The organism is Bacillus sp. FSL W8-0645, assembly GCF_038007905.1.
GTDB lineage: Bacteria > Bacillota > Bacilli > Bacillales > Bacillaceae > Bacillus > Bacillus pumilus.
Genome location: NZ_JBBOYC010000001.1, coordinates 2,073,771 through 2,129,534, shown reverse-complemented (window position 1 = coordinate 2,129,534; position 55,764 = coordinate 2,073,771). Strand labels below are relative to the sequence as shown.

Annotated in this window: 74 protein-coding genes and 1 pseudogene (2 of these 75 running past the window's edge); 65 read left to right on the top strand and 10 right to left on the bottom strand. The window is 40.5% G+C overall.

The window, feature by feature from the left end:
* The 8 genes from panD to NST39_RS10745 form a co-directional block, all read left to right on the top strand.
* Positions 1-205: the 3' portion of an aspartate 1-decarboxylase gene (gene panD / locus NST39_RS10780; protein ID WP_034620444.1), read on the top strand. It extends 179 nt beyond the left edge of the window; the window shows 205 of its 384 coding nt (coding positions 180-384); its start codon lies beyond the left edge, outside the window; it ends in the stop codon at positions 203-205.
* A gap of 113 nt (positions 206-318) precedes the next feature.
* Positions 319-3,111 (top strand): ATP-dependent DNA helicase DinG, encoded by a 2,793-nt coding sequence (dinG, locus tag NST39_RS10775; protein WP_341028389.1) that lies wholly within the window; start codon positions 319-321, stop codon positions 3,109-3,111.
* A 132-nt stretch (positions 3,112-3,243) separates the two neighbouring features.
* Positions 3,244-3,414 (top strand): YpmA family protein, encoded by a 171-nt coding sequence (locus tag NST39_RS10770; RefSeq protein ID WP_003215469.1) that lies wholly within the window; start codon positions 3,244-3,246, stop codon positions 3,412-3,414.
* 12 nt (positions 3,415-3,426) lie between these two features.
* Positions 3,427-3,912 carry a cell wall elongation/penicillin-binding protein regulator TseB gene (gene tseB / locus NST39_RS10765; protein WP_341028386.1) on the top strand — a complete coding sequence of 162 codons (486 nt, stop codon included), beginning with the start codon at positions 3,427-3,429 and terminating at the stop codon, positions 3,910-3,912.
* A gap of 115 nt (positions 3,913-4,027) precedes the next feature.
* On the top strand, positions 4,028-5,320 hold the full coding sequence (gene asnS / locus NST39_RS10760) for an asparagine--tRNA ligase (protein WP_341028383.1): 1,293 nt from the start codon (positions 4,028-4,030) through the stop codon (positions 5,318-5,320).
* Between the two features lie 98 nt (positions 5,321-5,418).
* Positions 5,419-6,123 (top strand): DnaD domain-containing protein, encoded by a 705-nt coding sequence (locus NST39_RS10755; RefSeq protein ID WP_065098288.1) that lies wholly within the window; start codon positions 5,419-5,421, stop codon positions 6,121-6,123.
* Positions 6,124-6,140: 17 nt separating this feature from the next.
* Positions 6,141-6,803: an endonuclease III gene (gene nth, locus NST39_RS10750; protein ID WP_034661035.1), complete on the top strand. Its 663-nt coding sequence runs from the start codon at positions 6,141-6,143 to the stop codon at positions 6,801-6,803.
* On the top strand, positions 6,800-7,309 hold the full coding sequence (locus tag NST39_RS10745; protein ID WP_341028379.1) for a YpoC family protein: 510 nt from the start codon (positions 6,800-6,802) through the stop codon (positions 7,307-7,309). The genes nth and NST39_RS10745 overlap by 4 nt, the downstream gene beginning before the upstream one ends.
* Positions 7,310-7,432: 123 nt before the next feature.
* Here NST39_RS10745 and NST39_RS10740 read toward each other — a convergent pair whose 3' ends face one another.
* The 3 genes from NST39_RS10740 to recU all read right to left on the bottom strand — a co-directional run bounded on the left by NST39_RS10740 (position 7,433) and on the right by recU (position 12,285).
* Entirely contained in the window at positions 7,433-8,785 is a 1,353-nt protein-coding gene (locus NST39_RS10740) for an IS1182 family transposase (RefSeq protein WP_341028378.1), read from the bottom strand.
* 133 nt (positions 8,786-8,918) lie between these two features.
* Positions 8,919-11,630 (bottom strand): PBP1A family penicillin-binding protein, encoded by a 2,712-nt coding sequence (locus NST39_RS10735; RefSeq protein ID WP_341028376.1) that lies wholly within the window; start codon positions 11,628-11,630, stop codon positions 8,919-8,921.
* A gap of 43 nt (positions 11,631-11,673) precedes the next feature.
* On the bottom strand, positions 11,674-12,285 hold the full coding sequence (gene recU / locus NST39_RS10730) for a Holliday junction resolvase RecU (protein ID WP_341029969.1): 612 nt from the start codon (positions 12,283-12,285) through the stop codon (positions 11,674-11,676).
* Between the two features lie 46 nt (positions 12,286-12,331).
* Between recU and NST39_RS10725 the strand changes: the two genes are divergently transcribed.
* Positions 12,332-13,288, top strand: coding sequence for a DUF2515 domain-containing protein (locus NST39_RS10725; protein ID WP_044141134.1), 957 nt, complete (start codon positions 12,332-12,334; stop codon positions 13,286-13,288).
* 23 nt (positions 13,289-13,311) lie between these two features.
* Here the strand turns inward: NST39_RS10725 and sspM are convergent, their stop codons facing one another.
* Positions 13,312-13,416 carry an acid-soluble spore protein SspM gene (sspM, locus tag NST39_RS10720; RefSeq protein ID WP_012010346.1) on the bottom strand — a complete coding sequence of 35 codons (105 nt, stop codon included), beginning with the start codon at positions 13,414-13,416 and terminating at the stop codon, positions 13,312-13,314.
* Positions 13,417-13,612: 196 nt separating this feature from the next.
* Here sspM and NST39_RS10715 point away from each other — a divergent pair, with 196 nt between their 5' ends.
* The 3 genes from NST39_RS10715 to NST39_RS10705 all read left to right on the top strand — a co-directional run bounded on the left by NST39_RS10715 (position 13,613) and on the right by NST39_RS10705 (position 14,834).
* The gene (locus tag NST39_RS10715) at positions 13,613-13,846 is read left to right on the top strand and encodes a DUF5446 family protein (protein ID WP_223250619.1); all 234 of its coding nucleotides are present in this window, start codon (positions 13,613-13,615) and stop codon (positions 13,844-13,846) included.
* A 57-nt stretch (positions 13,847-13,903) separates the two neighbouring features.
* On the top strand, positions 13,904-14,275 hold the full coding sequence (locus NST39_RS10710) for a YppE family protein (protein WP_044141136.1): 372 nt from the start codon (positions 13,904-13,906) through the stop codon (positions 14,273-14,275).
* A gap of 106 nt (positions 14,276-14,381) precedes the next feature.
* Positions 14,382-14,834: a YppG family protein gene (locus NST39_RS10705; RefSeq protein WP_111912843.1), complete on the top strand. Its 453-nt coding sequence runs from the start codon at positions 14,382-14,384 to the stop codon at positions 14,832-14,834.
* Between the two features lie 20 nt (positions 14,835-14,854).
* On the opposite strand, the gene NST39_RS10700 is transcribed toward NST39_RS10705, so the two are convergent.
* On the bottom strand, positions 14,855-15,274 hold the full coding sequence (locus NST39_RS10700) for an Hsp20/alpha crystallin family protein (protein WP_003215994.1): 420 nt from the start codon (positions 15,272-15,274) through the stop codon (positions 14,855-14,857).
* 167 nt (positions 15,275-15,441) lie between these two features.
* On the opposite strand from NST39_RS10700, the gene NST39_RS10695 reads away from it, so the two are divergent.
* On the top strand, positions 15,442-15,948 hold the full coding sequence (locus NST39_RS10695) for a PTS sugar transporter subunit IIA (RefSeq protein ID WP_341028368.1): 507 nt from the start codon (positions 15,442-15,444) through the stop codon (positions 15,946-15,948).
* A gap of 52 nt (positions 15,949-16,000) precedes the next feature.
* Here the strand turns inward: NST39_RS10695 and NST39_RS10690 are convergent, their stop codons facing one another.
* Positions 16,001-17,119, bottom strand: coding sequence for an NADH-dependent flavin oxidoreductase (locus NST39_RS10690; RefSeq protein ID WP_223251172.1), 1,119 nt, complete (start codon positions 17,117-17,119; stop codon positions 16,001-16,003).
* A gap of 160 nt (positions 17,120-17,279) precedes the next feature.
* Here NST39_RS10690 and NST39_RS10685 point away from each other — a divergent pair.
* A pseudogene (locus NST39_RS10685) lies at positions 17,280-19,088 on the top strand (DEAD/DEAH box helicase); the annotation flags it as partial.
* A 29-nt stretch (positions 19,089-19,117) separates the two neighbouring features.
* On the opposite strand, the gene NST39_RS10680 reads toward NST39_RS10685, so the two are convergent.
* Positions 19,118-20,917, bottom strand: coding sequence for a recombinase family protein (locus tag NST39_RS10680; RefSeq protein WP_144482152.1), 1,800 nt, complete (start codon positions 20,915-20,917; stop codon positions 19,118-19,120).
* Positions 20,918-20,959: 42 nt separating this feature from the next.
* Positions 20,960-21,361 (bottom strand): helix-turn-helix domain-containing protein, encoded by a 402-nt coding sequence (locus tag NST39_RS10675; protein ID WP_065098280.1) that lies wholly within the window; start codon positions 21,359-21,361, stop codon positions 20,960-20,962.
* Positions 21,362-21,522: 161 nt separating this feature from the next.
* Here NST39_RS10675 and NST39_RS10670 point away from each other — a divergent pair, with 161 nt between their 5' ends.
* From NST39_RS10670 to NST39_RS10570, 21 genes are all read left to right on the top strand, one after another.
* Complete coding sequence (locus NST39_RS10670) at positions 21,523-21,735, top strand: helix-turn-helix transcriptional regulator (RefSeq protein ID WP_065098279.1); 213 nt, start codon at positions 21,523-21,525, stop codon at positions 21,733-21,735.
* 56 nt (positions 21,736-21,791) lie between these two features.
* Positions 21,792-21,995: a hypothetical protein gene (locus tag NST39_RS10665; RefSeq protein ID WP_065098278.1), complete on the top strand. Its 204-nt coding sequence runs from the start codon at positions 21,792-21,794 to the stop codon at positions 21,993-21,995.
* A gap of 252 nt (positions 21,996-22,247) precedes the next feature.
* Entirely contained in the window at positions 22,248-22,811 is a 564-nt protein-coding gene (locus tag NST39_RS10660; protein WP_341028361.1) for a hypothetical protein, read from the top strand.
* Positions 22,808-23,077, top strand: a complete 270-nt coding sequence (locus NST39_RS10655) for a YqaH family protein (RefSeq protein WP_341028359.1) — start codon at positions 22,808-22,810, stop codon at positions 23,075-23,077. Before NST39_RS10660 ends, NST39_RS10655 begins: the two co-directional genes overlap by 4 nt.
* A 200-nt stretch (positions 23,078-23,277) precedes the next feature.
* Complete coding sequence (locus NST39_RS10650) at positions 23,278-23,826, top strand: host-nuclease inhibitor Gam family protein (RefSeq protein ID WP_341028356.1); 549 nt, start codon at positions 23,278-23,280, stop codon at positions 23,824-23,826.
* Positions 23,827-23,829: 3 nt separating this feature from the next.
* Complete coding sequence (locus NST39_RS10645; protein ID WP_341028354.1) at positions 23,830-24,768, top strand: AAA family ATPase; 939 nt, start codon at positions 23,830-23,832, stop codon at positions 24,766-24,768.
* On the top strand, positions 24,758-24,955 hold the full coding sequence (locus tag NST39_RS10640) for a hypothetical protein (protein WP_341028353.1): 198 nt from the start codon (positions 24,758-24,760) through the stop codon (positions 24,953-24,955). Before NST39_RS10645 ends, NST39_RS10640 begins: the two co-directional genes overlap by 11 nt.
* A 20-nt stretch (positions 24,956-24,975) precedes the next feature.
* Positions 24,976-25,413 (top strand): DUF669 domain-containing protein, encoded by a 438-nt coding sequence (locus tag NST39_RS10635; protein WP_341028352.1) that lies wholly within the window; start codon positions 24,976-24,978, stop codon positions 25,411-25,413.
* Positions 25,414-25,473: 60 nt separating this feature from the next.
* Positions 25,474-27,894: a phage/plasmid primase, P4 family gene (locus NST39_RS10630; RefSeq protein ID WP_341028350.1), complete on the top strand. Its 2,421-nt coding sequence runs from the start codon at positions 25,474-25,476 to the stop codon at positions 27,892-27,894.
* Positions 27,895-28,170: 276 nt separating this feature from the next.
* Positions 28,171-28,608, top strand: coding sequence for a hypothetical protein (locus NST39_RS10625; protein WP_341028348.1), 438 nt, complete (start codon positions 28,171-28,173; stop codon positions 28,606-28,608).
* Positions 28,605-29,144: an ERCC4 domain-containing protein gene (locus NST39_RS10620; protein WP_065098269.1), complete on the top strand. Its 540-nt coding sequence runs from the start codon at positions 28,605-28,607 to the stop codon at positions 29,142-29,144. The genes NST39_RS10625 and NST39_RS10620 overlap by 4 nt, the downstream gene beginning before the upstream one ends.
* Entirely contained in the window at positions 29,141-29,311 is a 171-nt protein-coding gene (gene fbpA / locus NST39_RS10615) for a Fur-regulated basic protein FbpA (RefSeq protein WP_073206640.1), read from the top strand. Before NST39_RS10620 ends, fbpA begins: the two co-directional genes overlap by 4 nt.
* A gap of 2 nt (positions 29,312-29,313) precedes the next feature.
* Positions 29,314-29,838, top strand: a complete 525-nt coding sequence (locus NST39_RS10610; protein ID WP_341028344.1) for a putative metallopeptidase — start codon at positions 29,314-29,316, stop codon at positions 29,836-29,838.
* Entirely contained in the window at positions 29,838-30,053 is a 216-nt protein-coding gene (locus NST39_RS10605; RefSeq protein WP_341028342.1) for a hypothetical protein, read from the top strand. Before NST39_RS10610 ends, NST39_RS10605 begins: the two co-directional genes overlap by 1 nt.
* 27 nt (positions 30,054-30,080) lie before the next feature.
* Positions 30,081-30,314, top strand: a complete 234-nt coding sequence (locus tag NST39_RS10600) for a hypothetical protein (protein WP_144468312.1) — start codon at positions 30,081-30,083, stop codon at positions 30,312-30,314.
* An 87-nt stretch (positions 30,315-30,401) separates the two neighbouring features.
* Complete coding sequence (locus tag NST39_RS10595; RefSeq protein WP_341028340.1) at positions 30,402-30,593, top strand: XtrA/YqaO family protein; 192 nt, start codon at positions 30,402-30,404, stop codon at positions 30,591-30,593.
* 102 nt (positions 30,594-30,695) lie between these two features.
* Positions 30,696-30,887: a hypothetical protein gene (locus tag NST39_RS10590; RefSeq protein ID WP_341028339.1), complete on the top strand. Its 192-nt coding sequence runs from the start codon at positions 30,696-30,698 to the stop codon at positions 30,885-30,887.
* Positions 30,888-30,901: 14 nt separating this feature from the next.
* Entirely contained in the window at positions 30,902-31,405 is a 504-nt protein-coding gene (locus tag NST39_RS10585; RefSeq protein ID WP_341028337.1) for a sigma factor-like helix-turn-helix DNA-binding protein, read from the top strand.
* On the top strand, positions 31,395-31,829 hold the full coding sequence (locus NST39_RS10580; protein WP_044139833.1) for an ArpU family phage packaging/lysis transcriptional regulator: 435 nt from the start codon (positions 31,395-31,397) through the stop codon (positions 31,827-31,829). Before NST39_RS10585 ends, NST39_RS10580 begins: the two co-directional genes overlap by 11 nt.
* A 144-nt stretch (positions 31,830-31,973) precedes the next feature.
* Complete coding sequence (locus tag NST39_RS10575; RefSeq protein WP_341028335.1) at positions 31,974-32,231, top strand: hypothetical protein; 258 nt, start codon at positions 31,974-31,976, stop codon at positions 32,229-32,231.
* Positions 32,232-32,263: 32 nt separating this feature from the next.
* Positions 32,264-32,461, top strand: coding sequence for a hypothetical protein (locus NST39_RS10570; RefSeq protein ID WP_341028334.1), 198 nt, complete (start codon positions 32,264-32,266; stop codon positions 32,459-32,461).
* On the opposite strand, the gene NST39_RS10565 is transcribed toward NST39_RS10570, so the two are convergent.
* The gene (locus NST39_RS10565) at positions 32,443-32,784 is read right to left on the bottom strand and encodes a hypothetical protein (protein ID WP_341028332.1); all 342 of its coding nucleotides are present in this window, start codon (positions 32,782-32,784) and stop codon (positions 32,443-32,445) included. The two genes, NST39_RS10570 and NST39_RS10565, sit on opposite strands and share 19 nt — an antisense overlap.
* Before the next feature lie 60 nt (positions 32,785-32,844).
* Between NST39_RS10565 and NST39_RS10560 the strand changes: the two genes are divergently transcribed.
* From NST39_RS10560 to NST39_RS10415, 30 genes are all read left to right on the top strand, one after another.
* Positions 32,845-33,015 carry a hypothetical protein gene (locus tag NST39_RS10560; RefSeq protein ID WP_341028330.1) on the top strand — a complete coding sequence of 57 codons (171 nt, stop codon included), beginning with the start codon at positions 32,845-32,847 and terminating at the stop codon, positions 33,013-33,015.
* Between the two features lie 51 nt (positions 33,016-33,066).
* Positions 33,067-33,792 carry a hypothetical protein gene (locus NST39_RS10555; protein WP_341028328.1) on the top strand — a complete coding sequence of 242 codons (726 nt, stop codon included), beginning with the start codon at positions 33,067-33,069 and terminating at the stop codon, positions 33,790-33,792.
* A 60-nt stretch (positions 33,793-33,852) separates the two neighbouring features.
* Positions 33,853-34,155 (top strand): hypothetical protein, encoded by a 303-nt coding sequence (locus NST39_RS10550; RefSeq protein ID WP_341028325.1) that lies wholly within the window; start codon positions 33,853-33,855, stop codon positions 34,153-34,155.
* Positions 34,152-34,334 carry a hypothetical protein gene (locus tag NST39_RS10545; protein WP_341028323.1) on the top strand — a complete coding sequence of 61 codons (183 nt, stop codon included), beginning with the start codon at positions 34,152-34,154 and terminating at the stop codon, positions 34,332-34,334. The genes NST39_RS10550 and NST39_RS10545 overlap by 4 nt, the downstream gene beginning before the upstream one ends.
* A complete protein-coding gene (locus NST39_RS10540) occupies positions 34,306-34,662 on the top strand; it encodes an HNH endonuclease (RefSeq protein WP_341028321.1) in 357 nt (118 codons plus the stop codon). Before NST39_RS10545 ends, NST39_RS10540 begins: the two co-directional genes overlap by 29 nt.
* A 402-nt stretch (positions 34,663-35,064) precedes the next feature.
* Positions 35,065-35,568, top strand: a complete 504-nt coding sequence (locus NST39_RS10535) for a phage terminase small subunit P27 family (RefSeq protein WP_341028318.1) — start codon at positions 35,065-35,067, stop codon at positions 35,566-35,568.
* On the top strand, positions 35,568-37,274 hold the full coding sequence (locus NST39_RS10530) for a terminase large subunit (protein ID WP_341028315.1): 1,707 nt from the start codon (positions 35,568-35,570) through the stop codon (positions 37,272-37,274). The genes NST39_RS10535 and NST39_RS10530 overlap by 1 nt, the downstream gene beginning before the upstream one ends.
* 11 nt (positions 37,275-37,285) lie before the next feature.
* A complete protein-coding gene (locus NST39_RS10525; protein WP_110487093.1) occupies positions 37,286-37,468 on the top strand; it encodes a hypothetical protein in 183 nt (60 codons plus the stop codon).
* A gap of 5 nt (positions 37,469-37,473) precedes the next feature.
* Positions 37,474-38,715, top strand: a complete 1,242-nt coding sequence (locus tag NST39_RS10520) for a phage portal protein (protein WP_341028312.1) — start codon at positions 37,474-37,476, stop codon at positions 38,713-38,715.
* Positions 38,708-39,340 carry an HK97 family phage prohead protease gene (locus NST39_RS10515; RefSeq protein ID WP_341028309.1) on the top strand — a complete coding sequence of 211 codons (633 nt, stop codon included), beginning with the start codon at positions 38,708-38,710 and terminating at the stop codon, positions 39,338-39,340. The genes NST39_RS10520 and NST39_RS10515 overlap by 8 nt, the downstream gene beginning before the upstream one ends.
* 35 nt (positions 39,341-39,375) lie before the next feature.
* A complete protein-coding gene (locus NST39_RS10510) occupies positions 39,376-40,563 on the top strand; it encodes a phage major capsid protein (protein ID WP_341028307.1) in 1,188 nt (395 codons plus the stop codon).
* Between the two features lie 21 nt (positions 40,564-40,584).
* Complete coding sequence (locus NST39_RS10505; RefSeq protein WP_341028304.1) at positions 40,585-40,881, top strand: hypothetical protein; 297 nt, start codon at positions 40,585-40,587, stop codon at positions 40,879-40,881.
* A gap of 23 nt (positions 40,882-40,904) precedes the next feature.
* Positions 40,905-41,306 carry a collagen-like protein gene (locus NST39_RS10500; RefSeq protein ID WP_341028302.1) on the top strand — a complete coding sequence of 134 codons (402 nt, stop codon included), beginning with the start codon at positions 40,905-40,907 and terminating at the stop codon, positions 41,304-41,306.
* 14 nt (positions 41,307-41,320) lie between these two features.
* Positions 41,321-41,662: a head-tail connector protein gene (locus tag NST39_RS10495; RefSeq protein ID WP_099682788.1), complete on the top strand. Its 342-nt coding sequence runs from the start codon at positions 41,321-41,323 to the stop codon at positions 41,660-41,662.
* Entirely contained in the window at positions 41,598-41,963 is a 366-nt protein-coding gene (locus NST39_RS10490; RefSeq protein ID WP_099682787.1) for a phage head closure protein, read from the top strand. Before NST39_RS10495 ends, NST39_RS10490 begins: the two co-directional genes overlap by 65 nt.
* Positions 41,956-42,339: an HK97-gp10 family putative phage morphogenesis protein gene (locus NST39_RS10485; protein ID WP_099682786.1), complete on the top strand. Its 384-nt coding sequence runs from the start codon at positions 41,956-41,958 to the stop codon at positions 42,337-42,339. Before NST39_RS10490 ends, NST39_RS10485 begins: the two co-directional genes overlap by 8 nt.
* A complete protein-coding gene (gene gp17 / locus NST39_RS10480) occupies positions 42,336-42,704 on the top strand; it encodes a tail completion protein gp17 (RefSeq protein ID WP_044139845.1) in 369 nt (122 codons plus the stop codon). The genes NST39_RS10485 and gp17 overlap by 4 nt, the downstream gene beginning before the upstream one ends.
* Positions 42,705-42,715: 11 nt before the next feature.
* Positions 42,716-43,342: a major tail protein gene (locus tag NST39_RS10475; RefSeq protein ID WP_341028294.1), complete on the top strand. Its 627-nt coding sequence runs from the start codon at positions 42,716-42,718 to the stop codon at positions 43,340-43,342.
* A 42-nt stretch (positions 43,343-43,384) separates the two neighbouring features.
* Complete coding sequence (gpG, locus tag NST39_RS10470; protein ID WP_044139847.1) at positions 43,385-43,720, top strand: phage tail assembly chaperone G; 336 nt, start codon at positions 43,385-43,387, stop codon at positions 43,718-43,720.
* A 2-nt stretch (positions 43,721-43,722) separates the two neighbouring features.
* The gene (locus NST39_RS10465) at positions 43,723-43,917 is read left to right on the top strand and encodes a hypothetical protein (protein WP_034665790.1); all 195 of its coding nucleotides are present in this window, start codon (positions 43,723-43,725) and stop codon (positions 43,915-43,917) included.
* Positions 43,918-43,931: 14 nt separating this feature from the next.
* Positions 43,932-47,948: a phage tail tape measure protein gene (locus tag NST39_RS10460; RefSeq protein WP_341028290.1), complete on the top strand. Its 4,017-nt coding sequence runs from the start codon at positions 43,932-43,934 to the stop codon at positions 47,946-47,948.
* Positions 47,948-48,781, top strand: a complete 834-nt coding sequence (locus NST39_RS10455; protein WP_341028288.1) for a phage tail domain-containing protein — start codon at positions 47,948-47,950, stop codon at positions 48,779-48,781. Before NST39_RS10460 ends, NST39_RS10455 begins: the two co-directional genes overlap by 1 nt.
* A 12-nt stretch (positions 48,782-48,793) precedes the next feature.
* Positions 48,794-50,536: a phage tail protein gene (locus NST39_RS10450; RefSeq protein ID WP_341028286.1), complete on the top strand. Its 1,743-nt coding sequence runs from the start codon at positions 48,794-48,796 to the stop codon at positions 50,534-50,536.
* Between the two features lie 20 nt (positions 50,537-50,556).
* On the top strand, positions 50,557-52,449 hold the full coding sequence (locus NST39_RS10445) for a right-handed parallel beta-helix repeat-containing protein (protein ID WP_341029968.1): 1,893 nt from the start codon (positions 50,557-50,559) through the stop codon (positions 52,447-52,449).
* A 15-nt stretch (positions 52,450-52,464) separates the two neighbouring features.
* Positions 52,465-53,745 (top strand): phage baseplate upper protein, encoded by a 1,281-nt coding sequence (locus NST39_RS10440; protein ID WP_341028284.1) that lies wholly within the window; start codon positions 52,465-52,467, stop codon positions 53,743-53,745.
* A 14-nt stretch (positions 53,746-53,759) separates the two neighbouring features.
* Complete coding sequence (locus NST39_RS10435) at positions 53,760-54,044, top strand: hypothetical protein (protein ID WP_341028281.1); 285 nt, start codon at positions 53,760-53,762, stop codon at positions 54,042-54,044.
* Entirely contained in the window at positions 54,041-54,220 is a 180-nt protein-coding gene (locus NST39_RS10430; RefSeq protein ID WP_065098242.1) for an XkdX family protein, read from the top strand. Before NST39_RS10435 ends, NST39_RS10430 begins: the two co-directional genes overlap by 4 nt.
* Before the next feature lie 61 nt (positions 54,221-54,281).
* Positions 54,282-54,494, top strand: coding sequence for a BhlA/UviB family holin-like peptide (locus tag NST39_RS10425; RefSeq protein WP_034325266.1), 213 nt, complete (start codon positions 54,282-54,284; stop codon positions 54,492-54,494).
* 19 nt (positions 54,495-54,513) lie between these two features.
* Complete coding sequence (locus NST39_RS10420) at positions 54,514-54,777, top strand: phage holin (protein WP_144482133.1); 264 nt, start codon at positions 54,514-54,516, stop codon at positions 54,775-54,777.
* A 54-nt stretch (positions 54,778-54,831) separates the two neighbouring features.
* Positions 54,832-55,668: an N-acetylmuramoyl-L-alanine amidase gene (locus tag NST39_RS10415; RefSeq protein WP_144482132.1), complete on the top strand. Its 837-nt coding sequence runs from the start codon at positions 54,832-54,834 to the stop codon at positions 55,666-55,668.
* Positions 55,669-55,712: 44 nt separating this feature from the next.
* Here the strand turns inward: NST39_RS10415 and NST39_RS10410 are convergent, their stop codons facing one another.
* A protein-coding gene (locus tag NST39_RS10410; RefSeq protein WP_144482131.1) for a hypothetical protein crosses the window boundary here: on the bottom strand, positions 55,713-55,764 show its 3' portion. The gene runs 461 nt beyond the window's last position; 52 of the gene's 513 nt are visible here — the last part of the coding sequence; its start codon lies beyond the right edge, outside the window — the gene reads right to left on this strand; the stop codon is at positions 55,713-55,715.

Below are 55,764 nucleotides of genomic sequence, written 5' to 3'. Positions count from 1 at the left end.
TCCCGGTGAAAGAAAGAGCGGTGTCATTTGTCTAAATGGCGCAGCAGCAAGATTGGTTCAGCCGGGTGATGAAGTGATCATTATCGCTTATGGGATGCTTTCAGAAGAAGAAGCAAAGACACATACACCAAAAGTGGTCGTGTTAAATAAAGAAAATCAAATTGAACAAATGATTGGGCAAGAGCCAGCGAGAACGATTTTATAACACATGCTGCAATGAAACAGAACAGTTTAAGAAAAGGAGCTGTTCTGTTTCAGCTATTTTTGCCCAGAGCGTGTTTCACTTCGAGTGGAACGAGGAATTGAGGTGTCCATTTTATGGCCGATCAAAGGTTTGTTGTCGTTGATATTGAAACCACCGGAAATTCACCTAAAAAGGGTGATAAAATCATTCAAATTGCTGCGGTGGTCATTGAAAATGGACAAATTGTCGAACGGTATTCAAAATATGTGAACCCGGGAAAAGCAATCCCTGGATTTATTGAACAGCTGACAGGCATTCAGCAGCATATGGTAGACGATGCAGTGTTTTTTGAGGACATTGCCCAAGAGGTGTATGATCTCATTCAAGGCGCTTATTTTGTTGCGCACAATGTTCATTTTGACTTGAATTTTTTAAATGATGAACTAAAAGCATGCGGGAAAAATGAGCTGGATGTGCTAGCGATTGATACAGTTGAAATTTCTAGAATTCTTTATCCAGAGCTTGAAGGCTATAAGCTCACTGAATTAAGCGAAGAGCTCATGCTTCCACATGACCACCCGCACAGGGCGGATAGTGATGCGGAAGTTACTGCCATGTTATTTTTAACCTTACTACATCAATTAACACATACACCTCCAAATGTGCTAAAGCAGCTGCGCAGATTATCCTCTTATCTCTTAAGTGATATAGGACTTTTAATTCAGCAGCTTGAAACGAGTGATGCTAGACGCGAAGATTCTTTGGTAGAAGTCGGCTCTTTTGCTGTAAAAGATGTCACCAATTCTGAAAAGGATACGACAGATTCAGTAGGTGAAGACGATGAACAACTGTTTGAGGAGATCAAAAAGAAGCTTCCCCAAACAGTGGAAGGCTATGAAGTAAGAGAAGGCCAGCTCAAGATGATGAATAAAGTGAGAGATGTGTTTCATGAAAGAGCTTATGCTTTAATTGAAGCGGCACCAGGTATTGGAAAAACGCTCGCATACCTCATACCAGCTGCATTAGAAGCAAAGAAATCAGGAAAACCTGTCATTATTAGTACATATTCCATTCTTTTGCAGCAGCAAATGCTTCAGCGTGATGTGCCGATTTTAAATCAATTGCTTCCATTTGATCCAGCAGCCTGTGTATTCAAAGGTCGGGCGCATTATATTTGTTTAGATAAGTTTGAGCATGTGCTACATGAGGAAGATGATAACTATGATGTGGTCTTAACGAAGGCGCAAATATTAATGTGGCTCCTTGTGACAGAAACGGGTGATTTATCTGAACTAAATTTACCGTCGGGAGCTGCCAATATAAAAGACCGAATTTCGTGTGTGCACATGCCGTTTACATCGAAAAAGCGCCGCTTTAAAGAATACTGCTTTTATGAACGTGCGAAAAGAAGGGCCAAAACAGCCGATTTAATTTTAACGAATCATCGCCTGCTCTTATCACAAACGGAAGCATCATCTATCTTTCAGCATGCTGACGTATATGTGATTGACGAGGCTCATCAATTTGAGAAAACAGCCAATGAAACGCTAGGGGATAGTGCGTCGTATATTCAGCTTCATGCGAAATTAACGCAGCTTGGCTCCATGCAGGGTGGTCTGTTAAAGAAGCTCAAAAAGAGATTTCACGGTGCCGGCTTACAGACGGACACCTTTATCGAAATGGATGAGTATCTCAATCAGCTTCAACTGGAAAGTGACGCCTTCTTTAGTACCGTTCATTCTTTTGTCAAAAGGACAAAACCAAAAGCAGACATCAATCGTCTCATTCATAGAGTCCGTCATCAGTCGAAGCATGCGCAGTGGAAACGGATTAAAGAGACGGCAAGTAAGCTTTGTTCCTTGTTAATTGCTTGTGAAAAGCTATATGAACAGCAAAAAAACGAGCTTCTTCAAAAAAGTGATCAGCTGACAGAGCACTTTGCGTTTGAAGCAGAGGAATACGATCAAGTGATGTCGTTTATGCATACATTTTGCAGTACGCTGTACCGATTCATTTTTGAACCGAAAAACGATGAAACGGTTTGGATTGAGATCGATGCAAAGGGTGCCAAAAATGCTGTCTTTATGCATGCACAGCCGCTAGATACTGGAGAGCTTTTAGCGGATCGATTTTTTATGAACAAAAAAAGTGTTGTCCTCACATCAGGGACACTCACAATCAATGGTCGCTTTGATTATTGCTTAGAACGATTTGGTCTGCAGGATTTTTATCCGCATCTTGTACAGATTGAGTCACCGTTTGAACTTGAAAAACAGCTCAAGGTAATCGTACCAGCTGATATGCCGCCGATTACGAATCGTGATGAGCGCGACTATGTAAAGCAATCAGTACGGTACATTAAGATGATGGAAAAGCAACAACAAGCGAAGATATTGGTGTTATTTAATTCACATGAGATGTTAAAAGCAGTATATGATGCACTGAAAACAGAAGGGATGCAAGCCGCCCTTTTTGCTCAAGGTCTGACGGGCGGTAGCCCTGTTAAATTAACGAAGATGTTCAAATTAGCAAAACATGCGATTTTACTTGGTACGGGTAGTTTTTGGGAAGGTGTCGATTTTCCTGGATCAGAGCTGACAACAGTCATTATGGTACGTCTCCCGTTTCGGCCGCCTGATTCACCGCTCATTGAAGCAAAATGTGATGCCGCTAAAAAACAGGGGAAGAACCCGTTTAAAGCCGTTGCTCTCCCAGAAGCTGTGTTAACCTTTAAACAAGGTGCAGGACGCTTGCTGCGCTCTGAAAAAGACATAGGGACATTGCTCATTTTAGACCGCCGAGTGAAAACCGCGTCATATGGAAAGCTATTTTTAGAATCACTCCCTCATGCGCCGGTCCACGAGATGTCAAAAGAATCACTTGAGGCGTATATAGAGAAACTCAACAACGAAAAGCCGCTGTCATAAGCGGCCTTTAGCTGGTGTGGGTTTGGAGTTAATTTATCGTAACGGCTTTTTGTGTTCCGTTGTAAAAATAGTATCGGTTCCCGCGCCGAAAAGTATGACTAACAATATTTACGTACCGAGGAGGAATTAGAAGTGGAAAGTAAAATAGAGGTACTTTCAACTGTTCACATTAAGCATTCAGAGGACCTGTATAAAATTGTTGACTTATTGAACAGAACGCTTAAAAGAGAAGATCTCATGTTTGGATTGGCATTAGATCAAGAAGATCAAAATCAAGCGATATTTACAATATATCGCACATAGGGGAAGCTTGACATGAAAAAAATAGTTTGGATCATTTCATCCGTAGTGGCTCTCGTTTTGCTCATTGGCATCATCAGCTTTACGTGGATTTATCAGATTGCCATGGGGCAAAAAGAACAAGGTCATGAGGCGGCGATTGAACGAGCAAAAAAACAAGCAAACATCGTACAAGTGGAGCAAGTAGAAACCTTTGTCGGAAAAGAAAAACAATTTATTGTTGAAGGGAAAAACAAACAAGACGAAACAACCTATGTTTGGGTACCTGCCAGCAAAAAAGCAAAAGTGATTGCAAAAAAAGCAAAAGAAGGCATTACCTCAAATCAAGCAGTACAAGCCGTTCAAAAGGAGAACACGGTCTCAAGGCTAAAGGACGTTCAATTAGCAAGAGAAGGTGACGTACTCCTTTGGGAAGTGACGTACTTAAATGAAAACAATCAATACAGCTTTAGCTATGTCGACTTCTCGACAGGACACGTGGAAAAAAATGTAACACCATAGTTTCTCCTGTCTTGCGTTGACCATGCTGATTTAGAACGGTTATAATAAAATGTATGAAAAAAGAATCACACCTATCGAAAAGGTGAGTTTCTTTCTGGCTTTGGAGGGAATTATGTTGAAAACAACGATTAATCAAGTGTTCAAACATGTCGATGAAGATGTAACCATCGGCGCATGGATTGCCAATAAACGTTCAAGCGGTAAAATTGCATTCTTGCAGCTGCGTGACGGGACAGGCTTTATTCAAGGAGTCGTAGTAAAAGCAGAAGTGGAAGAGGAAGTCTTTAAGCTTGCGAAATCAGTCACTCAAGAAACATCTGTCTATGTGACAGGACAAGTGACAAAAGACGAGCGTTCACCTCTTGGTTTTGAATTGCAAGTGAAATCCATTGAAGTGATTCACGAAGCAACTGACTACCCGATTACACCAAAAGAGCATGGAACAGAATTCTTAATGGATCACCGTCATTTATGGCTTCGTTCTAAAAAGCAGCATGCCATTATGAAAATTCGTAACGAAATCATTCGTGCTACATATGAGTTCTTCCATCAAGAAGGTTTTGTGAAAGTAGATCCGCCAATTTTAACTGGAAGTGCACCTGAGGGCACAACGGAGCTGTTTGCGATGAAATATTTTGATGAAGATGCGTACCTTTCTCAAAGTGGACAGCTTTACATGGAAGCTGCGGCAATGGCACTCGGAAAAGTATTCTCATTCGGACCAACATTCAGAGCAGAAAAATCTAAAACAAAACGTCATTTAATTGAGTTTTGGATGATCGAGCCTGAGATGGCTTTTGTCGAATTTAATGAAAACCTTGAGTATCAAGAAAATTATGTGACTCATGTGGTTCAAAGTGTACTTGAAAACTGTAAAGTGGAACTGCATACACTAGGCCGTGATACAGCAAAATTAGAAAATATCAAAGCACCATTCCCGCGCATCACTTACGATGAAGCAATTAAATTCTTGCAAGAAAAAGGATTTGACGATATTGAATGGGGAGATGACTTCGGCGCGCCTCACGAAACAGCGATCGCTGAAAGCTACGATAAACCGGTGTTTATCACTCATTATCCAACATCATTAAAACCATTTTACATGCAGCCTGCACCAGATCGTGATGATGTCGTTCTTTGTGCAGACTTGATTGCACCAGAAGGCTACGGAGAGATCATTGGCGGTTCTGAACGTGTCCATGATCTAGAGCTGCTTGAAGCAAGATTGAAAGAACATGGGCTAGATCAAGAAACATACAAATGGTACACAGAATTAAGACAATATGGTTCTGTACCGCATTCAGGTTTTGGTCTTGGACTTGAACGTACAGTTGCTTGGATTAGTGGAGCGCCGCATGTGCGTGAAACCATTCCTTTCCCAAGATTATTAAACCGTTTATATCCTTAAGACGTGAAAGCCTCCAACATATGGAGGCTTTTTCAAACGTTTTTTGAAGGAGCACGTGAAATAAAACGTGATATACTTAAAGTGAAGAGGTGTATCCGATGAATAGGCAGCAATTTATTAATATGCAGCAAATGGGTTTGACCAGTTTGCCTAATTTGCTGATTGCTCATTATGAGCAGTTAGGACTGAATGAATCACAAATGATGGTGATGCTTAAGATTAAAATGAATGAAGAACAAGGTGTGTTCTTTCAAACATTTGAAGAGCTATCCCATGGCATGACCATTTCAGCTGAAGAGTGTGCGTATATGGTTCAGCATTTAATTCAAAAAGGATTTATTTCGATTCAGCCGTTTGAAGATGGGTCTGGTATTCAGCATGACCGTTACTCAGTTGAGCCTTTATGGGGCGTGCTGTATGACTTTTTAGAGGCAAAACAAGCGAAGGAAGGTCAAAAACTTCACGTACAGGCTGAAAAGTCTTTATATGCTTTATTTGAAGATGAATTTGGCAGACCGCTCTCTCCTCTTGAAGGAGAAACACTCTCGATCTGGATGGATCAAGATCATCATGATGCTGAAATGATTCGCCTAGCATTAAGAGAAGCGGTTTTATCAGGAAAATTAAATTTCCGTTATATCGACCGAATTCTGTTTGAGTGGAAAAAGAAAGGGCTGAAAACAGCGGAAGAAGCAAAAGAGCATAGTCAGCATTTCCGTTCTCAGCAAAAAACGCCACCTTCAAAAGAAGAGACGTCAACATATAAGCGACAAGTTCCTTTTTATAATTGGCTGGAACAATAACCAATAAAGGAGAAGTCATGTTATCAAAAAAACAAATCAATGAATGTTTAGATATTATAGGAGATATGTTTCCAGAGGCTGAGTGTGAACTTGTTCATTCGAATCCATTTGAACTTGTGATCGCTGTAGCACTCTCTGCGCAGTGTACAGACGTGCTTGTCAACAAAGTGACCAAAACGTTATTTCAAAAATATCAAACACCAGAAGACTATTTAAGTGTACCGCTTGAAGAATTGCAGCAAGATATTCGTTCGATTGGCCTTTATCGAAATAAAGCCAAAAACATTCAAAAGTTGAGCAAAATGCTGATTGAAGAATATGGCGGCGAAGTACCAAAGGATCGGGACGAGCTTGTGAAGCTTCCTGGGGTGGGCCGGAAAACAGCAAATGTCGTCGTTTCAGTCGCTTTTGGGGTGCCGGCAATTGCAGTGGATACACATGTAGAACGTGTCAGCAAGCGACTGGGAATCTGCCGATGGAAGGATTCTGTTCTCGAAGTAGAACAAACCTTAATGAAAAAAGTGCCAGAAGAAGATTGGTCTGTGACGCATCACCGCCTGATCTTTTTTGGTAGATATCACTGCAAGGCGCAACGTCCGCAGTGCGAGTCTTGTCCGCTTCTTGATATGTGTAGAGAAGGGCAGAAGAGGCTGAAAAAAGGATTGGTGAAGCTGGCATGAGCGGGGCAGCAGTTTTTACCTCATATATCGAAAAACTAAAAGGGAAAAATGTAGAGATGAAAGGCGATCGAGTAGACATACTTAGAGATCATCCACTCGCATATGATCTATCATCAGAACCTTTAACAGATGAACTTCCATGGCAGAAAACAGAAGAATTTGTTCCTGTGATGTTCGAACTGTGGAATGAATTAAAAGAAAAAATGCTTCCTCGTTTTCAAACAAGAAAGTCCCGGTGTGAAGAAGATGATATGCTGCAAGGGATTGTCAGTATGATTGCGATGTTTTACTGGATCAAAGGGGAGAGACTGCAAACGCTTGATTGGGAACATATTAAGAAAGAGATATTTCCTGTTGCTCCTATTAATTGGACAGAACGTTTAGAGTTCATTTTGCTAAAACCGACTCAATATCACTGCTTCATTCAACTGGACGAGCTATACACAGAACTAAAAAAGCAGTATGGAAAATATGAAGCACTTAAAAAGATTAGACAAACCCGTTAAAAAAAGCACTTGCCATATAGGCAAGTGCTCAGATTGTAGAGAAACTCATGTTTTTCTACAATCTTTTTTATTTTCATCGTAATGATGATGGATGAGATTTAATGAAAAAGGCCTCCCACACACCTAGCCTAGCTTCGCTAGGTGTGTGGCAATCTTCTTCATGTTTTGACAGGCAGCTGTGAGAAGCACTTGCTCACTCACATTTTGTTTTCCCCTCAACCGGCAGTAGCGAAGCCCATGCAGTTGTTTTGAATCTGCAAAGCTTCGCTCTATTTTTTCTTTTCTTTTTTGATATAGCTCTTTTCCAGAAGCAGACAGACGATTTTGTCTGATCTTTTCTTTGTGTTCCTCCCATACATGTCTTGAGATCACTTTTTGATGATTTTTCGATCTTGTACAGCTCTCAAGGAAAGGACACGATACGCATTTTTTAGGGTCTGATTTGTAGAATCGATAACCTTTTCGATCAGTTGTTGTATATAATAGCTTCTCGCCATTTGGGCATATGTAGTGATCATGTTCAGAATCATACTGAAATTTCCACTTCTCAAATAATCCTCTTGTTGGATGAAAGCGTCTATGTGCGATGACACCAAAAATATGGCGATCGGATAAACCTTTACAGATTGGGGTAGTCAAATAACCAGAATCAAGGGCAACAGCTTCTACTTGAAAACCAAATCGGGCGATTTGGTGATCCAATCGATCAAGATACGGAACAGAGTCATGGATATTGCCGGGCGTGACATGGGCATCCGTGATGATATTGTACTTCATATCCGTTGTACGGTGGTCTAGGTAGAAAAAGCCTTCTGGCTTGTTTTCACGATAAAGATAGCCACTTTCATGGTCAGTCGTACTTTGACGAATGTCTTTTTCCGTTTTCACCTCCTCTTTTACCTTTAAGGGCTTTTTTCCGTGTGCCACCCGATCTTCTTGGATCGCTTCTTCTAAATCATTTATATAGTTCTGAGTATCTTGTTCAATCGTTTTTCTCGTATATTTATGTTTATTGGCATTGGCTTTAAGATGAGTCGAATCAGTAAAAAGAACGCGGCCTCCTACCATATCATGATTGATGGCTTGAAGCACAATTTCATCAAAAATGTCTTGAAAAATCGTTGTATTTTTGAATCGAGTACGACGATTCCAGCTAATGGTCGAGTGGTGGGGAACGGGGTCATTGATGTTCAAACCTAAAAACCATCTATACGCCATGTTATAGTAAATTTCTTTTTCAAGTTGTCTTTCAGAACGGATACCGTACAGGTAACCGATAAACATCATTTTGAACAAAATAAGTGGATCAAGAGAAGGGCGACCTTTATTCTCGCTATAATACGGTTTTACTTTATCTACGATAAATGAAAAATCAATGTACTGATCAATTTTACGAAGCAGGTGATCCTCTTCGACCAGTTGATCTAGCAATACAAATTCGGCTTCGTGCTGAGAAGAATTTCTAGTGTGGAACATGAGAAAAACACCTTCCTTTAGTATGCTTTTCTCTATTATAAAACGGGGGAATGGAAACTTTAAGGGGAAAAATAAAGCTGTCGAGATTTTCTCGACAGCCTGAGCACTTGCCATATAGGCAAGTGCTTTTTCATTATTCATTTTCTTTTCGATTAGGAGAAGTTGATTGCGAACTTGAGTTTTGAGAGTTCGTTTTCGCATCATCTTTCTTTTTATCTTTATTGTCAGTTTGTGAGTTGCCGTTCCCATTTGTACTGTCTGAGCCATCATCGGAAGAACCATTATTTCCGTTTTCCGTATTTCCGCCTTGATCCTGATCCTTATCTTTGTCTGGATCTTTTTTATCATCTGGCTTTTGCTCATCAGTGCCTGGGGGTTTATTTTTGTTATCGTCAGTCTGGTCTGTCTGCTCGTCATCAGGCTGCTGCGGTTCTTCTTCTTTGTTCTCATCATCTGCTTTTTCTTCCTCATCTTCATCATCCTTGATGGTGAGGAAAGTAGAAGCTGCTTTACTTGTGACATCCTCTACAGTGGCTGTCACTTGGAATTTATAAGTAGAGCCAGGTTTTACACCAGAGATGACGGCTTCTTTAGCAGAACTGTTTTGAATCTCTTTATAGCCGCCGTTATCAACCGCTTGTTTTACATTAAATGTAGCATCTGCGTCGTCATCATAGCCCCAAGTCAGTGTGATGGATTTTTTCTCTTCATCATACACTGCTTTTAAGTCAGAAGGCTTATCGGCTTCTTTTTTCTCATATGTGTCAGACACTTTTGTCGGAACCGTACCTTTGACAAAGTATTCTGTTGTCTTCTTCTCACTAGGTGTATTTGGTCCTGCTAATTTAGCTGGATCTGATCCTTTTTCAACCGTAGCTTCAACGACACTGTCTGGTTTTTCAAATGAGCCGCTTCCATCATCAATTTGAGAAATTAATCGCTGGAAGACGAGTTTGGCAACACGCTGTTCATAATCTGTGAGCCACATTTTGCCGTCCGCATCTTTTGAGTTACCGATCCCAGTCCAAACGGCTGCTGTATATTGCGGCGTATAACCAACAAACCACGAATCTTTCGCACCGCCCGAAGGAATATTGTATTTATTGATATCATCTTGTGTAAAGTTCGTTGTACCTGTTTTACCAGCTACTTGAACGTTCGGTACTTGTGCAAGTGTACCAGTTCCAGATTGGACAGCAGTTTTCAGCATATCTGTGACCATAAAGGCTGTGTAATCACTCATAGCCGCTTTGGAATCTGGCGTAAGGTCCAGCTTTGTACCGTCATTAAATTCAACAGACTTGACAGCATGCGGTTCGTTATAATATCCATTATTACCGAATGCACTAAAGGCCCCAGCCATTTTTAGAGAGGACACGCCATCGTCAAATCCACCGATTGAGTAAGACTCAGGAATGTCAGACGGTAAGTCCATACCTAAATTATTGGCGAATTGAACGGCATTGTCTGTCCCAGCTTCTTGGAAAGCTTTTAGGGCAGGGATGTTTCGTGATTGTGCCAAAGCACTTCTCATCGACATTTTCCCTAAATGTCTTCTGTCAAAGTTATTAATTGGTGTACCGTTTGAGTACGTATACGGTGCATCATCAATTTGCTGATACGTTGACCATTTTTTGTTTTCAATGACTGGACCGTAATCTAAAATTGGTTTGATTGTTGAACCTGGCTGGCGTTTTGCATCAGTCGCATAGTTAAAGCCGCCGGCTGGTACATCACGTCCACCGCCAATAGCTCGGATCTCACCATTTTTCGTATCAAGCAAGGTAACACCCGCCTGCATACCTTTCGTAAATCCAACTGAATCCCCATTGATAATATCATCTAGGTGATCCTGTGCTTTTCGATCGAGTGAAGTATAGATTTTTAATCCATCTGTAGATACATCTACTTTGGCTTTTTTCTGTACTTCTTCCATGACTTCTTCAATGTAAGCAGAATACTTACTTGAGTTTTGCTTCTTATATTTATCAGCAGGGATGACAGTTTTGCTGACAGGGGTTGCTTTTGCAACATCATAGTCTTTCTCTGAAATATAGCCTTGTTTTTTCATAAGCCCTAACACGATATTGCGGCGTTTTTCCGCTGCCTCAGGATTTTTCACTGGGTTATAAGCAGAAGGACTCTGCGGCATACCTGCAAGTGTGGCAGCCTGTGCAACCGTTAGTTTATTTAAATCTGTCACGCCGAAAAATTGTTCAGCCGCTTTCCCAACACCGTAAGCATAAGGTGAGAAGAAAATGCGGTTTAAATACATTTCTAAAATTTCATCTTTAGAGTACTTTTGCTCAAGTTGAATCGAGAGCCATACTTCCTGTACTTTACGTTTTAACGTTTTTTGATTGTTAAGTAGAGTGTTTTTCACAACTTGCTGTGTAATTGTACTTCCACCTTCAGCTCCAAAACCGTCCTCGACGTTTGCGACAAGGGCACCGCCAATACGGATTGGGTCAATCCCGTGGTGTTTATAAAAACGTGCATCTTCCGTTGCGATAAATGCTTCTTTTACCACATCGGGTATATCTTTAATCGAGACATACGTTCTTTTTTCCGCACCGACTTCTGCAAACACTTTCTTGTCTATGTCATAAAGCTTTGAAGAATACGGTGTTTTGAGCTTACTATCATCAATTGAAGGAGCGCTCGATGCAAAAACGGCAAAAGTTGTGATTCCGGCCACTACACAAAGAAGACCGATCACAAGTAAAGATAAAAATATTTTTTTAAATAGGCCTGCTTTCTTTTTGCCTTTTTTGTTCTTTTGCTTCTTATTGTTTTCTTGACTTGCTTTACGTCGCTGTTCACGACTTGTAAATTGATCAGACATCACATCTCAACCTTTCGTGTTAAACCTTTTTCGAACGTTATTGCTACTCACTTTCATCCGAAAAATGAAGTGTCTCCACTACTTTAATATAATCAATTCTTGGCGAATATCCAAGTGTCATTAAGTGGCCTGCTTCCATTAATTCGTCTTTACTAATGGATTTCCGGCCGTTTAGCTTCTGCCGCTCCCAGAAGAAAAAGAGATCTGAAGCGGGCAAATAATAAACGGAGCCAAATGCGGATATAATAACGAAACAAATACCGCCTTGCTTTTCAACCTGTTTCATATGCTCAATTTGATGGTCATGAAAATTTTTGAGCGGAAACGAGGTAGTGCTTTTGGTTTCCTTTGCTTCAAAATCGATATAGCGCCCTTTGTACACTCCATTATAGTCTGTTGTGGATGATTGTTTAAAATAGGCTTCTTTGATCACAGCAGCGCTTCTTTTTGGATAATCCACATTCACAATTTGAACGGGGGTAGGCTTTTTATGAATGACTGCGATCCCGTTGACCAAATAGTACTGGTTGGTTTCATTTAAGTCAGCCTCAAGCGTCATCCCGCGGTTACTATAAGAGGATTCGCCGCTGATTCTTTTTTTTGTCTCAATTGGTTGAATGGGCTGATACGATTTTCCGTTTGGATACCGAATCATCAAGTTTCAGCCTCCTTTTAATGCATTTTGTATTGGAGAGATACCTATGTTGTCACAAGAAGAGCACATCATCACTCAGCATATATTGCGTGAAACGAAAGTGAAAAATAAAGACAACCTGACGAGGACAAATGCTTATAAGCGCTTTTATGACCGTCATCCAGAGATGAAATGGTCGCTGCTTGCTTCCTTTGTCTCGAGAAATGCTGGATGGTCTATGACGGATTTAAAGGGCGAGCTCTTCCATCCAGGTTTAACAGATCAAGAGGGGCACCTTTTTTTCACAGCATATGAAAGAGCGAATTGGCTGATCTTTTCGGATGCTTACCCGCAGCTTCTTTTGTATGAATGGTCTAAGCGGTGCGGCAAACCCTTGTTCCATCTGCTTCCGTATTTTTCTGTATCTCGTTTTATGAGCACTGAGTGGGAACGTTTTTGGCTAAAGCGTGACAGAGAGCGCCTGCTTTATGCACTCATCATAAATGAACAATATACTATACAATCTCCTATTATACAAAATCCTCTTCTGAAAAAGAATGTTTTTCACTCGATTCAATATCTGTTTAGCGAGTGGGGACATTTTCAAACCGTTGTTTTTCCAACGGTGGACGGGCATTTGTACGGGTTAACCATACGGAAGTTTTCCCACGTAAAGGAGCGTATTTCATTAGGGAAAAAACTAGCGAAACTATTATTTCGGGCCGATTTATTTTCGGATTTTTATCATTTTTTGAATACTGTTCCGCATACCGGATCACGGTTTGATTTTGAGCCGTTTTTAGGGATCGCTAGAAGGTCAACACCTTTTCTTCGTACTGTTTATCCAGTGATGACACATTCATTAGACGATCAAAGAGAAGATTGGTTTCAAAAGAAATTGAGCCCATCTTTGTTTGATGCAGAGACGTTGCCAAAACAAATTGAGCTGACCAACTGGTATTTTCATAAAAAAAGACAGCTTCGTTTTCTTTTCTCATTAGAGCACTATTTTTTGCATAAATAAAAAGCAGGGGGTACCTGCTTTTTTTACGTGGATGGTCGATTAGGACCGCCGAGCTTTTTATCAAGCTGATCTGTACTGTTTTCTTTCCCTTTTGGCTTTTGCTCTTTTGGTGCTGGCTGCTTTTTCATGAAATCTACCTCCTTTGTCCTTAGAATTTACACAATCGGACGCAATCATACAAAGAAGGACAAGCAGATGTCGAAAAGGAAGAAATAGCGCTCATCTACACTTAGATTGGCGATTTGCTTCTAGTTTTGTCATGTGTGAAGGAGGGTGTGAAAGAAAAGAGAATGTAACGAGAGACGATAAAGGAGGAATCTGATGATGAGCGAATTTGTATCAAAAGAATCCATTTTGCAGTTATTAGAGGAAATCGAGCGAAAAATTGATGCGGTGGAAGAAGAGCTGTCTCTTGCTGTGAACGAAACAACACGTGCAGCCATAGAGGAGCAAGAACAAATGATAGACCGGCTTGAATCAAAAGTAAAGGACTGTGAAGTGAAGATTCACGCAGCTGAGTATCAACTGGCGGCAAGACCGGCATACCACGCAGGGTAGCTTTCTATTTGAGCAATAAGTAAACGTTTGATAGGATGGTTCATAGAGGTGAACACTTTGGATAATCAAACATTACTTGAACATACACAAGAGCTGAGAATATGGATCGAAGAGGCGTATGAGCAGTACCAAAAGGGAAAGGCTGAAGAGGAATACCCCGTATATGATTTTCACACAGAAATTCAGCCGGCCGTTGAGACATTTGATCAGAAAATGGAAGAGTGGCTCACTGCTGCGATCTCGTTTATTCATCTGGCGAAACCTAGATATTTACACGAAGAACAGCTTGAAGCCGTCAAAGAAAATGGGAAAGAGGTTGTCCTGCAATCTTATTTTGGCAAACAGCATGCACCCCGTGTGAAAAATTTAGTTGAGTCAGTGATTTACACACTGAACCTTTTAATAGAAGAAATCAACAAGCGCAGCTGAAGACATCGCTGCGTTTTTCTTATGGCTGCTTTAGGCACATCTTCTGCTTTTCATCATAATATATGAGTGACAAGACTATGTGTTGAGAGCGAGAGGAGCGAGATATATGATCCCTTATTCAAACCAGCAGCTGTATGAATTCAATCCATTCAATCAAGGGCCATTTCCGTATCCAGAAATGCAGCAGCAGCCTCCGCAGCCTCCAGAATATTTCATGCCGCCACATCAAGGTGGCATGAGCCAGGCATCACCTGCTGTCTATCAGCCGCCTTATGGATACCAAGAAAATGTGCCGCCTTATCAGCCGCCCGAAGCGATCAATCAACCCCAGATGCAGCCACCAGGCATGATGCCCATGCAGCAGCCTATGAACCCTTATCCTTTGCCCAGACCGCAAAAACAGCAATCATCTCAATTTAAAAGTGTGCTATCGCAATTCAAAAAAACGAATGGACAATTCGACTTTAACAAAATGTTTGATACAGCTGGGCAAATGATGAGTACGATGAATCAAGTAGGCTCATTAGCGAAAGGATTTACGAGCATTTTTAAAGCATAGTTAAAACCCAATAGAAGGATCTATTGGGCTCTTTGCTTTGGTGCCGTCACACGAAGCGTTTGATCTTTCCACACGCTTTTCATGTTCGTTTCATCTATTTTTGCCGGCATTAAAATGGTTTTTGTAAAGCTCGAATACGAGGAAGTTGTATCCGTTTTAATTGTTTCCTGCACGGATAAGTGTAAATATTGGGCTTTTACTTCTAGTGCGATATCGCCTTCGACAAAATGGTCTGGAAATTGGATTGCGATATACACAAACTGCTCATCCTCTGTCACATCGGTCGTAATCGATGCAAGTGAATGCGATGTGGTCATGAGCGCCTCCGCACTATTTAATATCTCATGAAACGGGGAGGATGCGAAAAATTGTTCAATCGCTTCATAGAGAATATCTTCATTTGCCAGCAATTCATGTTTCTTTTCGCCTTCATGTTCCATTTGAATCACCTCTCATCTACAGCCTATGCAGAAAGGACTCAGGCGGTTATCAATTGATGAGAGGAAAAAATTATGATTAAATAGTGTTGAATGAAGCAAGGTGTATGAGTGCAGCGTTTCATACACGGAATAGATCTAGAAGCAAAGCTTGAAGGGAGCAATTGACATTGCTGAAAAAATTATTCGGTTTCGGGAAAAACCAAGATGATGTAAAGGAAGAAATCATTTATTCTCCAGCTGATGGAGAGTTAATGGATATGACGGATGTACCAGACCCTGTTTTCTCTCAAAAGATGATGGGAGACGGCGTAGCAGTCAAACCAAATAGTGGCACGATTGTGTCACCAGTAGAGGGTGAAATCATTCAGCTCTTCCATACAAAACATGCAATTGGCATTCGAACACTCTCAGGGCTTGAGCTTCTGATTCATATCGGACTTGAAACAGTGGGATTAAATGGTGAAGGATTTGAAGCGCACATCAAAGAGGGAGATAAAGTGAAGATCGGTGACCCTCTCATTACGTGTGATTTAGAACTGATTGAAGAGAAAGCTGCAAGCACAGTGACACCGATTGTCATTATGAATGGTGACTTGATCGAGCATCTCGATAAAGAATCAAAGGGATCTGTTGAAAAACAGACATCTAAGCTTTTTACCGTTAAATTGAAATAATCAGGACACAAAAAAACTACCCAATCGCATGAGGGTAGTTTTTTTGATGACATTAATCTTCCATCGGAACCCAGCCTTGACTTGCTTCCATAACAGACCACAATCCTTCTGGAATCAAATATTGATCTTTTTGGCTGCGTTTAATAACAGTTTCAATCTCGCTTTCTCTGCCTTCTTTAATCTTCTTTGCCCAATCTGGGTCGACGATTAGCTCACGTGCGACAGCGATAAGCGGAATTCCTTGGTTATAGGCACTTAGTGCATCTTCGGCTGTAATGACGCTGCCTACACCGATGAGCGGAAGGTTATCGCCGCAGCGATCTTTTAGCAGCTCCATACGCGTCTTATCCGTATCTGCACCGCGTCTTGCTTTAGAGTCAATCTCCATTAAAGAGATATGCAAATAATCAAGGTTTTTAGTTTTAAGAACATCGACTAAGGTAAACGTCTCTGTCATCGTTAAACCAGGCGTTTCTGGTTCTTCAGGGGATAATCGATATCCAAAGATAAACGGTTTTTTCGCATGCTTTTCAATTGCTTCTTTCACTGCATCCACAACAGCGATAGGGAAAGCTAGACGCTTTTCTTCATTTCCTCCCCACTGATCTGTCCGCTGGTTGCTATGCGGAGAGTAAAATTGCTGTAATAGATAACCGTTTGCACCGTGGATTTCCACGCCGTCAAATCCTGCTTCGACCGCTCGTCTTGCCGCTTCTTTAAAAGAGTCAATGATATGAACAATTTCCTCTTCTTTTAAAGCGCGTGCAATCTGCTTTCCATCTTTAAACACATCACTTGGCGCAACCACATCACCATTTGGAACTAAGTGAGGGAGAGCCTGAGAGCCGCCGTGATGAATTTGAATGATGGCTTTTGTTCCCTTTGCCTGAATCGCAGAAGCTAGTTTTTTCAGGCCGGGTATATCTTCATCTCTTGCGATAGAAGGCTGTCCTTCAAATGCCTTACCATCTGGAGTCACGTTCGCACATGCTGTGATCACCATGCCCATATCACTAGATCTAGCTGTAATGAAATCAATTTCCTCTTTAGAAATAGTGCCATCCTCGTGAGAACCGAAGTGTGTCATTGGCGCAACGACTAACCGGCCATTAATAGACGCACCTCCTGGAAACGTAAATGGTTCAAATAAAGGCTTAAATTCATTTTTCACTCTCATCATCTTCTTCCTTGATAAAATCATTTCACTATAGAAGTGTAATAGATACTGTTACAACACTTCAAAGTATTTGCTCATAAGCTGCGCATCAAAAAATTGCCGCCTAGTCATGCAAACAAATATTCGGTACACTATGTAAGAGAGGTGATGCGATATGAAAAAGAAAACAATGAACGAACTCATAAAAGAATTAAAAAAAGACAAACAGGTAGAACATTGGCATGAAATCGAAGCGAAGCCTGCACAGACCTCTCCGGTACCTGAAAGAGTGCACGAAAAGCTGAAAAAGGCGCTTGAGAAACGAGGCGTGAGCGAACTCTACATTCATCAAAAGGAAGCCTTTGAACGTGTGATGGACGCGGAGCATGTGGTAACTGTCACACCAACAGCTTCAGGTAAAACACTTTGCTACAATCTGCCTGTCCTTCAGTCGATCGTAGAAGATCAGACAAGCCGCTCCCTTTATTTATTCCCAACAAAAGCGCTCGCACAAGATCAAAAGAGTGAACTTAACGAGATCATCCACGAGATGGATGTTCCGATTCATAGTGAAACATATGACGGGGATACCTCACCCGCCATTCGGCAGCGAGTCAGACAAGCAGGACATATTGTCATCACAAACCCGGATATGCTGCATTCAGCCATTTTGCCTCATCATACGAAATGGGTCAGCTTGTTTGAGAATTTGAAGTATATTGTCATTGATGAGCTTCATACATATCGTGGCGTATTTGGCAGTCATGTGGCCAATGTCATTCGCAGGTTAAAACGAATTTGTGCATTTTATGGAAGTGATCCGATTTTCATTTGTACGTCCGCAACGATTGCGAATCCAAAAGAGCTTGCGCAGCAGCTAACGGGAAGTAAGATGCATTTGATTGAGCGAAACGGGGCACCTAGCGGTAAAAAGAATTTTGTGTTTTACAATCCGCCAGTTGTGAATAAACCACTAAATATTAGACAAAGTGCCGCCACTGTCGTTAATCAACTGGCTAAAACTTTTTTAAAGGAAAAAATCCAAACGATTGTTTTTGCTAGAAGCAGAGTAAGAGTTGAAGTGATTTTAAGTCATATTCAAGAGCTAGTGAAAAAAGAGATCGGCCCAAAATCAATTCGTGGATATCGCGGAGGCTATTTACCAAAAGAGCGGCGCGTCATTGAAAAAGGATTAAGAGAAGGAGACATTCTAGGTGTCGTCAGTACGAACGCACTAGAATTAGGTGTGGATATAGGTCAGCTAAAGGTCTGTATCATGACTGGGTATCCTGGCAGTGTAGCGAGTACATGGCAGCAGGCTGGCCGTGCTGGAAGGCGTCATGAGGAAGCACTTATTATTATGGTGGCAAGCTCCGCACCTCTTGATCAATATATTGTCAGACACCCTGAATATTTCTTTAATAGACCACCTGAAGCTGCCAGAATTAACCCTGAAAACCTCATTATCTTAGTGGATCATTTAAAATGTGCATCCTACGAGCTTCCGTTTCGGGAGGATGAACAGTTTGGCGGTATGGACGTAGAAGAGATTTTGCAATACTTACATGAGGAAGGCGTTCTCCATTTTAGCGGGAATCGGTATTATTGGTCAGATCAATCGTTCCCGGCACATGGCATCAGCCTTCGATCTGCAAGCCAGGAAAATGTCGTGATTGTGGATCAATCAGATGTGGCAAATGTTCGGATTATTGGAGAGATGGACCGTTTCAGTGCGATGACGCTGCTTCATGATGAAGCCATTTATTTACACGAAGGGGTTCAGTATCAAGTGGAAAAGCTAGATTACGAGCATCTGAAGGCTTATGTGAAACAAGTAGATGTAGAATACTATACAGATGCGAATTTAGCCGTCCAACTTAAGGTGCTTGAAATCGATCAGACGACAGAGAAGGAAGCTGTATCTGTTCACTACGGTGATGTGACCGTCAACGCAATGCCGACGATTTTTAAAAAAATAAATATGCATTCAAACAAAAGGAAACTATGGAACATCTAAAGTCCATAGTCTTTGCTAATCCTACTTATTGTAGTGGTTGAAATACCCGTATCTCTAGCCGTCTTTCTTAGTGAAGCACCTGGATTTTTTGAATAGTATTCTTTTAGAATTTCGGCTTTGCCTTTAGGGTCATGGTTAATCACTTTGGTATAGTTTTTATACTCTCCGAATTTATTTCTTAATCTTACGATTGTGCTTGGGGCCATGTCTAAGGCCTCTGCTATCTGTTTTTGAGTCAAGTTAGGATGCTCATTCATGTAAGTTTGAATTCTATTGTATCGGCCAAGAGGGTCGCGATCCCATTTGTTTTTAACGTTAAATGGATCAGGATCTATAGGTATGGCGATCTCGATTGGAATATTGTCAGATAGATAGCCCTCTAAAAGTATCTCATTTTCATAAACTACACCTTTCGGAAAAAGGGTAGAAATCATTTCCGTTTGTTCTTCTACAGTTAATAAACTTTCAAATCTTTCAGCAACTGAAAGATAAGAAGTGATTAGATTATAGTTGAACATTTTGGATTTTATAAGATGTAACTTCTCTTCGAGTGAACGGACTTGTTTTTTATGGTGCTCTTCTTGTGCTTCAAGCATCGTGTATTGTTTGTCTAACTGCTCTTTTGGAAATTTTCCCTCTAGGTAGAGAGGCAGTAGCAGATCCTTTTTCTCTGAAACCTTCGTTAAATTCTTTCTTTCTGCTTTTACCTGCTTTTCCATGTCTTCAAGATCTTTCTGAGTATGATCAATTTTGACGTATTTTTTCGCCATGCTTTCGCTCTTTAAAATTTCTTTTATAGCTTTAGTTATATTTTTATCAAATCTTATACTGTTGATTGATACCCTGCAATCATAGTGTCTGTTATGTGCAAGATAAAAATATCCTTCTGTTTCATAGCTGTTTTTAGAATGAACTACACTTAGTTTTTTTTGGCATTCGGCGCACTTGAAATTTACCTTTCTTAAGAAATGGTGGTATTCTACTTTTTTTCGTTTGAATTTTTCTTTTCTTATCTTGCAAATCTTCTCGTACGTTTCTAAAGTGCGAAGGGGAGGATAGACAAGTTTTTCAGCTCTTATCGCTCCTTCGTTTTTAAAATTTTTTTCAAGTACGCCGTGAAAGGCTTTGCTTCTAAGTCTTGTACTAACTAGAACAATGTTCCATTCCTTCCCTGTTGGTGTAAGGCTTATTTTATTCAACTCGATTGCAATTTCTCTATAACTGTAATTCTTCTCAGTGTATAGCTTATCTATGAAGGGAATGACCCAAGCCCAGTCCTCATTTATCGAGTAAGTACCTGTGGCTTTATCGTAATTGTATTCCCAATACGTTTTGCCCCATCCTTTTCCCTCTCTCGTTCTTTGTCTTTTGCCTCTCATCATCTTAAGGACAATTTTCTTTTTTTCCCTTCGTGCAATTAAGTTTTTCAAGTCACTGATAAATTCATCATCTTCATTGTCCAGATCTGTAATGAAGCCAGGCTCAGCTATTTTAACGCGATTCTCGCGAAGGGTGGATTTCAAAAATTCCCAGCCAAGAGAATCTAATCTGCTGAGCCGATCTTGATCTATACATAAGACGACTTCGCAGTTGCCTTCTTCTACAAAGTCTAGCAATTGGTTAAGTCCTTTTTTCTCTAACTTACCGCCGCTGCCGACGTCCTGGAATTCACCTACCACAGTCCATCCTTGGGACGCTGCGTATTTAGTCAGTTCTTCTTTTTGAGATCTTAAGCTGTATTTATCTTCTGTGGCTTGTCCTGGGGTAGATACCCTGTAATAAAGAGCAGCTTTCAATGTAAATCCTCCTTAAAAAAAAGCCCTTTGAAATACAAGGAGCTATTTTTGTTCTCTCTGTGATAGCAGATATTTTATATATTTAATTGCTTCCTCAGCTTCTTCTTTGGTTAGAACGGCCTCATCCGTATCTGCTTTGTAATTTTCAACGACTTCACTTACTTTCATAGAAAGTTCAGACGGAAACAGCTTTGTGTATTCAGACACAAATTGTTTTTCTGACTCACTGTACTTAGGCTTATCGTTGGTATCCGTTCCGGTCAGATAGTCAATAGTGACATCAAAAATCTTAGACAGTTTAATAAGTGTATCTCTTCCGGGTTTTTGTTTTCCTCTCTCTATAGCAGAAACATAAGTTTGGTGAACGCCGAGCGCTTCTGCAAGGTCAGCCTGATTCATCTTATGTTCTTTTCTCAGTGTTTTAATTTTGTCCTTAAGCTCCAATTTATAGACCTCCTTAACCCTTGTCAGACAAGGGTTTAAGTACATAAAAGAAAAATATTTATGAGTTTATGTAAAAAACCAGTTGATTTTAAGACTATTTGTCTTATATAATAGGAATCACCAAATAAATAAGACATATTGTCTTAAAGGGGGTGGTTCATGTGATAAATGAAAAACTCGTACTTTTAAGATCTAAAGCAGGTTTCAGTCAGTTTAAACTTGCTGAGCTACTTGGGGTGCATCAAACAACCGTAAGCACTTGGGAGAAGGGGTACCGTCAACCGTCTAAGAAAAACAAGTTAAAACTAGCCAAACTTTACGGTGTGTCAGTCGAGTATTTGTTTTATGAATCTTATTATGACACAGTTTCATAATTTTTTTTAGTGTTTTTTAAGACTTTTTGTCTTATGTCTTAAAGGAGGTGATTATTTTGACTGGTTTGCCTATTGATTTCGACGTAGTTAATAAAAATGCCTACCTACCCGTCAAATTAAGTGAGCTTTCAAAAGTTGATCCTTCATCGGCATTAGAGATCCTTAACCAATGGGGAGAAGGAACAAAGCCAATCACGGTGTTATGGGAAACAACGATTGAGAAAATTTTACAAAATCAAGATCAACCAACAAAGAAATAATACCACATTTATGTATTTAAGTAAATACAAAACTCATCCTTAATATGTTAGTTTTCAAAATCTATTGAGAGCGAAGTGATTTCGTGGAATTTAAGAGGCTTATCTTCGCAAGCAAAATGTGCAAAGGCTCTGAGATTTCAAGGATATGCAAATTATCAAAGCCATATTTTATTAACGGAAATGCAAATGATTTAGTCATAGCACATGCGATTTTTCTTAAATTGAAAAATATGCCTGAAAGGAGTAACGAAAATGTATAACCCATACGATTTTTACATTACACCAGAAGAGTTTACACAAGCCGAGGCAAACGGGATATGTAAGGATACACTCATCGGTCGAATACGTAGGCTAGGTTGGAGTAAACAGCGAGCATTAACCGAGCCAGTTAAGCATCAAAACCGAGAAAGAGGCAGAGTGGAATGGAGTAAATGGGGAAAGATTGCTGAAAAAAATGGCGTCTCGAGATCCGTATTTACTGGAAGATTGAGGTTAGGGTGGAATAGCGAAAAGGCGGCTACAACGCCAAAGATAGATCCGCACGAACATGCGAAGAGATTAAATGAATTTTCTCCAAGAACCAAGCGTCGTAAATTCTCAGAGGATCTTGTCAAGTTAGCTGAATCAAACGGTGTTAGTTATAAAAATCTACAATACCGTGTGACTGTTAAAGGGTGGGACCCATACACCGCAGCTACGACACCAGTTATGTCCCTGCGTGAAGTTCAGAAAAAAGGTCGTGAAGCTTTCCGGCAAAAATACGGTCCAAATGCGAATGCTATTTTCTTCACGAAAAGAAAGGCGGTACAGATATGAATCTAAATCATTTTTTAAAAACTGATCGTGACAAGGCTGAAAGATTGATTAAATCAATTCACTTTCTTGTTGATGAGTTGCTAAGCGATGCTATCACAGATCAAGATTTTGACGGATGTATAGAGATTGCAGGATCAATTGTTTCAAATTGCGAGGAACTTAAACGAATGCATCGGCCTGAACAAGTTGTGCAGCTACATGAAATTGCAACTCAATTTTTAGGTAAAGGTTTAAATGTCTCAACTATAAAGAGGTCGAAAATATGAATCTTGAGCATCCAGTCATTACTGAAATACTTCGCAATGGCTATCCGAAAGAGTATCAACAGTATGATCAAGATCATGGCGAGGACACCGAGGAAGAAGATGAATAAAAAAGCCCACACGGCAATGTGGACTTATAAAACAAAAAGCAACTCCATTTTAAATGGAAACATCAACAAAATCAAATAGAGGAAGGTGCACATATGAATCCTTTGCAGGACTTTGAACTTAATGAAATTAGTGAACAGCCGGGGAACCGTCCACAATTTGAGATTAATGATATGAACAGTCTAAATTGGGCTTTTCGTAAAATTGCTGCTCTCAAGGCGCAGGAAAAAGAAATCAAAGCACTGGCAGCTACAGAAAAGCAGCGTATTGAAGAATGGGAAAGCAAGGAACTGAAACCGATTGAGGACAATCTAGCATTCTTTGAAAATTTGGTGGGTGTCTATCATACAAAGCAGCTGCAGGAAGACCCGAAGGCAAAAACTCTTTCGACGCCTTACGGGAAATCTAAAAGCCGTGCAATTAAAGAGCAGCCAAAGGCAGTCGATGAGGATCAACTTCTCGAGCATGTAAAAAAAGCTGGCCTGAATGAACTAATAAAGGAAGACATTAAATGGGGCGACTTCAAAAAAACTTTGTCTATTAAAGAAATTGACGGCAATAAAGTGGTAATTGACGAAAACGGACAAGCCGTCCCAGGGGTAGAGGTAGAACCTGCCTCAATCAACTTCAAAGTGGAGGTATAAGCTATGTTTCAAGTAACAGACGCACAGCGTCAAAAGGAAAAAGCAATTGTGGGATTTATAGGTCCGAGTGGTTCCGGTAAAACAGCAGGAGCGCTGCTAGTAGCTTACGGAATGATGAAGGAAGCATATCCAAACGCAAGCGAAGAGGAAATTTGGTCTAAGATCGGTGTCGTTGATACCGAGCACCGCCGAGCGAAATTATATGCTAATTTACAATTTGATGAAATCCGTATAGGCAGCTTTAAGCATATTGATTTTACGCCACCTTACACAACCGAACGTTATCAAATGGCCGTTGAAGCAATTAAGAACGCAGGGGCCGAGGTGGTTGTAATTGATTCACTTTCCCACAACTGGCAGGGGGAAGGCGGAATAGTTGAAACACATGGCAGCATGTCCGGCAACTCTTTTCAAAATTGGGGTAAACTTGCGCCGGAAACAACCAAGCTAATCAAAACATTGACGCAAAATGATGTTCATATCCTGGCAACATTGAGAACAAAAACGGAGTATGTTGTCGAAGCCGATAATAACGGGAAAATGGCCCCTCGTAAGGTTGGGACCAAGCCAGTACAAAAAGAAGAAATGGAATATGAATTCATGCTTAATTTCACTATTAGTATTGATCATATGGCTGAAACGTCTAAGGACAATACACGAATGTTTGAAGGCTCCTCAATAAAGTTAAATCCTGAAGTTGGCCGTAAACTTTATCAATGGTTAGAACTTGGCATTGATGTAAAAGCAGAGGAAGAAACAGAAAGAATCGGCTTAATCACCCACATTAAAACGTTGATCGAAGGTAACGAGCAGGCAGTTCAAATGATTGAGGAATTTCAGATCAAAGCCAATAAAAAACTTGATCAATGGAATATTAAATTGGCATCCGCCGCACTTGATAGATTAAACGGCGTCTTAGGAGGTGAGCAGGTTGAAAAATGATACAAAGCTCGAGGCGATTAGAGAACGTGCAAATATATCAGATGTACCCTGGTTAATTTCAGAGATTGATAGGTTGAATAGTGGAATAGACAGTGCAATTTATGATTTGCGAAATGAAGACACCAGCGATCCGCATGTATTAGATCAAGTCACTAAAAACCTAGTAACCGTATTGAACGGTAAATAAAAAATTTGGAGGAATTAAATATGTTTACAGTAGACCACAGTAAAGGCGATTCATTTGAACCAATTAAACCAGGAGAATACGAAGCAACAGTAATGCATTTTGAAGAAAAAACAGCAGCGTCAGGAAATAAGCGACTTGTTGTAGATTATGAAATTCGTTCGGATGTTGAGCAGCCATGCCAAGGGCAGAAAATTTTATATGATAACTTCACGGTTACAGAAAACGCTATGTGGAGATTTCACCAGGCATCAAAAGCCGCAGGTTTTCCCAACGGAATGAAATTCAAAGATCATATCGAATGGGCGAATGCTTTCTTAAATAAACCGGTTCGTCTCGTTGTGGGGGAGCGAGAACACAACGGGAAGAAATATCCGGAAGTAAAAGCGTTTAAGCCGTCCGAAGCGTCGACCCCGGAAGCTGACCCAATTAATATCAGTGACGACGATATACCTTTTTGATCATAGAAAACACAATTGAGGGAGTGTATAGCTCCCTCGTCTTTAAAGGGGAGTTATTACATGTACGATTTTAAAAACATACCGCAAGAGCTCAAAAACGCCCCTCAATGGATATTATGGCGTTCCGAAGAACGTGACGGCAAGAAAACAAAAGTGCCGTATCAGATTGACGGCAGCATGGCCCAATCCAGTAATAAAAGAACCTGGTCAACATTTCCGACCATTTTAAAATTTTATAATAATCGAGACTACGACGGGATCGGCTTCATGTTTTCAAAAGATGATCCGTTCATTGGCATAGATATTGACCATTGTGTTGAGGATGGAGTTTTGTCGCCATTCGCTCAAGAGATCGTTGAGAGTGTTGGCAGCTATACCGAATTTTCACCAAGTGGTAAAGGTGTCCACATTATTACAAAAGGTAAACTTCCATTACGAGGCCAGGGCACAGGAAGAAAAAATCCCGAACTTGGATTAGAAGTATATCGACACGGGCGCTATTTTACCTTTACAGGAAACAGTCTCGGGATCGGGGCAATTGAAGAACGATCGGACAAGCTCAAGGAGCTCTTTAATAAATATTTGAAGGACAAAAAAGAAGAAACGAAACCATCTAGCCCGCCTGCTGCTTCATCCCGTGATATGAATAATCTTTCTAATAAAGAGATATGGGAAAGGATGTTCAATAGCAAGAACGGAAAGAGCATTCAAGATTTGTTTAACGGTCATTTGATTAACGAGGATCATTCTGCTACAGATATGGCCTTGTGTAACCATCTGGCGTTTTGGACCGATAAAGACACCTCAAAAATGGATTCGATGTTTCGGGAATCGGGCTTGTATCGTGAGAAATGGAATCGACAACATTCATCCGATGGCGCTACATATGGAGAAATGACCATTGCCGCTGCCGTTTATTCTACTCATAAAACAATTTCTGATTTGATGGAAGAACATCAGGAGCAACCGTACGAGGTATATATTTCCCGTCCTCATAATTCTCAAGTTGAGGATACCGAAGAAATTATTGATACTCCGCCTGTGTTTCATTTAACCGAACTGGGTAATGCTGAACGTATCGCCTATTATCACGGAAAGAATATCCGATATTGTAACGAGCTTGAATGGCTGATTTGGGACGGAAAGCGATGGGAAGAAGATAGCAAACGTAAAATTGAAGCCATTACCGCTAAGACGTTGCGGGCACTGTATGGAGAGGCTGAGGCCGCAGAAGACAAAATTCGAAAAAAGCAGCTTTATGATTGGGCAAAGAAATGTGAAAGGCGTTCAATTCGAATAAATAGCATACTGGATGTGCGACCGATGGTATCGGTTAAGAAAAAAGATTTTGATAGCTTTAAGTTTCTTTTCAATTGCGATAATGGAGTCATTAACCTTAAAACAGGAGAGTTGAGACCACATGATAGAAATTTGCTGCTAACAAAAATGTCACACATCCCTTATGAAAAAGATTCTGATTGTCCAAACTGGATCAATTTTCTTGAGAGTATCTTTCTGACAACAGCCGGAGATCCCGATCATGAATTAATAGAATATCTACAGAAGGCAATTGGATATTCACTAACAGGTGTTACAAAGGAACAAATTATGTTCTTCCTTTTCGGAAATGGTCGGAATGGTAAATCAACTTTTATTAATGTGATTCAGGATATTCTTGGAGATTACGCCCGTCAGACGAATAGTGATACTTTCTTGAAGAAGAAAAATGAATCAGGAATCAACAATGATGTAGCTCGTCTGGATGGTGCGCGATTTGTTTCGGCTGTCGAGAGTGAAGAGGGCCAGCAGCTGTCAGAGGCACTTGTAAAGCAAATAACTGGTGGAGAGAAGATGTCTGCTCGTTTTCTCCGCCAAGAATACTTTGAATTTACACCGGAATTTAAAGTGTTTTTTACGACAAACCATAAGCCAATTATCAAAGGCGGCGACAATGGGATTTGGCGCAGAATTAAACTGGTTCCTTTTACAGTAACTATACCGGAAGAGAAGATTGATGCTGATCTTCCTGAAAAATTAAAAAGAGAAATGCCGGGAATACTCCGATGGATTGTGGACGGATGCTTGAAGTGGCAGAAGGAAGGATTGAAAGATCCAAAAGCGATTAGAAATGCTACACAAGGTTATCGTGAAGACATGGATATTTTAGGACCTTTCTTAAATGAAAATTGTACTATACATGAGGATGCCAGTATAGAAGCTAAAATCCTATACGAAAACTATAAAAAATGGTGTTTTCAGAATGATGAAATAGACTTGAAGAATCGTTCCTTTTATCGCCAGTTAGAAGTAAGGGGCTTTAAAAAAGAAAATGGAGCAAAAAATAAAGTTTATTTTAAAGGTCTTACTTTAAATCAGTACGCTGGACATAATTTACTTTCAGGGGTTAATGAAGAAGCTAAAGGGGTTAATAAAGTTAATCAGCCAAAAGAAGATAAAGCAGCTATTAGAAAAAAGCTATGAAACCTTATATAACAAAGCATTTCCAAAGATTTATAATCATGGTTTTTAGGGTTATGGGTTAATGAGTTAATTAAATATATATGTTCCTTTCTTATGAAAATAAATAAATAAAAATAATAATATATATATATATAAGGAGTTTAATAGATTTCGCGGTTAATTCGTTAACTCATTAACCGTTTCTTTTATAAAGCCTTATATATCAACGTTTTTAAGAGTTAATGAATGATTTGGGTTAATAAAAACATTAACCCTTTTTAAATAGAGGTGGGAAAAATGCACCCGAAACAAATTTGTGCAGACTTAGAAATGTTGGGCGCTCGTTTGGTTCTTGATGGAAACGATCTTTATATTGAGAATCCCGAAAACGTCTATCAAGAACTTGTGGAATTTGTTCAGTCTTACAAAAGACGAATTATTCGATATTTGAAAGGCGAATACTCGGATCATGAACATAATGTGAAACAGACAATAGATAAAATCATTAATTATTACATGGGCATCGCTCAAGACTTAAATACAAAAATAGATGACTGGTTCAATCATGATTGGGATGCGGCGACAAAAGTCGCGAGATTGCTCGTTTTATTTTGGGAGAACGGATGGAGAGACCTTGACACTTCCGTTTCGAATTTTGAAAGTGAGGAGACGGACAAACACTCTTTAGAAATTTATGAGAGGGCAATGTCTTATTTTAAGGGGAGTAAATCATGACTATTATTCATTACAACTATTCAGATACAGAGTTAAAAGAAATTTTAGGCAGCATGATCATTATTGTGGATACGAGAGAACAGAAGAATCAACATGTTCTTGACTATCTTCGTAAAAAGAATGTATCCATCAAATTCAAAGCCATGAAGACGGGCGACTATTCCGCAATGATTCCAAAAAATGAGGCATACGGGATCAATAGAGACATGTATTTAAATGCTGCTATCGAAAGGAAAAACGGAGTTGATGAGCTTGTTCAATCCATTAAGGATCGTTCCAGGTTTGAAAATGAATTGATTCGTGCATCAAAAAACCCTTTCACTCTTCTTGTGGAAGATCTGGAAGGGTATCAAAAGATACTCAACGGAAAATATCGTTCAAAATATGAACCTAAATCGCTGCTTGGTAGCTTGAAAACATTTGAGGTTCGTTACAATTTCTCAACGGTTTTTATTAATCCAAGTGCGACCGGAAACTATATCTATCATCATTTTCATTACATGGCCCGAGAATTACTAAAGGGGGGCTTGATGTGAATGAATTAATGAAGGCCCTTTATCTTGAGCGAAAAAAGGATGAAATCAAAGCGCAGCTGCTTAAAATGGGATATTTTAAAACGCCTGATGGTCGGCAGTTGTATGAGCTATCACTAGATGAATTAGACGAAATATTCAAAAAACAATTGATTGAAAGGGGAAAATAAAAATGGTTTTTGTAGGTTTTGAAGAATCACACGAGGTGCGGCAGCTGGCTAAAAGTTTAATTGATGAACACCACCCACATTTAAAAGATGCGATTGGGCACATTGGGTTTTATATTCGAGAAGGAAGCAGCAAATGGGCGGGGAAAGCGAAAAAATGCACGGCCTTTGAACGCCATATGACTGATTACATGCTTTTTGTATTCGTAAATAAGGAATCCTGGAAGGCAATGAACAAGAAACAGCGTGCCGCCCTGGTCGATCATGAACTTTGTCATTTTACACGTACCAAAACTGAAGAACCTGACCCGAAAGATCCGAGGAATTGGATCACTGTGTACGGGCCCGCCGATGACCCTGACAGTTGGGGCATTCGAGAGCATGATGTAGAGGAATTTTCCGAAATCATAGAGCGTCATGGCCTTTGGGATACGGGTATCGAATCATTCGCCGCAGTTGTGCGGGAGGCTGATCACCAAATGAATATCGATGATGTGACCAGAGAACAACGAATTCAGAGGGTGAAATAGTGGAACATACCGAAACCAAAGAAGATAAGGAACTGATTCGATTAAAAAGAAAGATAGATCGGCTCATATCAAAAAGTGACAGAAAAGGCTATGAATTTATTGATTTTGAAATTGGGACAATTAGAAGAATTGCTCATGCGAAAAGCATGCATGAACTCAATTACTTAGTATTAATGTCTATTCAAATGATATTTGATAATCACAAAATCAGATAATGTTAATGATATCAGGAAGGTGAAGAAATGAAGCTGTTGAGCATTGGAGACATTCTAGAAGATTTTCATGGCAATACAAGCATGGGCCTATACCTAGTTGCAAAGCTATATTTCGGGGAAATGTTCGGATATAAGTACGCTTTAGTCAGCCTAAATGGTGAAGGTGTCGCAAATGGATTTCATGATAGTTTACAGGAATTACAAGACCATCCGTACCTCAAATCAATGGTGCATGTGAAAGGATTGGAGGTAGCAGAATGAGAAATCGTCTACTTATCTTTTATATCATGTTTGGATCGTTGTCAGCTTTAGCGGTCATGTATATAAATTAAGGAGGCAATGAAAGACTTGAGATTACAAGACATTCCAAGTAAAATTATAGATATTGAGACTTTAACAAGAAAAGGACCTATTGTTCTCGTTATATCTGATGGTAAAGCGAGATTTTCACCGCTGCCGTCGCACGGGGAAACAAAGATCGTTACACATGACAACAAGGTAACTCGTGTTAATTTCAACGAAGGCGAGTTATTCGAGTAAATATAACCGTTCTACCGGAAAGCCGGGGGACACTGATCATGACAGCAAAAATCGCTGTGTGATTGGTGTCCCTTTTTTATTTTCAGAAAAGGAGAAAGCAAAATGAAAACGTTGAGAGCTGCTTTTCTAAAAGCGGGTTATAAATCTATGTCAACGAAAAGAACTGACGTCCCTAAGGACAAACGTACCCGAAATCACACGCAGGAGCTTTCAGAAAGAGAGTTAAGAGAGCTTATGGGTATTTATCGCACAACATATAAAAGAGGGCGTGGCGGGGCATTTAAAAGCAAATAAAAGGGGGTGGTATTTTGAAAGATTTAATCAAGGAATATAAAGCAGCGTTGAAAGAAACTAAAAGGAGTTTGGCAGCATCTACAGACGAAGGGGAAATGAAAACGTACCGTTCAATGATTTTTGACCTAGAATATGCGATAGAGTGGATGGAAACACAAAGGCAACCAAGTGCAAGACGTGGCATGGATCGCCGTTCCTATTATGAACGCACAATATTCACAACAATAGAAGTCCTTGACTTCCTATATTCAACATACCACGTTCCCGAATCTGACCCGCTAGCAGTAAACGAAAATGAACTGGATTTACTCGAGTATGCCATGTCTACGCTGACGGATAAGGAGAAAGAGATTTATATAACTGTTGTTGGTCATAACCTATCTTTCAGTAAATGTGCCGCACTTCATGGTATAGCAAAAGGGTCAGTCCAAAAACATATAGAGAGGGCAAGAAAAAAGATCGCTCGAAAGGTAGAGGAATTGAGATCGGGAGAAAGGAGATACGCTGATGTTGGGTGAACCGCCTGTAATAGACAAAAAGGAAACGAGAAAAAGAGTTGAAAGTATACTCGACAACTATCGTTTGTATCTTCTCCAGGTCCCGGACGATATGCTGCCTAAAATAACGGCCGGGTTTAGTATCGTCCCTCCAGCTGTGACGAACGCTTTTCATTCATCTACTGAGAGTACGGCCATTAAACGTATTGAGTGGGAACAGAAACGAAATGTATATCTTGAGAGAGTGCAAAAGGCTGTCAATCGTCTTCCGTATAATGAGAGACAGATAATCATAAAACGTTACATGCAGCAAGAACCTGTTTTCGATTACCAGGTTTATAATGAAATTGGCATGAGTGAAAGATCATATACACGCCTGAAAGGAAAGACATTTCTTGATCTCGCTTATGCTCTCAATGAAGTTGTATTTAAAGCACCCGTTTAGAGGTGTTTTTTATTTTGGCTGAATTTTGGCGTAAAAGTGGCGTGTTTTTGGCGTAATGTTGGCGCAGCATGACGTGAAAAAGGTTGTAATATTGTATTATGCGATAAATTGAGAGCGGCTTCCATTGTGGAGGTCGCTTTTTATATGGAGGTGTTAGCTGTGGTAGAAGTAACTGTAATCTCTATGGAGCGACACATGAAAGAAGAAGTTGAGGAGTTATATCGAGGAGCAGATTTACTCATACCGTTTAAGCGTGTTCCTTATGTCGTTGTGAATGCTGAAATTAAACACAAGGGCAATATGATTAAATCAGAGTATACATTCTTTGATGCCGAGGATATGTCTTTCAAGGAAGCGCAAGAGCGCATAATTGATATGCTGGCGAATGGTCTTGCCGATTGAATTTGTGGAATAAATGACAGGAGGTAACAAGTATGAGCGACAAGCAAAATAAAACAACCCCTGCGGCAACAGAGGTTGATGATGAACGGATGCAAGCTGAACAGCTTTTGAATGATATTAATTCTGGAAATATCTCAATTAACAAAGCAAGATCTGTTCTAGGTTTGTCACCGTTAGCAAATCAAGCAGCTAATCTAAAATATATTGCTAGTCAAAATAGTTCTATTTGATATATAGAAGGTTCCTCATCTAGTTTATTAAGATTTTGCAGATTTTTTAATGCTCTAATTTGCATGTTGTTATGTTTACATAATTGTGGAATAGCAACTAACAAAGCCTCATGAGGAAGGTCAAGATTGTAATGACGGGCTAATACTTCTCGAAGCTCAGCTGAATTAATTGTATTAAATTTCTCACCTAAAAAAAGAATACCAAACCTTTCACTTTTTATGTTATTTAGACTAATACTTTCTTGCTTTAAATCTTGCAGCGCTTTACTAATGATCATCATTTCATTAAATGTATTTTGAATATCTGACTTAATATCACTCATATTTTCACCTCCTATCTAAACATATAGGAATATTATACCAATGAGTAAGGAGAAAAGAGAATGACAAATAAGAACATTATTGTTTATTCAAAAAAAGATGGGGTCAACAGACTTTTACCTATTGACACCAACGATTTGATTTCTTTGACAAAAATCGTTGAAAAGAATTATCCGACAGAGAAAGATTTTATCTATGCCTTAGTGCAAGGTGTAGAAATTAAATTATTCTAAACGAGTGAAATACATGTGAAGCGCCTTTCCAATGGATGGGTGCTTTTTATTATGAGGAGAGTGTTGAATATGTTTTTAGACTTAACTTACAGAAGCATCTATGACCAACTTGATGAAGCGTTAACTAAGAAGACTTTGATCGTTATCACTGCTAGGACAAGACGAATCGGCAAGACAAAAGCGCTTGCGCATCTGGCTGCAATTAAAGAATTACCGATTGTCGTCAAGGATTCAATGGTTAATATGTATACAAAAGAGTATCCAAATGTACGGATTACCGGGGAATCTGCCGCTAAAAGAAGTACCTTTTTAAATACTGTGTTGGTTGAAGAAGGCGTACAGGAGACAACTATCACTATATTAAGAGATAAGGGCGTTACGGTATCTGGGTTCTTTGTTGACCCAAGATGGTCCGTGGTATCTGGGGAATATGTTCCGTACGAAGAACGAAAAAGAACTGAACACGGCACCGAACAAGCAACAACTGTATCGGAACCTCCTTTGCTACAAATCACATTGAAAGATATACATTCAGTTCCTGAAGTGATTCACAATGGTGAGCCATTGGAAGGACGGATTGATATAGATTTCAATTGGAAAACGGGCGGATTTGATACAGTTGGCTCTACTTATATTAATCTGCGGACACTTGGGAATAAGGGTAAGAAACCAATTGAAAAAAGGATTGAGTATAAACGCGGAGAAGCAATGGATGAGCTGCCGACAAAAGATGATCTAGTTTGGGATAAAGAACGAGGCATTTACCTTCGTCCTTGAAAAAACGTGAATGATAGCACTGTCCAATAGGGCGGTGCTTTTTATATGGAGGAGTTATCTGTGGTAGAACTCTTAATCTTAAAAGGTTGTTCAAAACAACGCACAAGGACTTTCATCGTAGGGGCAAACACTCGTCACGCAAGAGCACTATGGCGACATGTGAAAAAGAAATTCCCACAATATAAATACCCTCACTATGTTTCTAGGGACCCTGCATTGCTGGACGGGGTGAATCCTAGCGAAACAATTTTAATTTTACTGCCGGGCTATTATCGAAATCCAATAATCAACAGCTATGAATTTCAATGGTTGAAGGAAAATGCCATTGATGTAATTCATATCAATGAGGAGGAAATCAAATGAAAATTTTAGTTCTTAAAACGGATTGTCTATTAAGCAAGGATGCAAAAGATGCGCTTAGAGAAGTAGCTAAAAAAGCAGCTCAAACTGGCATTATGATTCTTGATGGCGGTTTAGATGCTGAGGTATTAGACGTCCAAGGAGTAGCAATCAATGAAGAAGTCACTGAAACCCTGCAATGAACCTGGTTGCCCTCAACTAACGCGTGAAGGATATTGCCAGCAGCATAAGACATCGAAGCCTTTATATGATCTGTTCCGTGAATCATCATCTCGCCGTGGGTATAATAGCCGATGGCGTAAAGCGCGTGAAGGTTATCTAGTAAAGCATCCTTTGTGTCAGTCTTGCATGTTACAAGGTAAGCGTATTGTTGCTACAGTGGTGGACCACATCAAGCCACATAAGGGAGGAAAAAAACTATTCTGGGATTCTTCTAACTGGCAGCCACTGTGTGCGTCCTGTCACAGTAGGAAGACCGCTAAAGAAGATGGAGGGTTTGGGAATGGTTAATCAAACATGCGTGTGTGATCAATGTGGAACAACATTCATTATTAAAAGTTGTTCTAGGATTAGAAAGATTGGCGAAGGGATTAAACAACATCTTCTAGTTTGTCCGAGGTGTAAAGCTGAGTACACATCCTACTATACAAATGCGGAAATCAGAAAGCAGCAAAGTAAAATCAGTAGGCTATATAATGCTATTCGAATGACGAGGAACAAAAGTCTACTTGATCAACATTATAAGAAAATAGATTCAATACGAGCAGATTTAGAAAGAGACATGAATCAGCTTCGCATTGAAGTTGAAGGCACCCCCCAGGGTTAAATCCCTAGAAAGGATTTGCTGTAGACCGCGTCTCCCTCAACATCGCGAGAAATTCCCTAAATGAAAATTCGGAAGGAGGTGAGGGGATGGCAAGGCCGAGACAACCAGTTGACTTGTTGCTAGTGAAAGGGAAGAAAAACCTTACCAAGAAAGAGATTGCAGAAAGAAGAGAGCAGGAAATTAAGGCACCAGATGACAAAGTGAAAGCTCCTTCTTATTTACCAAAAGACTTAAAAAGAGAATTCAAAAAGATAGCGGACGAGCTCAAAAACATCGGAATTATGACAAATTTAGATGTAGATGCGCTTGCCCGTTTTTTGTTTGCTCGAAAACAATATTTACAAATAACAGAAATCATATTAGATACGCCGATTACAGCACTTACCGAAAATTCAGATGGTGAAAAATTTGAAATTGCGAATCCTGCCTATGGTGATCTTCTAATAAATCAAGACAAACTGTTTAAACAATGCAGACAAGCATCAAGTGATCTAGGATTAACCATTTCCTCTCGCTGTAAACTTGTGATCCCTAAAAAGGATGACAAGCCGAAGTCAAAAGAGGAAGAACGCTTTGGAGGGCGCATGTAATGAAAGAGATGACAGCGGAGCTTTTAATTGAGCGCGTATGGTCATATTGCGAAAACATCCAAACAGGGGAAATAAAAGCTGGGAGGAAGCACAGGCAAGCTGTTCAAAGATTTACCAGAGACGTAGAGCGGTTAGCCGACGAGGATTGTCTGTATTATTTTGACGCCGAAGCAGTCCTTGATTTTTATGAATGGGCCAAGCAGTTTAACCATGTGGAAGGCATATTGGCAGGTCAGCCGATTGAACTTACAGACTTTCAGCTATTCATGGCTGCTAATATCTATGGATTTTACAAAAAGGTCAATGGTGCCAGGCGTTTTAGAAAGGCTTACATCCAGTTAGCGAGAAAAAACGCAAAATCACAATTGCTGGCTATCATGGCTTCATATGAAATCTTTCCCACTAAAGAAAAACATCGTGTGTTTATTGCTGGTTGGTCAAGGGAGCAGTCAGACGAAGTCTATCAAGCAATCCTTGAACAACTACAGCACGCACCGATTTTAGAGGGGAAATACACCGATGCTAACGGGCAGGTCACAAAATACGCAACAAATTCAATTATCAAACCGTTATCCCGTGAAGCCCGAAAGGTTGGAGACGGAAAAAACCCATCACTAGGGATAGTCGACGAATATATGTCTCATGAAACAAGTGAAATATATGATGTTATTGACAGCGGTATGGTCGCCCGTCGTAGCCCTTTGATGATTATCATTACTACTGCAGGTTTCAACTTGAACGGGCCGTGTTTTAAAGAGTATCAATATGTTTCCAAGATTCTTGATCCCGACATTGAAATTAAAAACGATGATTATTTTGTTATGATCTGTGAGCTTGATCCCGAGGACGATATAAAGGAAGAGTCGAATTGGATTAAGGCAAACCCGATTGTAGCAACTTACCCGGAGGGGATGGAATCACTAAGGGCAGCGTTAAAAGTTGCATTAGATGTGCCTGAAAAGATGAGAAGTTTCCTTACAAAAAACATGAATGGATGGGTCGATCAACAGGACAACGGCTATATGAAAATGTCGAAATGGCGTGCTTGTTTTGGAGAAATGTCCGATCTCAAAGAAATGGCGATCTATCTTGGCTTAGATTTATCTATGACTACAGATTTGACTTCTGTCGGATGGGTTGGCGTTCTTGATGGTTTTTATTATGTTGGTCAGCATTCCTTCATCCCCGAAGAACGAGCCAAGGAGAAGATGGCTACTGATAAAGTGCCTTATGATTTATGGCGTGATCAAGGTTGGATGACATTCACACCAGGGGAAGCGGTTGATTATCAATTTGTCGAAAGGTGGATTATTGAATTTGCTCACGTCAACAAATTAAGGGTCATTGAAGCTGCTTACGACAAATGGAATGCGCTGCACCTTGCACAACGGCTTGAGGGTAAGGGATTTAATATGGTTGAGTTACCGCAGAGAATTCAGCATCTATCATTACCTACAAAGGACTTTAGGCAAAAGGTGTATGAGGGTAAAGTCATTCATGCAAACGATCCATTGCTCACATTTGCATTTAACAATGCGATTATTAAGCAAGACGCACAAGAAAACATCATGCTAGACAAAGCGAAGTCACCACAAAGAATAGATCCAGCTGCAGCGATGATGAATGCTTTTGCTAGGGCCATGTATCACGATATGGGTGCAAACGTTGACTTAAACGAACACTTTTCAGGAAATTTCAGTTTTTAGGATGTGAGAGAGTGAAAAAAATTATTGTTTATCTGAAATTATTATTAAACGACTTGCTGTTTATTGGAGGGTGCATCTTTATTCTGCTGGCAGCGTATCGGGTAAATACGAACATCGGTCTATTTCTGACGGGTGTATTTTTTATGTTTTATGCCTACTTGCTGTCAAATCACGCGCGGCAGAAAGAGAGGTGAAATAAATGTTTATAGATAAGTTTTTTGAAAAACGATCCAGCTCAACAACAATAGACGGTTTCAGTCAGTTGATCAATCTATTCGGAGGTAGAGAAACGGCCAGTGGTGAAAGAGTCAGTGAAAGTAATTCATTTGAGCAGCCTGACATTTTCGCATGTGTCAACGTATTGTCTGATGACATTGCAAAGCTACCGATACACACTTTTAAAAAAGAGAGTCAAGGAGTCAACAGAAACCCTAATCATCCATCAGCCTATATGATCTACGCAAGGCCAAACCCGTACATGACTGCTTATGTGTGGAAAAAGCTGATGATGACGCATGTACTCACATGGGGGAATGCCTATTCGATGATTGAGTTTGGGGCTCACGGTTTCCCTGAAAATCTATACCCGTTGCGGTCGGATGCAACAAAAGCATACATCCATCCCGACTCAGGGAGGCTATGGTACCAAACCACCGTTAACGGAAGGACGATGGAACTTAATGATTACCAAGTGCTGCACTTTAAAGGTCTATCAACGGATGGTATACACGGTAAGTCGCCTATTGGTGTAATACGAGAGCACATAGGCGCTCAAGCAGCTGCGACAAAATATAACGCAAAACTATATAAAAACGAAGCCACGCCGCGAGGCATTCTAAAAGTACCCTCTTTTTTGGATGAAAAACCAAAAGAGAACGTCCGTAAAGAATGGCTGCGGGTCAACCAGGGTGAAAACATAGCGATTATTGATAATGGACTAGAATATCAATCTATTGCCATGCCGTTGGAAGAAGCGCAGTTTGTAGAATCTATGAAATTCAATAAAGCACAAATTTCAATGATTTATAAAGTTCCGTTGCATAAACTCAATGAGCTTGATAAAGCCACATTTTCAAACATTGAGCATCAATCCCTGGAATACGTAAAAAACACATTGCAACCGTGGATCGTGAATTTTGAACAGGAATTAAATATTAAGTTGTTTACTGACAACGACCAAAAAGCCGGTCATTATGTAAAATTCAATGTTGATAGTGAGCTGCGCGGCGACAGTAAAACTCAAGCAGAGTATTTTAAGACCATGAGTGAAGCGGGTCTTTTAAATAAAAATGAGATTCGTGACTTGATTGAAAGAAACCCTATCGAACATGGCGAGAAATATCTTTCTAGCTTGAATTATGTGTTTCTCGACTTTATGGAAGAATACCAGAGGCTTAAAGCTGGTGCGGCCATGAAGGGAGGTGACAGCGAGAATGAGTAAGGAAAAAGAAGTGCGGCTGCTGACGTCGCCAATTGAGATCCGTTCCGACGGTGAGGGACAAGCTGAATATGTGGAAGGTTATGCTTTGAAGTTTGAAAAGTGGTCCGAACGTTTGGGGTGGTTCAAGGAGATCATAAGTAGGAACGCTTTAGAATCTACCGATCTATCAAACGTAATTGCGCTTTTCAATCACAGACAAGACTTTCCTTTAGCAAGAAACACTGTTTCAGGTGAGTCAGGACGGCTTGAACTAGAAATAGATGGCATAGGTCTTAAATTCAGATTTAAACCGTCAGACACGTCATATGCGCGCGATCTCATGGAGAATATACGCAGCGGCGTTATTAATCAATGTTCTTTTGCCTTTTCGTTGGATTATAACGGCGAAGAACCTGATGAGTGGCGCATAAATGAAGATGAAGACATATACGAACGAAGAATAAACAGCATTCACCGCATTTATGACATTTCTCTTGTAACGACACCTGCGTACAGTGACACCGAAGCTGTGGTAGGTGCCCGCAGTTTAGAGAAAGTAGAAGAAATGAAAGAACAACGAAGCACGCCAACAGATGAAACTTTAAAAATTGAATTGGAACTTTTAAGCCTTGATCTTCCCGAATAAGGCTTTTTTGCGTTCTATGAGGAGGAAAAATAAAAATGTCTAAAAAAGAAATTGAATTACGTCAGCAGTTTACGCGAAAGAAAGAAGAAGCAGATAAAGCACTAGCAGAAGGAAAAACAGAGGAGGCGCGCCAGCTTCTTGATGAAGTGAAAGAGCTGAAAAATCAAATTGATCTGATGGTAGAAGGACGCTCGCTGAACGTGCCTGATTTACCTGGCGGTGAAAATTTTGTGCCGGAGCAAGAACGCAACCCGGAGGGACGAAAAGGAGCCGAAGGAGATAAAGAAGAACGCCAAAAGAAATTCACCCAATTGTTCATGAAGTCTCTTCGTGGTAAATCCTTAACACATGAAGAACGTGAATTTCTAGAAAATCCTGAGTTCAGGGCAATGTCAGGGAAAAACGAGGAAGACGGCGGGATCCTGATTCCTGAAGATATTTCAAGAACCATTAAAGAGTTAAAGCGGGAGCAATTACATCAACTTGAGCAATATATCACGGTCGAGCCGGTAGCAACACGATCAGGTAGTCGTATGCTTGAAAAAAATGCAGACATGACACCATTCCTAGACATCGAGGAAATGGGGGAAATTCCTGAAACAGATCAACCTAAGTTTACGAAGCTGTCATACAGTATCACTGATTACGCAGGACTATTGCCACTTTCAAATACATTGTTGCAAGATACTGATCAAGCGATTATGTCATATGTTGCAAAATGGTTTGTTAAAAAATCAGTCGCAACAAGAAACGCTCTTATTCTGGCTATTCTTGAAGGCTTGAAAAAGGTGAAATTTAAAGGTTTTGACGATATTAAAAAGACTTTAAACGTTACACTTGACCCTGCCATTTCTGCTGGAGCAATCATCATGACAAACCAAGATGGGTTTAATTACTTTGATCAATTGAAAGATGCGGACGGCAAATATCTAATGAAAGATGTACCTACGGACCCGACAAACAAAATGCTATTCGGTCGTCCTGTAGTAGTGATTTCAAACAGGGTTCTCAAAACCAAAGAGGGGAAAGCACCTGTAATCATTGGAGATTTAAAAGAGGCTATCGTTTTATTTGATCGTCAGCAACAGTCTATCGACTATACGAATCTTGCTGCAGGATCATTTGAAACAAACACAACAAAAGTACGAGCAATTGAACGTGAAGACGTTGTGGCTTGGGATAAAGAAGCGGTAGTATACGGCCAGTTGTCAATAAGCGAGTAAATAAAAAAGAGGTGAAGGGTCATGCGAGTGACAAAAAACTACACCACTGATGGCGGGGATCGAACTGTCATTGGTGGTGTTTTAGAATTTGCAGGAGGAAAAATCGTCAAAGATGGTCAGGAAGTTAGTCTAGGTGGCGGCGGATCAGCTGCACCAGGAAGCGTTACTCATGAAATGCTGGCTGAAAAAGCTGTCCGGTCGGCAAACATCGGGACAGGAAGTATCATGCCGGAGCATCTTAATTCGTCTATTGAAACTAGACTCAAAGGAATGGAAGACGAAATAAAAGAGCTGCAAAGCAAACTGAGCAAAGAATAATAATTGAAAGGAATTGATCTAACATGGCAAAAGATTACCTAAACGAAAGTAATGGAGTATTCACGTCTGCAGAGGCGGGCCCTGATGGTAAACCTATCACAGCAGTTACGGTGAAAGACAATAGCGAAGAAAATCCTCTTTATGTGAAGGGGTTAAAGGGTGATCCTGGTGAACAAGGCCCTCAAGGTCCGAAAGGAGAAAAAGGCGATCCAGGAGAGCAAGGCCCAAAAGGTGACAAAGGCGATCCCGCAGTAATTGAAACGGGGTCTATTAAAAACGACCATTTAGCAGATAAATCTGTTAACTCTCGTACTATAGGCACTGGCAGTGTGATGTGGGAGAATCTTAATTCTGCAGTAAAAGACTTGATCACCGAGTTACAGACGAGAGTCAATGAGCTTGAGGGTAAAGAAAATACTGAATAAGTAGGCGGTCTTCTATGGATTTAAAAATGCTGAAAGATGAATATTTAAAAATTGATACCGATCAAGATGACGCCTTGCTTAAATCCTTAATTACTGCAGCAAAGGGATATATCAAAAATGGTATAGGACGTTATGTGGAAGGAAATGCACAGTATGCGCTTGTAACAGGCATGCTTGTTGCTCATTGGTACGAAAATCGAGGGGTGTATGAGTCAGGCGTTTCCGGCTCATCCATCCCTTTTACTATTCGGGATCAACTAACCCAACTTCGCTATGTGGAGGCAGAAGAGGATGAAGAAGATAAGCGAGTTGAATCGTCGCTTAACCTTTCAAGTAAAGAAAAGGGTACAGGATGACGAACTGAAATGGAATGAATCTTATGAAAATGTTTTTGAGACATGGGGTTCAATCGAAGGATTTTCCGGCTCAAAGTCAGACACGCTTGTTGCAGGCGCGTTAGGCGTCAAGTCACCAAAGAAAATAACAATAAGATACAGAGAAGACGTTACACAAGACATGCGAATCCTTCATCAAACGGGAACCGATGACGCAGGAGAGCCAACATATCGCACTTTCGACGTAATGGATTTCAACGACGTCGAAAATAAAAAGAAGCAACTTGAAGTCACATGCAGTGAGGTTGGCATAAATGGCTGATATGGATATTGATGGATTCGAAGATCTAACAAGATTTTTTAATAAAATCGGTGACGACGTCGAAAAAGCTGAAAAGGTTGCCCTTAAAGCTGGCGGTGAGGTAATAGCAGAGTATCAAAAACGTAATGTGAATAAGAGTTCAAAAAATCAGCCTCACATGGTCGATAACATCACCGTTTCAGCTGCAAGAGAATCCAGAGATGGTGAACTGTTTGTAACTGTGGGACCGAATAAAAAAGTTGCTTATCGTGGTAGATTCCTGGAATGGGGCACATCCAAAATGCCGCCGCATCCATTCATCGAGAAAGCCGGAATCGAAGGGGAGGGACAAGCTGTGAAGATCATGGAAAGAATTATCACGGCGCCTATTAAATGAGTCTTGATGCGAAGAAGGAATTGAGTGCAGCGTTAATAAAAAACAAAGAGTTAAAGCAGCTTGTCACGGGTGGTTTTCATAACCTAGTGGCCGATGATGTGGCCGCATTCCCAAGGGTTGTGTTTTCAGAGATTACAAATAGGGATCAAGAGTACAGAGACAACCATTCCGCAGCAAGTGAGGTACGGTTCCAACTAAGCATATTTTCAAAAGCAGACACACGGAAAGACGAAACAGAAATAGCGAAAGAAATAGATCGTCTTATGAAAGATTTAGGTTACGGAAGATATGATTCAGTGGATCTTTACGAAACAGATACAAAGATCTTTCACAGAGGCATGAGGTACGTCAAAACATTTTTCTAGGAGGAAAACAGATGGGGAAAACAATCTACGGATTAGATATGTTTCATTACGCTGAGCTTATTCAGGATGATGAAAAAGGGCTTGAATACGCTAAGCCTTCAAGAATACCAGGAGCTGTAAACGTAAAAGTCGACCCTAAATCAGAGCAATCTAAATTTTGGGCTGATAATGGTGTCTATGATTCATTTAACAACATGGGTGACATTGACCTTGAGGCTGAACTAGCGGATTTACCTATTGAGGTACAAAATAAGATTTTCGGTCACAAGGTCGAAAATGGGATTTCTTTTGCCAGTTCTGATGATAAGGCGGTTTTCTTGGCTTTCGGGTTTAGAGCGAAAACATCCACAGGCGGGCACAGATATTATTGGTTCTTGAAGGGGCTTCCTGAATTGCTGGGCAATGAACACAAAACTACCGAAGGGAAAGCCGATCCTGAAACACCAAAGTTTAAAGCAGGTTTCATGACGCTTCAAAATAAGAAAGGGAAAAACCGTTGGAAGGCTCAAGCTGAATTCGACGAAGGCTTTGATCCGGAAGAATGGTTTAAACAAGTTGTATATGACGGCGCATCATTCGCCAAAGGAAAAGAAACAGAGGATTCCACAAGTTCAGCAGACCTTGGAAAGGGCGTTTAATAACGCTCTTTTTTTTATTTTGTAATCGGGAGGAAATAACACATGGAAGCAATGACAATCACTTTGCATTTAAACGGTAAAAAAAAGAAGTTCTCGACACCTAGCTTTATCACAGGTGCTTTGTTTAGAACCGCGGTAGAAGTAACAGAAGACTTTGAATCAAATGATCCTGAAAGACTTTATACAAGCGCACAATCAGAGTTTATCTGCGAAGTCTTCGGAAACAAATTCACTGCAGAAGAATTTGAACAAGGCATTGATTCACGACTTTTAACTAGAACAATCTACGCAACTGCAAACTATGTCATCGGAAATATCGTTGAAGCGAGCAAGATCCTGAATCCTGAAACTGCAGAGGAAGCAGAGCCGGGGGAGTAAGTTTGTCCGATGCTGTCTTAGATATGTATAACGCATTAGAGGACATTGGCTTTACTCAAAATCAGATAGACGAAATGGACATTGTCTATCACCTAAAACGCCTTGCACGCAGGAAAGAAGCGAGCAAGGAAAAGCCAAGTAAGAACGCTACAGCATCGGATAAACCTTTATACATTGATCAGATACCTGGACTGTAAAAGGTGGTGAGGGATTGAGCAAAGACATTAAAGTAAAGCTGTATTCAAATTCGTCCCAATTTAACGGGGAAATGAAAGCAATTTCAACTCAAATGAAGAACATAAAGTCTGAGTTTGAAAAAAATAAGACTGCTGTTGGTGTGTGGGGCAATGAACTGAAAACATCACAGACGAAAGTAAGAACCCTTTCACAGCAATTAGACCAGCATAAAATGAAGGTCAAAGCGCTTGAAAGAGCGTATGCAGATTCAGCCATCAAGAAGGGAAAGGATGCTGAATCAACGCAAACCCTAGCCCGCCGACTGAACTATGCAACAGCTGAAATGAATAAAACGCAAAACGCGTTAACACAAACGACCAACAAAATTCAGAGGATGGAAGCTGAGATAAAAAGAACATCCTCATCGCTTTATAAAATGGGCCAAAGAATGAATACAGTTGGCAACAAAATGAGAAGTACGGGTGCTTCGGTAGCAATGACTACGGGTGTTGCTTTTGCTGGCTTGGCCCTCCCACTAAAAGATGCAGTACAAGTGGGTATGGACTTTGAAAAGCAAATGAGTAAGGTCCAAGCTATTTCAGGTGGTACAGCCCAAGAAATAAAAAAGCTAGAAAAACAAGCAATGGATCTTGGGGCAACATCAGTTTTTACTGCTAGTCAAGCAGCAGACGCACAAAGTTTCCTGGCTATGGCTGGATTTAAAGCAAACGATATTTACGCAGCCATGCCAGGTATGTTGAATTTAGCAGCTGCAGGTCAACTAGATTTAGCTGCCGCCGCCGACATTTCCTCTAATATGATGCAGGCTTTTGCCTTGAAAGCTGAGGAAGCAGGTCACGCATCGGATGTAATTGCATACGGTGCTGCTAACGCAAACACCAACGTAGAACAAATGGGAGAGGCTATGAAGTTCCTTGCGCCTAACGCCAATTCTCTAGGTTGGGGATTAGAAGAATCAGCGGCCGCAGTCATGGCGTTTGGTGATGCAGGTTTACAAGGTTCTATCGCAGGTCAAGCGTTTGGTACATCATTGATTCGTCTGGCAACACCTGCAAAAAAAGCTCAGAAGGTAATTGATAACTTAGGCTTCGCGTTTTTTGATGCGGCCGGAGATATGAAAAGCATGCCGGAAGTCGTTGCAGAAATGGAAAAGGGCATGAAAGGCATGACGAAAGAGCAGCAAGCCGCCACTCTTAAAACCATTGTAGGCGCTGAGTCTTATAAACATTGGGCTATTCTCTTACAAAAAGGCAGCAAGGCATTAAAAGAGAACACGAAGGCGCTAAAAGAATCAGATGGTGCTGCTCAAGATATGGCAGACACCATGCTTGATAATGCAAGAGGAAGTATTATCGCTTTTAATTCTGCGGTTGAAGGTGCAAAAATCAAACTGACAAAAAGTTTACTTCCTGCGCTTGGCAGTCTAGCTGATAAAGGGGCAGACATCGTTTCCATGTTTAACAAAATGGATTCTGCCACAGCCCAAACGGTTGCTAAAACTGCACTGTTTGCTACGGGTGTATTGGGTGCCACAACAGCAGTCGCAACGCTGACAATGGGTATCGGTGCGCTCTTAGCATTTACGGGTCCAGTGGGGCTTGCAATAGTCGGTGGAACGGCTTTATTAGGTGGCATTGCCGTAGCGACATATGCGTATAATGAGCAGCTTAAAAACCAAAAGAAACAACAAGAAGAAGCAAAAGAATCAGCGCTTCTATATGGCGAGGGTGTTTCTAAAGCGACACAAAAAGCTGCAGGGTCATACGTGAATCTTCGAGAAAAAGCTACATCACAACTTTTCCAACTGACGCAGGTTTCAGGAAAAGAAGCCGAGAAGATGGCGAGCAATCTATTGTCCACTTATCAAGAAATGTCTTCATCTTTGATTAAAGAGTTGGAAGGATTTAAAACCGAGGCTATCGCGGTTCTCAAGGGTCTCTTTGAAGACCAGGAGAAAGAGACGAAGAAAATCGGAGAAGAATGGACAGATCAATTAGTTGGTAACATTGACAAGGATGTTCAAAAAGCAAGAGAGAAAATGCGCGAACTGGAAAAATTGAAGGATGAAACAGGTTTATTATCATCAAACATGAATGCTTCTCAAAAGAAACGATTTGAAAGTATCATTTCATTCTATCAACAAGAGACGAGTAAATTTGCGGCCAATCAAAAAGACGCATTAGCTATTCAACAGAGGGTTTCTGAGAGCCAAAACAAGCTCTCTTTTAAAAATGCTAAAAGCTACAATGATCAAATCACAGAGCTATATAAAGAAGGTCAGAAGGCAGCAAAAGAAGATCGAGACAATACGATTAAAGTCTTGGATGAAGCTATTGTGAAAGATGCAAAACATGCTGAAAGATATAAAGCATTAAAAGCAAAAGCTAATGCCGATTACCAAAGGGATCTTGCTAAGAACCTAGAAGCGTATAAAAACAATTCAAAAGCGTTATTTGATCAAATGGCTCAAGACGGAAAACTGCTGGACTTGGAAACAGGAAAAGCCCTTGAAAAGCAAAAAGAGTATTCCAGTAATTCAATGGGGATTTTTGTTGAAATGGAAGAAAGTGAAGCAAAGTACCAAGAACGATGGGCCGAAAAGCAAGTAGCATTCTTGCAAAAACTTGGAGACAGCAAAGAAGAAGCATTAGAAAAAACGAAACAAGCGCTCATAGAGTTTAACGAGGGATTAGGCCGTTCTACAGAAGAGTCTGCGAGCAAAGCAAATGAAGCGATTGAAAAGATAGAAAACGAATTCAACCGCGCAACATCTGCCCGTGAATCAGGAAAGAAAATGGGCGATGAATTTGCAGACGGCTTAACAGCTGCTACGCCTAACACGTTAGCAAGTGGAACGATCCTTAAGCAGTCGCTTGATCAAAAACTGCGAGAGGAAAACGGCATTCCTAGAATTGCAGGACAAGAAAAAGGTCAATCGTTTAGTGAAGGTATTACTTCATCAAAAGTTAACGTATCTAACAGTGGTACAGTTCTGCAGCAAGCACTTAGGCAAAAGCTAAGTGAAGGCAATGCAGGAGCTAAAACATCCGGTTCACAAAAGGGCCAATCATTCAGTGCAGGTATAAGCTCAACAAAAGGTAGCACAAGCACGGCAGCAAGCAGCGTAAACCAAACGGCATTATCCAATCTTAATAAAAATACGACCCAAGCTACTCAAGCAGGTGCAACAAAAGGAAAGAGCCACAGTGCGGGAATAACAAGCACAAAGGGTGCCAATACGTCTGCAGCCTCTTCCGTTAGTGCGACAGCAACAGCCCAGCTTGCCAAAACCACCGACGGCGGAGGCGGACAAAAAGCAGGCGTTCAATTTGCATCGGGAATCCGTAGCCAAGTCGGAAACGCCAGTAATTCAGGTAGTACCGTAGCACAATCAGGAAAACAAGGCTTATCAAGCGTGAAAACAACTGGCACAGGTGCTGATTTTTCTAAAGGTTTTGCTAACGGTATTCGTAGCATGGGCGGCACCGGAGGTACGATATGGAAAGCTGCTTGGGCTATCGGTAAAGTTGCAATACGTTCGCTGAAAGATTCCATACAATCAAAATCACCTGCAAAGAAGACCATTGCAGAAGGTGTGAACTTTGGCGATGGGTTTATCATTGGGCTTGGAGAAAAGGCGCAGGACGTGAAAAAGAGCACAGCAGCAATGGCGCAAGGTGCTATGACGTCCTTTAAATCTGAAATTAATAGAATGGCGTTTAACATCCAGGGGGCAGCAGATGAAATAAACACGATGCGCGCCGAATTGACTGTAAAAAACGAAATTGATACGCCTATTCTAAACCAAAAGCTAGATGCTCTTATTAGTCTTCTATCAAACAATTTACAAACGAGCAATGAAAGCATAAGTGCGGCAGGACAAACAATCAAAATCCATCCTGCACCCGTCATCATTGGCGGTGAGCATTTAGCAGACATCATTTTTAATCAAGGGGATACATCCATACTAGATAAAAAGAGCGCTCAAAAGTACGAACAGAATGCATATAAAGGAGGGCTGAAAAGATAATGGATCTGTATTTTGATTTCAGAGACGGAATGGGGGAGCAACCTTTGTCGGGGTTACTGCCCTATTTTAAGTTGCTCAGCTTTGCACCTGACGCGCCGAGCACTGACAGGGAGCTTGTACAGTTGACCAGGTTTAACGGTCTTGTATCAACCCAACATCCGCGAGACATAGTGTACAAGGAAAGGTCTATCAAGGTTGAGATATTGCTTGATGCTAAAATCGCGGCAAACTTTTATCAGTATAGACATGAGTTTTATAACTTGGTTGTTCAGCCCTCCTGGTATTACATCTCATGTGATCTTCTTCCTGGGAGGCGTTTTGCGGTTACGTGTGATGGAGGGTTTACGATCCCAAAAGACAAGCAAAAAAACCAGGTATCCTTCCAAGTGGATTTTAACAATATCACAGGGTTAGCAGAGTCAAAAGGCACGTCTTTAAGCGCTCAGAATTTTTCCGGCGAGAGATGGTTTTCAGGAATGGGTATCCAAAGGCGCGACGATCTGCAGTACCGATTTAAAAACAAAAAACGGTTTAGTGTTTTCAATCCCGGCGTACCAATTAATCCACTGCAGCATGATTACAATGTGCTGCTTAACGCAAAGGGAAAAAACATAACGATTATCAATCACACGAATAACGAAAGATTGAAAATAGAAGCCGAACTGAAAAAGTCCCAGCAGGTTAGAAACCTGAAACAGTATACCGTTGTCGGTAATAAAAGATTGAAAACGTCGGGAAGGCTGCCATCCTTAGATAAAGGTATGAATGACTTTGAGATACAGAATACAAATGACTTTGAAATTGTATTCGATACAAGATTTTATTTTCCGTAAAAGGGGGATGTCATGGCTGCGGCTGATTTTATCAAAAAACTGGCACCGGGAGCGCAAAAGGTTTACAAAAAATACAACGTTCTTGCAAGCCTTGTCATTGCTCAAGGGTGCTTAGAAAGTGGTTTTGGGACGAGTGGTCTTTCTAAACAAGCAAATAATTTGTTTGGAATTAAAGGGACATATAACGGTAAATATGTTCTTATGTGGACAAGTGAGCAAGATAAGAAGGGGAACGTTACAAGGATACAAGCTAAGTTTAGAAAGTATCCATCATACGCAGAGAGTTTAGCAGATCTTGGAAGCCTATACACCCGTTTGAGTCGTTACAAGGCAGTGGTCGGTGAAAAAGATTACAAAAAAGCTACTGCAGCAGTTTCAAAAGCTGGGTACGCTACTGATATACATTACCCGTCAAAACTCAACAGCATCATTGAAAAATACAATCTGACTAAGTACGATGGCGAAACCGTTCCCGATGTTCCAGAAGAACCAAGCGAACCTGAAACACCAACTAAACCTTCTTATCCAAGTAAAGAGTATCAGGGCAAGGATGTAGAGTTAAATGACGGGCTACCTTCTGATATTGATTTTAGGCAGCTGCATGTCTCAACCAAAGACGGCAAAGAGCTTGTGGAAATCGTCGGCGCTGTGTTGGAGCTTCAAGACGATACAACAGGTAAGAAGAGTTTCACCTTTACCCTATTGCGGACTGAGGATAACGGAACTGAATTTGATTTACTTGTTACAGGGAACATACTGTACCTGGATGAAAAAGTTTACAACCATCAAAAATATTACATTACAGATATCGAACTTGATCAAAGCAGAAAAAACGTGCTGCAGAAAAAGGTAACGGCCAATCATGTGTACACTGTTCTTCTTGTAAATAGCAGGGTCGAGGAAAAAACGTCAAAGAAACTCAACATTAAAGAAGCGCTAGACATTGCACTTGCGGATACACCTTTTCAGTATGTCCTGAAAGAAAAAGAATCAGCATTTGATACCGTTGATCAAGACGGCTTCGGCGAAAAGAATAGAATCGAATTAATGGATCAGATTGTTGATGACTATGAGATAGAGCTTGATGTAAACAACTACGTCATCTATGTATATAAAAAGATGGGAAGAGTAGTAGATTACACTTTTGACAGCCGATACAATATGCCAGGCTTTAAGTTGAAGATCAATGATCAAAACACGTCAACTCGCGCATGGGGTTACGGTGCAGAAAAGAAAGCTAAGAAAAGTGAGACTAAATCAACTGATACAAAAACGAACGAGGATGAAAAGGAGAAAGAGCCTGAATACGAATTCGAGCCAATCCTATACATTCATCCTGCCGAAGATAAATTTTTGATCGAGGGTAAGCCGCGCTGGGGTGAGCCGATAAGAGATGACACAGTAAAAAAAGCAAGCAACATGGTATCTGCTTTGAAAAAGCATGTAAACCCGTATCCTGATGTGGTCGTCGAGGCAGAGTATCAGTATATCTATGAGCCAGCACTACAAGGCATAGAAGAGGATTTTTGGAAGGGTGACACCATACATGTCATTGCTGATACGGCAAATGGGATCACGTTTGAGGACGATGTAAGGTTAGTGTCTGTCTCTTATAATCCTCTCAACCCATACGACAGCCCTAAAATGACTTTCGCAAACTTCCGAAAAGATATTCAGGACTATCAAGTAAGCCAGGCGCGGCAGATTAAGCAGCAAAAAAGATATATAGATCAGTTGATGAGAACGCTCAATTAGGAGCGTTTTTTCTTTTGGAAATGAAAGGAGTGAACATATTGGTCCGGCTCAAAAAGGATTACGATACGACAAGAAATTCAGTCTATGAATCGCAATTACGCGGCGACATGCAAACGGTTGAGAATGAGCTTAATAAGAACGCCAGTGAATTACAATCGCATAAAGACAATAAAAAAGCGCACACGTCTAATCAGATTATGCACGGGTTATTTTCCGTCGCAAATAGAATTGATAACTTGTGGTCAAGGCTGATTAATTTAGTGTTGAATCATGACGGAAAAGATGTAAAAGAAGTTGTTGATATTCGGGTTGCCAGGGATGCAAGTATTCATCCCACAGCAAAAGACAGATTAGACTATGACTTTCAACTACTTGAAGAAGAAATAGAAGCAGCTGCCGTTTCCCTGAATCTAAAAAGATTTATTAAAAAGTACGGAAGTTTTACCGCAGGATTCAAGGCAGCTCTTAGTCTTGCAAAATTATATCCTGTGCACATTGTTGTTCCTCCTGGAAAATACAAATTAATGGAGACAGCACGTATCTATAAAAACACTCACTTAACCTTACAAGCTGGCGCAGTTATTAGACGCGGATTTGTAGGGTCAATGCTTGTAAATGGGGATAAAGAAGACCAGACAAAAGGTTATAACGGCCACGGAAACCTACTGATCGACGGTCAAGGGGTGTTTGACAGCGCGGGGGGAGAGATCAAGGAACAATGTTCAGTTTTGGGATTCGCTCATGCTGAGCGTATCATCATCCGTGACATCACGATCAAAGATGTGTGCGGCGGTCATGCCTTTGACTGTGCAGGTAATAAACACGTATTAATAGAGAATGTATGGTTTAAAGGGTTCGCTGATTATAAAGGCGACAGATGGTTTTCTGCTGCAATTCAGTTGGACTTAATGAGATCGGCGGGCAACTTTGGCGCCTTTGGTGCTTATGATCAAACTGTCAGCAAGCATGTTACCGTTAGAGATTGTTATTTCAGCAGATCAGAGAATCTAGGGGGATATGCTCGCGGAATAGATTCACACACCAGCACTGATGGCTATTGGTATTCTGATATTCATATAGAAAACAACGATTTTGAAGATACGACCGAGTACGCAATATCAGGAAACAAATGGGAAGACGTTTTAATAAGCCGAAACCGATTTAAGAATTGTGCATCTGGAGTGAGGCTCATGCTTCCAAGGGTTGAGTCGGTCTACACACAAGACGCGAACGGCAATCCTACGAACAGGGTCAACAAGGTAAAGCGTCTTTCAGTCAAAGATAACACTTTCACCAATATCAAAAAGCGTCATGCCATTCAGGTATATGGCCGTAAAGGGATTCAAAAAATTGACGACGTGGATGTTTCCGACAATAAAATCAATGGCGTAAAGGTCAAGCACGCTATCCATTTATCAGATGTGGATGGCTTTTTGGTGTCTCGCAATCAATTTAGAGACATCAAGCATCATGGGGTGCTCTTAACTCGCTGCAGTAATGGCAAAGTCGAATCAAGCATTGGACGAGACATCGAGGGGAACGGTGTACGCGTAGAATTAGGGTGTAAGAATATTGATGTCACAAACACATCCTTGCGGGAAGTTGGCTATTCAGGAATTTCCGTTTCAGGAGATTCTGAGGACATAAACGTTGATTTCAGCGATATTCAGAATGCAGGTAAAAGAACCTCTTCATCAAACCCGTATTACGGAATTATCTTCATGGATGGAGTCACAGATTCGGCAGCAAGATTCAATAAAGTGCGTGGAAAAAAATGCAGATACGCGATGTATATGACTAGCAAATGCTCAAGAATTCAGCATTTTGGGAACAGGCTTAAAGGAGCTGGCGCAGAAGGCAGCTTGAAGGATAATAGTGTCGATCCAATTAAAACAATCGAGAATGTAACATGAGAGAGGTGATAACAAATGATTCATAAGAACGGACCAATTGATTTTGATGTAAACGCGTATACCAGTTCAAGCGTATCAACCAGCATAAATTTTTGGACGCAAGATCGTCAGACAGCACGATTGATATTCAAACTCACGAAAGATGGAGTCCCTTTGCCTCTAGCAGCTGTCACAGGAAAACTTGTATTAGTTATGTCTGACGGCAGCCGATTCATTCGAGACATAAATATTATTGATCGAGTGAACGGTCACGCCGAGTACGTTTTGTCAGACAAAGAGGTCAAGCACTACGGCACAGTACAAGCTGAGCTAAATTTGTACTATGCAAATGATCAATCTATGTCTGTGCACCAGTTTTCTTTTAACATTTCGAAGTCCCTCATTGATCAGGATATTATCCCGGTCACAGAATACTATGTGGACGAATTCGAAGCTTTAAAATCAAAGATAAATGATCTTTACGAAGAGTCTATAAAAACGATTGATGATTTGAGAGCCAAGTTTGAGGACTTGGAAAAGATCGAAACAAAAGAAGGTGCAAAAGCTAAAGTAGCCGCAGCACTTGCAGTAGCTAAAAAATATACGGATGAACATGCAGAGACACCCGCCGGCGCTCAAGATAAAGCAGATACAGCTGCGAAAAAGATGAAAGACCTTGTGGCGGGTTTTCAACAAAAGAAAATCACGACCGATACGGGCTTGCCGTTGATTTCAATTAAAGACACATCAGTTAGCATTTTGGATGCCGTGATTGATAACGGTCTAGGGATGGGCTCTTTTTACGCAATAGCAAAATCAAAAGATTTACCTAACAACCGTTCTTTCAGAGGTTTCTTCCACATTACAGATGCGACAAATGGAAAGGGTACGTTTGGATGGGTATATGCAACAGATTATATCAACAATATTTATACAAATTACCTTAACAATAACGTATGGAGTGGCTGGAATCGATTGCTAACTGAAAAAGATTTAAGCAGCACATGGAACCAAGTAACGTTAGTCGCTGGAACAGTAAAACAATTTACGGGAAATCCTCTCCAATTCTCTATACGCCAAAATGACTTACTTCTTCGGGGATCGTTTGAGGGAGTCCCGGCGAACGATACAGTCATTGCCCGTTTTGCTCAAAAACCGTCAGGGGAAACCGTATTTGGGGGTGCCACGGTTGGATCGTACGGGTCGGCACGTTTGACGCTTGCGAAAGATGGATCATTAAAATTTGACGGTCTCAACGCAAATGATAATTCCAAGGTGAAGAGAATTGAGATAAATGAATCTATTCCGTTGTGGTAAAGGAGGGAAGCATCATGCACATTTATTACTTTGACGAGAATTTTAAATATCAAGGTGAAGATGTCATAAGTGATTATGAAGAGATGCCGAAAAATGCTACGGATGTACGGCCGAAAAAGGGTTTATACCTTCCTGAATATGATGCGGACAAGAGAGAGTGGTTTGAATCAGCATCCGAAGAGTATATAGAGAGCTTGCAGCCTAACCCCCCTTTGCCCAATGATATACCCACACTTAAAAAACAAATGGCATTACTCACATTGCAGGTATCGCAGATTCAGAGGGGTGGGTCATCATGATTTATCCAACGGCAGCCGACATCAAAGTATTTTGGGATTGGGGCGTTTACACTCTTGAAATAATGAGAGAGTATGTCTCTTTAAAGGTAATCACAAAAGAAGAATTTGAGCAGATCACAGGCGTTTCGTTTGATAAGCCAGCTGCTTCTGCGGATTTAGGAACAACAGCATCTTAACAGGTGCTTTTTATTTTGCCTTCGAAAGGAGGTGGACAAAATGAGGGAGTAGGTGAGTGAAATGGAAATGGATTTGGCGCAGTATTTAATGACACAAGGACCGTTTGCGGTGTTGTTTTGTTGGGTGCTGTTTTATGTGCTCAACACAACAAAAGAGCGTGAAAACAAACTTATTGAGCAAATAGATGCTCAAAACCATGTGCTAGAAAAATTCAGTGAGAAATATGACGTTGTCATTGAAAAACTAGATCGTATCGAAAGAAACCAAAAATAAGACGAAAAGAGGAATTTATATGAAAAACTTTGACAAAGGCACTGTGATCCGCACGGTGCTTCTTTTAGTGGCTTTGATTAATCAGTTTTTAGTGATGTTCGGAAAGACACCTTTACCATTGGATGAAGAATCAGTAAACAATTTAGCAGATGTTTTATATGTAGCTGTCTCAACACTCTTTACAACGGTTATGACGCTTATCACATGGTTCAAAAACAACTATGTGACCGATAAAGGTAAGCAACAAAAGGAAGTACTAAAACAAAAAGGATTAACGAAGTAAAGGGCTGCCCTAGGCGGCCTTTTTCTATCCAAAAAATGATTGGAGAGAATTAATATGACAAAGAAAATTATGATTGATCCGGGACACGGCGGGCACGATCCAGGCGCAGTAGCAAACGGGTTGAAAGAAAAAGACCTTGTACTTACCATTGCCAAGAAAACTAAAGTGATTCTCGAAAAGCTCTATGGGGCATCAGTTAAGCTCACACGATCAACTGATGTTTATATTGATCTGTCCCAAAGAGCAAGACTAGCAAATAATTGGGGCGCTGATTATTTTGCATCTATCCACATCAACGCTGGCGGAGGAACGGGTTTTGAGACGTTTCGTTTTGATAAACTATCAGCAGCATCCAGCACTGGCAAGCAGCAAAAGATCGTACATGATTCCATTTATAAAAAGATCAAAGAAAAAGCAGTAGACCGCGGGAAAAAGTCGGAAAATCTGGCCGTGTTAAGAGAAACAAAAATGCCAGCAATTTTGACAGAGAACCTTTTTATTGATCGGGAAAAAGATGCTGCGTTGCTGAAACAAGATTCGTTCCTGAACCTATTGGCCGAGGGACATGCAGAAGGAATTGCGGCGGCCGTCGGTTTAAAAAAGGTATCTTCTTCAACTAAAACAAAGCCTAAAAAGGAAACGACGTCAAAAGGCGTTAAAATGGCCGTAGTGAAGCCGAATGCTGATGGGTGGCTATGGGTCTATGATAAGCCGAATTGGTCAGCAAAACACAAAAAAGTAAAGCCGGGTGAAGCATTTACGATTGATAAGACCGTTACGGTCAACGGGTCAAAAATGTATAAACTGAAATCAGGTCTTTATATCACAGCTGCATCTAAATATGTTGAGATATTAAAAGTATCAACAAAGTTAAAATCAAAGCAGAAATAAATGAAAAGCCCTTCCAAAATGGAGGGGCTTTTTTTGTTTAGGATTTAATTAACACTGTCAATGTTAGTGTCTACTTCTGAAATCCACTTTTTTGTT

Coding starts and splice junctions, on each gene's coding strand:
- NST39_RS10425 (WP_034325266.1), top strand. CDS start 54,282: ATGGAAATGGATTTGGCGCAGTATTTAATGACACAAGGACCGTTTGCG.
- NST39_RS10705 (WP_111912843.1), top strand. CDS start 14,382: ATGATCCCTTATTCAAACCAGCAGCTGTATGAATTCAATCCATTCAAT.
- NST39_RS10590 (WP_341028339.1), top strand. CDS start 30,696: ATGAAAACGTTGAGAGCTGCTTTTCTAAAAGCGGGTTATAAATCTATG.
- NST39_RS10435 (WP_341028281.1), top strand. CDS start 53,760: ATGCACATTTATTACTTTGACGAGAATTTTAAATATCAAGGTGAAGAT.
- NST39_RS10520 (WP_341028312.1), top strand. CDS start 37,474: ATGTTTATAGATAAGTTTTTTGAAAAACGATCCAGCTCAACAACAATA.
- NST39_RS10515 (WP_341028309.1), top strand. CDS start 38,708: ATGAGTAAGGAAAAAGAAGTGCGGCTGCTGACGTCGCCAATTGAGATC.
- NST39_RS10635 (WP_341028352.1), top strand. CDS start 24,976: ATGTTTACAGTAGACCACAGTAAAGGCGATTCATTTGAACCAATTAAA.
- NST39_RS10600 (WP_144468312.1), top strand. CDS start 30,081: ATGAAGCTGTTGAGCATTGGAGACATTCTAGAAGATTTTCATGGCAAT.
- NST39_RS10620 (WP_065098269.1), top strand. CDS start 28,605: ATGACTATTATTCATTACAACTATTCAGATACAGAGTTAAAAGAAATT.
- NST39_RS10610 (WP_341028344.1), top strand. CDS start 29,314: ATGGTTTTTGTAGGTTTTGAAGAATCACACGAGGTGCGGCAGCTGGCT.
- NST39_RS10555 (WP_341028328.1), top strand. CDS start 33,067: ATGAGGAGAGTGTTGAATATGTTTTTAGACTTAACTTACAGAAGCATC.
- dinG (WP_341028389.1), top strand. CDS start 319: ATGGCCGATCAAAGGTTTGTTGTCGTTGATATTGAAACCACCGGAAAT.
- NST39_RS10450 (WP_341028286.1), top strand. CDS start 48,794: ATGGCTGCGGCTGATTTTATCAAAAAACTGGCACCGGGAGCGCAAAAG.
- NST39_RS10430 (WP_065098242.1), top strand. CDS start 54,041: ATGATTTATCCAACGGCAGCCGACATCAAAGTATTTTGGGATTGGGGC.
- sspM (WP_012010346.1), bottom strand. CDS start 13,416: ATGAAAAAGCAGCCAGCACCAAAAGAGCAAAAGCCAAAAGGGAAAGAA.
- NST39_RS10440 (WP_341028284.1), top strand. CDS start 52,465: ATGATTCATAAGAACGGACCAATTGATTTTGATGTAAACGCGTATACC.
- NST39_RS10745 (WP_341028379.1), top strand. CDS start 6,800: ATGAGCGGGGCAGCAGTTTTTACCTCATATATCGAAAAACTAAAAGGG.
- NST39_RS10510 (WP_341028307.1), top strand. CDS start 39,376: ATGTCTAAAAAAGAAATTGAATTACGTCAGCAGTTTACGCGAAAGAAA.
- NST39_RS10455 (WP_341028288.1), top strand. CDS start 47,948: ATGGATCTGTATTTTGATTTCAGAGACGGAATGGGGGAGCAACCTTTG.
- NST39_RS10565 (WP_341028332.1), bottom strand. CDS start 32,784: ATGAGTGATATTAAGTCAGATATTCAAAATACATTTAATGAAATGATG.
- gp17 (WP_044139845.1), top strand. CDS start 42,336: ATGAGTCTTGATGCGAAGAAGGAATTGAGTGCAGCGTTAATAAAAAAC.
- gpG (WP_044139847.1), top strand. CDS start 43,385: ATGGAAGCAATGACAATCACTTTGCATTTAAACGGTAAAAAAAAGAAG.
- nth (WP_034661035.1), top strand. CDS start 6,141: ATGTTATCAAAAAAACAAATCAATGAATGTTTAGATATTATAGGAGAT.
- NST39_RS10580 (WP_044139833.1), top strand. CDS start 31,395: ATGTTGGGTGAACCGCCTGTAATAGACAAAAAGGAAACGAGAAAAAGA.
- NST39_RS10735 (WP_341028376.1), bottom strand. CDS start 11,630: ATGTCTGATCAATTTACAAGTCGTGAACAGCGACGTAAAGCAAGTCAA.
- NST39_RS10740 (WP_341028378.1), bottom strand. CDS start 8,785: ATGTTCCACACTAGAAATTCTTCTCAGCACGAAGCCGAATTTGTATTG.
- NST39_RS10475 (WP_341028294.1), top strand. CDS start 42,716: ATGGGGAAAACAATCTACGGATTAGATATGTTTCATTACGCTGAGCTT.
- recU (WP_341029969.1), bottom strand. CDS start 12,285: ATGATTCGGTATCCAAACGGAAAATCGTATCAGCCCATTCAACCAATT.
- NST39_RS10530 (WP_341028315.1), top strand. CDS start 35,568: ATGAAAGAGATGACAGCGGAGCTTTTAATTGAGCGCGTATGGTCATAT.
- NST39_RS10570 (WP_341028334.1), top strand. CDS start 32,264: ATGAGCGACAAGCAAAATAAAACAACCCCTGCGGCAACAGAGGTTGAT.
- NST39_RS10505 (WP_341028304.1), top strand. CDS start 40,585: ATGCGAGTGACAAAAAACTACACCACTGATGGCGGGGATCGAACTGTC.
- NST39_RS10575 (WP_341028335.1), top strand. CDS start 31,974: ATGGAGGTGTTAGCTGTGGTAGAAGTAACTGTAATCTCTATGGAGCGA.
- NST39_RS10490 (WP_099682787.1), top strand. CDS start 41,598: ATGAAGAAGATAAGCGAGTTGAATCGTCGCTTAACCTTTCAAGTAAAG.
- NST39_RS10655 (WP_341028359.1), top strand. CDS start 22,808: ATGAATCTAAATCATTTTTTAAAAACTGATCGTGACAAGGCTGAAAGA.
- NST39_RS10445 (WP_341029968.1), top strand. CDS start 50,557: ATGAAAGGAGTGAACATATTGGTCCGGCTCAAAAAGGATTACGATACG.
- NST39_RS10500 (WP_341028302.1), top strand. CDS start 40,905: ATGGCAAAAGATTACCTAAACGAAAGTAATGGAGTATTCACGTCTGCA.
- NST39_RS10650 (WP_341028356.1), top strand. CDS start 23,278: ATGAATCCTTTGCAGGACTTTGAACTTAATGAAATTAGTGAACAGCCG.
- NST39_RS10420 (WP_144482133.1), top strand. CDS start 54,514: ATGAAAAACTTTGACAAAGGCACTGTGATCCGCACGGTGCTTCTTTTA.
- NST39_RS10700 (WP_003215994.1), bottom strand. CDS start 15,274: ATGGAACATGAAGGCGAAAAGAAACATGAATTGCTGGCAAATGAAGAT.
- NST39_RS10560 (WP_341028330.1), top strand. CDS start 32,845: ATGACAAATAAGAACATTATTGTTTATTCAAAAAAAGATGGGGTCAAC.
- NST39_RS10660 (WP_341028361.1), top strand. CDS start 22,248: ATGTATAACCCATACGATTTTTACATTACACCAGAAGAGTTTACACAA.
- NST39_RS10415 (WP_144482132.1), top strand. CDS start 54,832: ATGACAAAGAAAATTATGATTGATCCGGGACACGGCGGGCACGATCCA.
- tseB (WP_341028386.1), top strand. CDS start 3,427: ATGAAAAAAATAGTTTGGATCATTTCATCCGTAGTGGCTCTCGTTTTG.
- NST39_RS10625 (WP_341028348.1), top strand. CDS start 28,171: ATGCACCCGAAACAAATTTGTGCAGACTTAGAAATGTTGGGCGCTCGT.
- NST39_RS10540 (WP_341028321.1), top strand. CDS start 34,306: ATGAAGAAGTCACTGAAACCCTGCAATGAACCTGGTTGCCCTCAACTA.
- NST39_RS10645 (WP_341028354.1), top strand. CDS start 23,830: ATGTTTCAAGTAACAGACGCACAGCGTCAAAAGGAAAAAGCAATTGTG.
- NST39_RS10535 (WP_341028318.1), top strand. CDS start 35,065: ATGGCAAGGCCGAGACAACCAGTTGACTTGTTGCTAGTGAAAGGGAAG.
- NST39_RS10495 (WP_099682788.1), top strand. CDS start 41,321: ATGGATTTAAAAATGCTGAAAGATGAATATTTAAAAATTGATACCGAT.
- NST39_RS10715 (WP_223250619.1), top strand. CDS start 13,613: ATGAGCGAATTTGTATCAAAAGAATCCATTTTGCAGTTATTAGAGGAA.
- NST39_RS10630 (WP_341028350.1), top strand. CDS start 25,474: ATGTACGATTTTAAAAACATACCGCAAGAGCTCAAAAACGCCCCTCAA.
- NST39_RS10485 (WP_099682786.1), top strand. CDS start 41,956: ATGGCTGATATGGATATTGATGGATTCGAAGATCTAACAAGATTTTTT.
- NST39_RS10725 (WP_044141134.1), top strand. CDS start 12,332: ATGTTGTCACAAGAAGAGCACATCATCACTCAGCATATATTGCGTGAA.
- NST39_RS10545 (WP_341028323.1), top strand. CDS start 34,152: ATGAAAATTTTAGTTCTTAAAACGGATTGTCTATTAAGCAAGGATGCA.
- NST39_RS10755 (WP_065098288.1), top strand. CDS start 5,419: ATGAATAGGCAGCAATTTATTAATATGCAGCAAATGGGTTTGACCAGT.